Annotated in this window: 50 protein-coding genes and 1 other RNA gene (2 of these 51 cut by a window edge); 29 read left to right on the forward strand and 22 right to left on the reverse strand. The window is 29.4% G+C overall.

Annotated features, from left to right (window positions below):
• On the reverse strand, window positions 1–1,841 hold the 5' portion of the coding sequence (gene pbpC, locus CORN_RS07960) for a penicillin-binding protein 1C (protein ID WP_066006397.1). 364 nt of this gene lie to the left of the window's left edge; 1,841 of the gene's 2,205 nt are visible here — the first part of the coding sequence; its start codon is at window positions 1,839–1,841; its stop codon lies beyond the left edge, outside the window.
• Window positions 1,838–7,123: an alpha-2-macroglobulin family protein gene (locus CORN_RS07965; RefSeq protein ID WP_066006395.1), complete on the reverse strand. Its 5,286-nt coding sequence runs from the start codon at window positions 7,121–7,123 to the stop codon at window positions 1,838–1,840. The genes pbpC and CORN_RS07965 overlap by 4 nt, the downstream gene beginning before the upstream one ends.
• A gap of 99 nt (window positions 7,124–7,222) precedes the next feature.
• Between CORN_RS07965 and CORN_RS07970 the strand changes: the two genes are divergently transcribed.
• On the forward strand, window positions 7,223–7,585 hold the full coding sequence (locus CORN_RS07970; RefSeq protein ID WP_066006392.1) for a hypothetical protein: 363 nt from the start codon (window positions 7,223–7,225) through the stop codon (window positions 7,583–7,585).
• Between the two features lie 40 nt (window positions 7,586–7,625).
• A complete protein-coding gene (locus CORN_RS07975; protein ID WP_066006390.1) occupies window positions 7,626–7,940 on the forward strand; it encodes a hypothetical protein in 315 nt (104 codons plus the stop codon).
• On the opposite strand, the gene CORN_RS07980 is transcribed toward CORN_RS07975, so the two are convergent.
• Window positions 7,937–9,805 (reverse strand): mechanosensitive ion channel domain-containing protein, encoded by a 1,869-nt coding sequence (locus CORN_RS07980; protein ID WP_066006389.1) that lies wholly within the window; start codon window positions 9,803–9,805, stop codon window positions 7,937–7,939. The two genes, CORN_RS07975 and CORN_RS07980, sit on opposite strands and share 4 nt — an antisense overlap.
• Window positions 9,802–10,440 (reverse strand): carbonic anhydrase, encoded by a 639-nt coding sequence (locus CORN_RS07985; RefSeq protein ID WP_066006382.1) that lies wholly within the window; start codon window positions 10,438–10,440, stop codon window positions 9,802–9,804. Before CORN_RS07985 ends, CORN_RS07980 begins: the two co-directional genes overlap by 4 nt.
• Window positions 10,441–10,586: 146 nt before the next feature.
• Between CORN_RS07985 and CORN_RS07990 the strand changes: the two genes are divergently transcribed.
• The 9 genes from CORN_RS07990 (at window position 10,587) to CORN_RS08030 (ending at window position 16,889) form a co-directional block, all read left to right on the forward strand.
• Window positions 10,587–11,288 carry a Bax inhibitor-1/YccA family protein gene (locus CORN_RS07990; protein ID WP_066006381.1) on the forward strand — a complete coding sequence of 234 codons (702 nt, stop codon included), beginning with the start codon at window positions 10,587–10,589 and terminating at the stop codon, window positions 11,286–11,288.
• Window positions 11,289–11,389: 101 nt separating this feature from the next.
• Window positions 11,390–11,734 carry a preprotein translocase subunit SecG gene (gene secG, locus CORN_RS07995; protein WP_066006380.1) on the forward strand — a complete coding sequence of 115 codons (345 nt, stop codon included), beginning with the start codon at window positions 11,390–11,392 and terminating at the stop codon, window positions 11,732–11,734.
• 12 nt (window positions 11,735–11,746) lie between these two features.
• A complete protein-coding gene (gene frr, locus CORN_RS08000; protein WP_066006378.1) occupies window positions 11,747–12,304 on the forward strand; it encodes a ribosome recycling factor in 558 nt (185 codons plus the stop codon).
• Window positions 12,305–12,306: 2 nt separating this feature from the next.
• Entirely contained in the window at window positions 12,307–12,915 is a 609-nt protein-coding gene (gene pyrE / locus CORN_RS08005; RefSeq protein WP_066006374.1) for an orotate phosphoribosyltransferase, read from the forward strand.
• On the forward strand, window positions 12,915–13,331 hold the full coding sequence (locus CORN_RS08010) for an RDD family protein (RefSeq protein ID WP_066006368.1): 417 nt from the start codon (window positions 12,915–12,917) through the stop codon (window positions 13,329–13,331). The genes pyrE and CORN_RS08010 overlap by 1 nt, the downstream gene beginning before the upstream one ends.
• Window positions 13,328–14,350 carry a ribonucleotide-diphosphate reductase subunit beta gene (locus tag CORN_RS08015; protein WP_066006366.1) on the forward strand — a complete coding sequence of 341 codons (1,023 nt, stop codon included), beginning with the start codon at window positions 13,328–13,330 and terminating at the stop codon, window positions 14,348–14,350. The genes CORN_RS08010 and CORN_RS08015 overlap by 4 nt, the downstream gene beginning before the upstream one ends.
• Window positions 14,351–14,475: 125 nt before the next feature.
• Window positions 14,476–14,643 carry a disulfide bond formation protein Dba gene (dba, locus tag CORN_RS08020; protein WP_039619427.1) on the forward strand — a complete coding sequence of 56 codons (168 nt, stop codon included), beginning with the start codon at window positions 14,476–14,478 and terminating at the stop codon, window positions 14,641–14,643.
• Between the two features lie 10 nt (window positions 14,644–14,653).
• Window positions 14,654–16,171 carry a disulfide bond formation protein DsbI gene (gene dsbI, locus CORN_RS08025; protein WP_066006363.1) on the forward strand — a complete coding sequence of 506 codons (1,518 nt, stop codon included), beginning with the start codon at window positions 14,654–14,656 and terminating at the stop codon, window positions 16,169–16,171.
• An 88-nt stretch (window positions 16,172–16,259) separates the two neighbouring features.
• Complete coding sequence (locus CORN_RS08030) at window positions 16,260–16,889, forward strand: protein-L-isoaspartate(D-aspartate) O-methyltransferase (protein WP_066006450.1); 630 nt, start codon at window positions 16,260–16,262, stop codon at window positions 16,887–16,889.
• Here the strand turns inward: CORN_RS08030 and CORN_RS08035 are convergent, their stop codons facing one another.
• Window positions 16,890–17,339 carry a GNAT family N-acetyltransferase gene (locus tag CORN_RS08035; protein ID WP_066006361.1) on the reverse strand — a complete coding sequence of 150 codons (450 nt, stop codon included), beginning with the start codon at window positions 17,337–17,339 and terminating at the stop codon, window positions 16,890–16,892.
• 51 nt (window positions 17,340–17,390) lie between these two features.
• Between CORN_RS08035 and CORN_RS08040 the strand changes: the two genes are divergently transcribed.
• Window positions 17,391–18,131 carry a carbonic anhydrase family protein gene (locus CORN_RS08040; protein ID WP_066006357.1) on the forward strand — a complete coding sequence of 247 codons (741 nt, stop codon included), beginning with the start codon at window positions 17,391–17,393 and terminating at the stop codon, window positions 18,129–18,131.
• A 10-nt stretch (window positions 18,132–18,141) separates the two neighbouring features.
• Here CORN_RS08040 and CORN_RS08045 read toward each other — a convergent pair whose 3' ends face one another.
• Together CORN_RS08045 and typA are read right to left on the reverse strand one after the other, a co-directional pair.
• Window positions 18,142–18,774: a hypothetical protein gene (locus CORN_RS08045; protein ID WP_066006356.1), complete on the reverse strand. Its 633-nt coding sequence runs from the start codon at window positions 18,772–18,774 to the stop codon at window positions 18,142–18,144.
• Window positions 18,774–20,582 (reverse strand): translational GTPase TypA, encoded by a 1,809-nt coding sequence (gene typA / locus CORN_RS08050; protein WP_066006355.1) that lies wholly within the window; start codon window positions 20,580–20,582, stop codon window positions 18,774–18,776. The genes CORN_RS08045 and typA overlap by 1 nt, the downstream gene beginning before the upstream one ends.
• 126 nt (window positions 20,583–20,708) lie before the next feature.
• Here typA and CORN_RS08055 point away from each other — a divergent pair, with 126 nt between their 5' ends.
• From CORN_RS08055 to CORN_RS08070, 4 genes are read left to right on the forward strand one after another with little or no spacing between them, the layout of a single operon-like run.
• Complete coding sequence (locus tag CORN_RS08055; protein ID WP_066006354.1) at window positions 20,709–21,047, forward strand: hypothetical protein; 339 nt, start codon at window positions 20,709–20,711, stop codon at window positions 21,045–21,047.
• A gap of 3 nt (window positions 21,048–21,050) precedes the next feature.
• Window positions 21,051–22,754: a flagellar hook-length control protein FliK gene (fliK, locus tag CORN_RS08060; RefSeq protein ID WP_066006352.1), complete on the forward strand. Its 1,704-nt coding sequence runs from the start codon at window positions 21,051–21,053 to the stop codon at window positions 22,752–22,754.
• Between the two features lie 50 nt (window positions 22,755–22,804).
• Window positions 22,805–23,809 (forward strand): flagellar hook capping FlgD N-terminal domain-containing protein, encoded by a 1,005-nt coding sequence (locus CORN_RS08065; RefSeq protein ID WP_066006350.1) that lies wholly within the window; start codon window positions 22,805–22,807, stop codon window positions 23,807–23,809.
• Window positions 23,810–23,813: 4 nt separating this feature from the next.
• On the forward strand, window positions 23,814–25,439 hold the full coding sequence (locus CORN_RS08070; protein ID WP_066006349.1) for a flagellar hook protein FlgE: 1,626 nt from the start codon (window positions 23,814–23,816) through the stop codon (window positions 25,437–25,439).
• A gap of 13 nt (window positions 25,440–25,452) precedes the next feature.
• On the opposite strand, the gene CORN_RS08075 is transcribed toward CORN_RS08070, so the two are convergent.
• The gene (locus CORN_RS08075) at window positions 25,453–25,899 is read right to left on the reverse strand and encodes a hypothetical protein (protein WP_066006348.1); all 447 of its coding nucleotides are present in this window, start codon (window positions 25,897–25,899) and stop codon (window positions 25,453–25,455) included.
• A 52-nt stretch (window positions 25,900–25,951) separates the two neighbouring features.
• Here CORN_RS08075 and ffs point away from each other — a divergent pair.
• An RNA gene (ffs, locus tag CORN_RS08080) (signal recognition particle sRNA small type) lies at window positions 25,952–26,049 on the forward strand.
• A gap of 3 nt (window positions 26,050–26,052) precedes the next feature.
• Here the strand turns inward: ffs and CORN_RS08085 are convergent.
• The 4 genes from CORN_RS08085 to CORN_RS08100 form a co-directional block, all read right to left on the reverse strand.
• A complete protein-coding gene (locus CORN_RS08085) occupies window positions 26,053–27,276 on the reverse strand; it encodes an HD domain-containing protein (RefSeq protein WP_066006347.1) in 1,224 nt (407 codons plus the stop codon).
• A gap of 83 nt (window positions 27,277–27,359) precedes the next feature.
• Window positions 27,360–28,340, reverse strand: coding sequence for an ABC transporter ATP-binding protein (locus CORN_RS08090; protein WP_094750252.1), 981 nt, complete (start codon window positions 28,338–28,340; stop codon window positions 27,360–27,362).
• Window positions 28,340–29,923, reverse strand: a complete 1,584-nt coding sequence (locus CORN_RS08095) for an ABC transporter permease (protein WP_066006342.1) — start codon at window positions 29,921–29,923, stop codon at window positions 28,340–28,342. The genes CORN_RS08090 and CORN_RS08095 overlap by 1 nt, the downstream gene beginning before the upstream one ends.
• 19 nt (window positions 29,924–29,942) lie before the next feature.
• Window positions 29,943–30,947, reverse strand: a complete 1,005-nt coding sequence (locus CORN_RS08100) for an extracellular solute-binding protein (protein WP_066006341.1) — start codon at window positions 30,945–30,947, stop codon at window positions 29,943–29,945.
• Between the two features lie 343 nt (window positions 30,948–31,290).
• On the opposite strand from CORN_RS08100, the gene CORN_RS08105 reads away from it, so the two are divergent.
• The 5 genes from CORN_RS08105 (at window position 31,291) to cgb (ending at window position 36,233) form a co-directional block, all read left to right on the forward strand.
• Complete coding sequence (locus CORN_RS08105) at window positions 31,291–33,654, forward strand: DMSO/selenate family reductase complex A subunit (protein ID WP_094750251.1); 2,364 nt, start codon at window positions 31,291–31,293, stop codon at window positions 33,652–33,654.
• 10 nt (window positions 33,655–33,664) lie between these two features.
• On the forward strand, window positions 33,665–34,321 hold the full coding sequence (locus CORN_RS08110; protein ID WP_066006338.1) for a DMSO/selenate family reductase complex B subunit: 657 nt from the start codon (window positions 33,665–33,667) through the stop codon (window positions 34,319–34,321).
• Complete coding sequence (locus CORN_RS08115) at window positions 34,308–35,174, forward strand: dimethyl sulfoxide reductase anchor subunit family protein (protein ID WP_066006336.1); 867 nt, start codon at window positions 34,308–34,310, stop codon at window positions 35,172–35,174. The genes CORN_RS08110 and CORN_RS08115 overlap by 14 nt, the downstream gene beginning before the upstream one ends.
• Window positions 35,174–35,740 carry a TorD/DmsD family molecular chaperone gene (locus CORN_RS08120; RefSeq protein WP_066006334.1) on the forward strand — a complete coding sequence of 189 codons (567 nt, stop codon included), beginning with the start codon at window positions 35,174–35,176 and terminating at the stop codon, window positions 35,738–35,740. Before CORN_RS08115 ends, CORN_RS08120 begins: the two co-directional genes overlap by 1 nt.
• A gap of 64 nt (window positions 35,741–35,804) precedes the next feature.
• A complete protein-coding gene (gene cgb, locus CORN_RS08125; protein ID WP_066006332.1) occupies window positions 35,805–36,233 on the forward strand; it encodes a single-domain globin Cgb in 429 nt (142 codons plus the stop codon).
• A gap of 23 nt (window positions 36,234–36,256) precedes the next feature.
• On the opposite strand, the gene CORN_RS08130 is transcribed toward cgb, so the two are convergent.
• On the reverse strand, window positions 36,257–36,730 hold the full coding sequence (locus CORN_RS08130; RefSeq protein ID WP_066006330.1) for a GlcG/HbpS family heme-binding protein: 474 nt from the start codon (window positions 36,728–36,730) through the stop codon (window positions 36,257–36,259).
• A 10-nt stretch (window positions 36,731–36,740) separates the two neighbouring features.
• Complete coding sequence (locus tag CORN_RS08135) at window positions 36,741–38,369, reverse strand: multidrug ABC transporter permease/ATP-binding protein (RefSeq protein ID WP_172664002.1); 1,629 nt, start codon at window positions 38,367–38,369, stop codon at window positions 36,741–36,743.
• 272 nt (window positions 38,370–38,641) lie between these two features.
• On the opposite strand from CORN_RS08135, the gene CORN_RS08140 reads away from it, so the two are divergent.
• The 3 genes from CORN_RS08140 to CORN_RS08155 all read left to right on the forward strand — a co-directional run bounded on the left by CORN_RS08140 (window position 38,642) and on the right by CORN_RS08155 (window position 46,309).
• On the forward strand, window positions 38,642–41,251 hold the full coding sequence (locus CORN_RS08140) for a hypothetical protein (RefSeq protein ID WP_172664003.1): 2,610 nt from the start codon (window positions 38,642–38,644) through the stop codon (window positions 41,249–41,251).
• 30 nt (window positions 41,252–41,281) lie between these two features.
• Window positions 41,282–44,122 (forward strand): two-partner secretion domain-containing protein, encoded by a 2,841-nt coding sequence (locus CORN_RS08145; protein WP_172664004.1) that lies wholly within the window; start codon window positions 41,282–41,284, stop codon window positions 44,120–44,122.
• A 147-nt stretch (window positions 44,123–44,269) separates the two neighbouring features.
• Window positions 44,270–46,309, forward strand: a complete 2,040-nt coding sequence (locus tag CORN_RS08155; protein ID WP_246260877.1) for a ShlB/FhaC/HecB family hemolysin secretion/activation protein — start codon at window positions 44,270–44,272, stop codon at window positions 46,307–46,309.
• 9 nt (window positions 46,310–46,318) lie between these two features.
• Here CORN_RS08155 and CORN_RS08160 read toward each other — a convergent pair whose 3' ends face one another.
• From CORN_RS08160 to CORN_RS08190, 7 genes are read right to left on the reverse strand one after another with little or no spacing between them, the layout of a single operon-like run.
• Window positions 46,319–46,891, reverse strand: a complete 573-nt coding sequence (locus CORN_RS08160) for a type II secretion system protein (RefSeq protein ID WP_172664005.1) — start codon at window positions 46,889–46,891, stop codon at window positions 46,319–46,321.
• Window positions 46,888–47,895 (reverse strand): tRNA (adenosine(37)-N6)-threonylcarbamoyltransferase complex transferase subunit TsaD, encoded by a 1,008-nt coding sequence (gene tsaD / locus CORN_RS08165; protein ID WP_066006979.1) that lies wholly within the window; start codon window positions 47,893–47,895, stop codon window positions 46,888–46,890. Before tsaD ends, CORN_RS08160 begins: the two co-directional genes overlap by 4 nt.
• Entirely contained in the window at window positions 47,892–49,280 is a 1,389-nt protein-coding gene (locus CORN_RS08170) for a M99 family carboxypeptidase catalytic domain-containing protein (protein WP_066006980.1), read from the reverse strand. The genes tsaD and CORN_RS08170 overlap by 4 nt, the downstream gene beginning before the upstream one ends.
• A complete protein-coding gene (gene dxr, locus CORN_RS08175; protein ID WP_066006981.1) occupies window positions 49,277–50,356 on the reverse strand; it encodes a 1-deoxy-D-xylulose-5-phosphate reductoisomerase in 1,080 nt (359 codons plus the stop codon). The genes CORN_RS08170 and dxr overlap by 4 nt, the downstream gene beginning before the upstream one ends.
• Window positions 50,353–51,081, reverse strand: a complete 729-nt coding sequence (locus CORN_RS08180; protein WP_066006982.1) for a phosphatidate cytidylyltransferase — start codon at window positions 51,079–51,081, stop codon at window positions 50,353–50,355. Before CORN_RS08180 ends, dxr begins: the two co-directional genes overlap by 4 nt.
• Window positions 51,082–51,092: 11 nt before the next feature.
• Window positions 51,093–51,413 carry a hypothetical protein gene (locus CORN_RS08185; protein ID WP_066006986.1) on the reverse strand — a complete coding sequence of 107 codons (321 nt, stop codon included), beginning with the start codon at window positions 51,411–51,413 and terminating at the stop codon, window positions 51,093–51,095.
• Window positions 51,414–51,415: 2 nt separating this feature from the next.
• A complete protein-coding gene (locus CORN_RS08190; RefSeq protein ID WP_066006988.1) occupies window positions 51,416–52,720 on the reverse strand; it encodes an NFACT RNA binding domain-containing protein in 1,305 nt (434 codons plus the stop codon).
• 42 nt (window positions 52,721–52,762) lie between these two features.
• On the opposite strand from CORN_RS08190, the gene CORN_RS08195 reads away from it, so the two are divergent.
• Genes CORN_RS08195 through CORN_RS08205 form a run of 3 tightly spaced genes read left to right on the forward strand, consistent with a single transcriptional unit; the run spans window position 52,763 to window position 54,700 of the window.
• Window positions 52,763–53,350, forward strand: coding sequence for a molybdenum cofactor guanylyltransferase (locus CORN_RS08195; protein WP_066006993.1), 588 nt, complete (start codon window positions 52,763–52,765; stop codon window positions 53,348–53,350).
• Window positions 53,325–54,299, forward strand: coding sequence for a phospholipase A (locus CORN_RS08200; RefSeq protein ID WP_066006995.1), 975 nt, complete (start codon window positions 53,325–53,327; stop codon window positions 54,297–54,299). Before CORN_RS08195 ends, CORN_RS08200 begins: the two co-directional genes overlap by 26 nt.
• 2 nt (window positions 54,300–54,301) lie before the next feature.
• Entirely contained in the window at window positions 54,302–54,700 is a 399-nt protein-coding gene (locus CORN_RS08205) for a hypothetical protein (protein WP_066006997.1), read from the forward strand.
• A gap of 22 nt (window positions 54,701–54,722) precedes the next feature.
• On the opposite strand, the gene CORN_RS08210 is transcribed toward CORN_RS08205, so the two are convergent.
• Complete coding sequence (locus CORN_RS08210) at window positions 54,723–56,075, reverse strand: Na+/H+ antiporter NhaC family protein (RefSeq protein WP_066006999.1); 1,353 nt, start codon at window positions 56,073–56,075, stop codon at window positions 54,723–54,725.
• A 136-nt stretch (window positions 56,076–56,211) separates the two neighbouring features.
• Between CORN_RS08210 and ilvD the strand changes: the two genes are divergently transcribed.
• Window positions 56,212–57,671, forward strand: partial view of a dihydroxy-acid dehydratase gene (gene ilvD / locus CORN_RS08215; protein WP_066007001.1) — the 5' portion only. Its footprint extends 217 nt past the window's final position; 1,460 of the gene's 1,677 nt are visible here — the first part of the coding sequence; the start codon lies at window positions 56,212–56,214; its stop codon lies beyond the right edge, outside the window.

Consider the following 57,671-nt stretch of genomic DNA (forward strand, 5'->3'; position numbering starts at 1 on the left):
ACTTCTTTATTCTCATAGATAAAAATCTCTTTTAAAAATGGAGAAATTCTTAAAACATTTGCACTTTGTGGGTAAAGCGCTTCTTTAAAGTCAAATCTATAATCATATCTATATCCTGTTTGATTTTCTATTTTGATAGAAATTAAATCATCAGGTTGTTTAAATTCTAAATTAAGCCCATCAAGCAAACCTAAGAGTTCGAAAAACAACTCCCCTGCGATACTCACACCATATAAATTTGCATTTGCTTCTCCATTAAAATTTCCAACCCACACTCCTAGAGTATATTTTGGAGAAGTTCCTATAGCCCAAGCATCTTTTCTACCATAACTTGTACCTGTTTTCCAAGAGATGATAGTATTAAAATCATATTGTTTTAACCCTACTCTATCTAAACCCTTTAGTGTTTGTAATGTTAAAAAACTCGCTCCATCACTTATAAGTTTTTTATCTTTTTTAATAGATGTATTTTCTTCATATAAAATTTCTTTAAAATTTCCATAGTTTCCAAGCCCTAGATAAATTTTAACCATATCCTCTAAGCTAAATTCTTTTGTACCTAAAATCAAAGAAAGTCCATACTTTTTAAAATTTTCATCTTCATAGTTTAAAATATCTTTGAGTTTATAAAAAAATTTCTCATAGCCATACTCTGAGAGTAAACCCACAAAGGGGATATTGAGTGATTTTTGCAAAGATTCTTTTGCACTAACAAAACCATGGTATTTTTTGTTTGCATTTTGTGGGGCAAAATTAGAAAAAAATGTAGGTACATCAAGCATTAAAGACTCAGGTGCTATAAGACCATCATCTATAGCAAAAGCAAAAAGCAAAGGTTTTAATACTGAACCCACGCTACGCTTTGCTACAACCCCATCAACTTGACCAAAAGTTGTAAAATCATAAAAATCATTTGATCCAACATAAGCTAAAACCTTATTTGTCTTAGTATCTGCTAGTAATATAGCTAAATTTTTTATACCTTTTTGATGAAGTTTATAAGAATACTCTTTGGCTTTTTTTTCAAATTTGATTTGAATTTTTTTATCTATACTAGAAATGACTTTTTCTTTATCAACCAAAAGTCTACGTGCTAAATGTGGGGCTAAGTTTTTTCTTGCTTTAAAACTAGGAAGCTTTTCAGCCTTTGCAAGAGTTAAAATATCTTTAGAAAAATATCCCTTTTCAAAAAGCCTGTCAAGCAAAGCATTGCGTTTTTTTAAAAGCTTATCTTTATTTTTTTCAAGATTAATCAAACCTGGATTATTTGGAAGTACAGCAAGCAAAGCTGCTTCGCTCCAAGTAAGGTTTTTTAAATCTTTTTCAAAATAAAACAACCCAGCACTTGCAACACCTACTAAATTTCCACCATAAGGAGCATTATTTAAATAAAGTCTTAGAATTTCTTCCTTGTCATAAGCATTTTCTAAAGCAAAGGCTTTGATGATTTCATTGAATTTATTAAAATATGTGCGTTTATTTTGTTCTAAAAGCTTAATTGTTTGCATAGAAATCGTGCTAGCACCACTTCTTTTGCTTGAAAAAAGATTATTTTTAAAAGCTCTTATAATAGCTAAAAAATCTACTCCATAATGAGAATAAAAGTTTTTATCCTCATATAAAACAACTGCGGTTTTTAATTTTTGCGGTATAAACTCACTTTCTAAATGCCACTGCTCATTAGCATCTAAAAATACACTGAGAATTTCTTTGTTTTTATCAAGCAAAACCTTACTATATGTACCTTTAAACAAATCCTTGCTGTCAAAACTAAAATAGACAAAGCCTATGTAAAAACATAGGCTTAAAAAGCATATTGCAAGGCTTATTTTTATTTTCACTGCACTACTTTGATTCTTTTACTCTCACTTAAAGCTCTATAAGCATTATCATACATTGCTTCAGCATAAGCTCCACTCAAAGTATAAACACCTGGGGTAACAGCACTTAATTTCACAAAAAATTCTCTTGATTCATCAGAATATAAAGGGAAGAAATACATAATCTTATCATCTCTTATATCGACAAAATCATAATAAGAATTTTTTACAAAATCAGGAGTTTCATCATTTAAAAGATCATGTACAATCTCCCAACCACTTGGTAAAATCTGGCTTAAAGCTATATTAGAAGTGCCAGGATAGTTTTTATTTGATATTTTTAATTTCATATAAAAAATTTGAGAGCTTTTTATAGTACTTTCATCTATTTCATTTCCATTTTCATCATAAAAACTTCTTTCTATATATATACGCTGTGCAAAAGGTTCAACAATACCTTTTTTAATACCCTCTACTCCAAAATGTACATAAGTATCTTCTTTGGCGTCTATTAAAGCACTGCCTTGATTAAATTCAAATTTAGAAAAACTTGCATCAAACTTTTTACTCTCACCGTTAATCTTTACACTTGCATTGATAATTTTGGAAGTTTCATCACTAAAGCTATTTGCTAAAGCATACAAAGCATAACCTGTGCTTTGAGTACTAAGCCAAGCATGACCTTCTAAGCTTTTTTTAATATCGTCTAATAACTCATCATTATTTTTACCATAGATTATTTTGTACGCATTTGCAATAATAGCTTCATCTCTTAAAAAAGATCCATAAGTATGAGTGTAATTAGCTTTTTCATCAGGCTTTGTACTTAAATTTTTTGCTATATTTAAAGCTACCTCATCAAAACCTGCTAGCTTATAAGCTGCACTAAGTTGCCAAAGACTTACATTATCTAAGCTTTTTAAATACGCACTATCTTCATAAATAGTATTCATTATACTTAAATTTGGCTCTTTAGCTAAGGCTAAAAGATATAAAGAATTTATTCTAATCTCTTTGTTTGTTTGAGTTTGTAAAACATAACGCTTTTGATAATCAAGCCATGCTTTAAACATTCCCTCACTTACATAATAACCTCTTTCTTTAGCTAAAATCATAAACATACCAGCATAATTACTCCCCCAAGCATCAGACTCCTTAAGCCCTTGCCAGTAAGCAAAACCACCATTAGCGGTTTGAAAATTTGCATATTTACTTAATAATGCATTGATATTGTTAATATTTTTCTGTTCATTTGCTCCTTGATCAAGTTTTTGTAAAAATAGCTGTGGTAAAACTGCTGAAGTGCTTTGCTCTATACATCCATAAGGATAATTTTGCAAGTATTTTAATCTATGATTTATATTTAAAATAGGCTTAGAACTCACACTTAAAAATGCTACCGGGTTAATATAATCTTGCATGATTTTAAATTCCATGGAAGTATTTGCAGGAATTTTAAAAGACCTACCCTCATAAGTAATGGTATTTAGCGCTTTTATATCAATTTGTGTATTTTGAGTATAGGTGTAATCTTTCGCACTTAAACTTAACTCTATTTCTTCTACTCCAAGCTTATTAGAATTTACTTTTGCATTAATATAAATATCTTTTGTTTTTTCATTACCAAAATCAATCAAGATTTCATTTTTTTCAAAATTTATGAGTGAATTTTTTGTTTTTAATTTAAGCTTTGCATTTTTTACATCATCATCTACTTTAAATACTTGCACTAAAAGCTTAAATTCATCATCAAACCTTAAAGCCCTTGGCAAAGTTTCAAGCATAACAGCAGGTGCACTAACTTGAATATCCTTATAAGCACTACCAAAACTTGCTGAGTTATTTGCTACTGCCATAACTCTAACCGAACCCAAATATGAAGGCATATTAAATTTTAATTTTGCATAACCATTTTCATCACTTTGCACTGGCTCTTGAAACAACACAACAGGCTTAAAACGTCTAGCTTTTTCATCATTTTTGCTTTTATTTGCCCTACTTTGTAAGAAAGCATCACCACCCGTAGTTAATACCTTAGAAGCATTAGAGATATTTTTAGCAATGATTTTATCATAAGTATCATATATACTCATATTAAAGCGTGTTTTTTGGTAAAAATATCCCCAAATATCTGGGGTTTTAAAAGCACTAACATCAAGCAAACCCTCATCTACAATAGCTAGTGTATAAGTATAGCTTTGTTTGTTTTTACTTTGAATTTCTACTTCAAAGTCCTGCTTTGGCATAATTTTATCTGGTACTCTTAAATCAAGCTCGATTTTACTTTGCTCATCTACAACACTTAAAGGTACCACGCCAAAAAGCCTTAAGGCTCTATCATTAGTATATTGATCATAATCTTGAAGCAAGATCACACTTGCATAAACATTTGGCATATATTCTTTAAGAATAGGAATTTCAACCTTTGTGGTATCTTCGTGTGTGTCTATTATAAAGCGTTTTAAAACTTTTGCATTATCATTTAGCGTAATAATAGCTTTTGCACCTTTAACACTTTCAAATTCCACAAAAGCTGTTTCATTTGGCTTGTATTCTTTTTTATCGCTTTTTATCTTTAAAGAGCTAACTATATCAGCATTACTTGGTGCACCAAAACTACTAATATAAAAAAACTCTCCTGTACTTGTTTTACTTTGTATGTCTTCAAGCTCTATAAACATTTCACCATGATACTCTTTTGGATCAAACTCTATTTTAACTGGTTTATCTTTACTTAAAATAGTTCCCTGTGTAACTATTTGTGTGTTTTTATCCTTTTTGAGTGATTTTAAAAAATCATCATAATTATCATAATCCCACCACCACGAATAATCATTTGCATAAATGGTATATTTGATCTCTTTGTTTGCAATCAAATTCTCGTTTAAATCACTCACAATGGCTTCAAAATTTATGATAGAACCTGAACTTAAATAACGATTTTTTAATCGTTTTATGCCTACAAAATGTTCATGTAAAACAACTTGTGAATTTACAAGTGCTTCAACTGATCTTGAACCCTTTTCAAAAACTCTAGCCTTTATACTAGCTTCTAGATTATATGGAGTATTTTTTAAGAAGTCTTTTAGGAAAAATTCTTTTTTTACAAAGCCATTTTCATCTAAAACACCCTCTAGATTATCTTGATATTTTTGCTCCAAAACGCTAGGGTTTGAAAAAATATATTCTGGATATTTTGAATTTTTATACTCTTTTTTACTCACAAACAAATCAACTTGGTATTTTAGACTACTTGCTGGAGTTCCAAAGAGATATTTTGAGCTAATATTAAAATCTAATCTTTCATTTTCTTTTATACTTTTTGGAGCTTGCAAAGATACTTTTATACGATTTGGCACTATATTTTGCACTAAAATTTCTTTATCAAAAATCGTATTTGCAAATTCAATCCTAGCTAAATATACTCCACTTAAAGCTTGTTGATTAAGTGAAATCTTTTTATAAAAAGTTCCATTACTCAAAGGTTCAAGCTTGATTTTATCTAAAAGTTTTTTATTGCGTGGATCAAAAAAACTTAAAAATATAGGATGATTAACAATCCCTTTATCATTTCTTGCAACCATGGTCAAATGTATATCATCACCTGGTCTATATACCCCTCTTTCTGTGTAAATAAATACTTTATTTTGAGAAGTTAAATCAAAACCATCTACATCAAAACCATCGTATAACAAAGGCGAGCTTAAGCGTAAAATAGAAGCTTGCTTATCTTTTGAAGCAATGATAAATAAAGCTTTTGATTCATCTATATCATCAAAAACAACCAAGCCATTATCATCACTCATCTTAGAAGCTAAAACTTGATTGCTTTTACTAATCACATCAACCTTAACCCCACTCAATGCTTTTTGTGTGGTAAAATTTCTCACATCCACAAAAAGCTTTTTGTTTAAATTTTGAGCGATTAAAGCTATATCTGAAAAAATTAAATTCTTACTAATCTTTGCTTTTTGATTGAAAAATCTGTATTTCTTCCAACTTTCCATTCCCTCATCAAAAGCATAATCTATATCTTCTTCTTTAAAATAAAGCTTTACTATAAATACGCCGCTTAAATCTTTCAAACCATCTAATACTATTTCATTTTCTTGCCATTGATTTTTAGTATTTTTAATATCAAAGTCCTTTTTTAATACTACTTCACTAGTATAATCACTCTCTGAAAAAATATCACTATCATAATCACTTAAATTTTTGGCGCCTTGAAGATTTTTATATCTTAAATATTCACTTATATTGTTTGAAAACACTTGATAAACTTCTAAATGAATCTTTTTGATATTCATACTTTTAAAAGCTATTTTCTTACTAGCTTTACTAGATAAAAATACTCCTTGATTTGTAAAACTTATAGCAGGTTCATAGTCTTTAAAACTTACTTGAGTTTTAAAGTTTTCTTTTGTACTAACATCATCAGTGCTTTTAATCCCTTGAGCAAGTTGAATTTCATAGGTTTTATTTGGAGAAAAATTACCCATAAGTTTTATTTTGTTTCCAAATGCTAGTGCCTTAAAATCTACCTCAGGGCTAATAAAAATCAACTCTTTTAAATTTTGATCTTGTGAAATATTTTGAGAAAAAAGCAATTCTATATTTTTATTAACCACATTTGAATTTTGAAAAATAAATTCACTCTTTGCAAGTAAAATATACTCTAAATCTACATTTTTTTCCAAACCCAAAATTTCTTTATCTAAAACTACTTTTACATTTGTATTTGTGTTTTTAATGCTAAGCGGTTTAGAATATACGCTTGCTATATCACCTTGAATGATGATTGTATCTATTTGAATTTCTTGATTTAATGCTGTAATTTTAATGGCCTTTAACAACTCATCCTTATTAAGAGTATAAAAACTTTGAACATTTAAAACCAAAATACTTTCATCATTTGAAATGTTTTGAAAATATCCTTTAATATCTAATTTTTCAAAAGGAGTTTGTATTTTTAATTGTACTTTTTCATTGGCTATAATATCATTTAAATCTATAAAAATATCATATTTTTTATTTGCTTTTAAAGATGTAAATATCTTTAATCTTGTAGGTGTTTCAAACTCATATTTTACTTTTATCCTTTGATTGTTAATGACAATCTCTCTTTCTTTTGCAATACCTATTTCTTGATTAATGATATTGGTATTAAACTCTACAAAAATACTTTGTGTATTTTCATCAAAACCATAAGCTCTTATAGCAGAACTCTTATCTTCATTTTTAGAACAAGCAAATAATAAACTTGCAAGTAAAAAAGCAAAAAAACAATGTAAAAACCCTCTCATATGTGCCTCATTTTGTGAATTTCTTAAATTATATCTAAATTCACTCTTGCTTCACTCAAAAAATTATATAATTCTTACATAAAAAATAAAGGAGATAAAATGAAAAAGAAAATCGCTACATTATTAACAGCTTTAAGCCTTTCAAGTCTTGCTTATGCAGGTGGAATTTATGGAGTAATCACGGATGTAAATGATGGTGCAAAAACCATTTTAATTGATACTACATACGGAGAAAAAATGAATATCAAAATTCTACCAAATACAGAAATTGATATGGATGATTGTGGAATTTTCGGTATGGACAAGTATGGTACTTTTAAAGATTTAAAAGTAGGAACTTTTATAGAAGCTGAAGTTTTCCATGGCTATGCCCAAACTACGCCAAATCCACAAACACCAAACCAAGTTCAAAATATAACCGCCAAAGAAATCAAAATCGAATGCAAAAAAAGAGCTTATTAAAATTTTTAAGTAAAATAACTCCTAAAAAGGAGTTATTTTAATGCGTTTTTTTCTTATACTAGCATGTATTAGCACTTTTACATTTGCTTATAAAGTCCAAGGTATTTTAAAAAATACTACCACACACACAATAAGCATCCAAACAAATTTTGATAATAACTTAGTCATCACTGTATTACCCCAAACACATATTGATATTTATAGTTGTGGAATTTTTGGAAGCAATAAAAAACAAGCTAATGTTCAAGATTTGCAAAAAGGTTCTCTTGTAAAAGTAAAAGGAAGTAAAAATGGGAGTATTATTATTGCAGATAAGATAATAATAGAATGTGATGATCAAAGAAGAGCTTATTAAGACAATAACTCTTCTTTGTCTTCTTTATTAATTTTTTCTATATAAAGACTTTGCGAAGGAAAAGCAAAACTAAGTTTGTTTCTCTCAACAATTTTCATGAGTTCAAGTAAAATACTTTGCCTAGCTGCTCTAAAACCTGCAGCATCTACCGCTTTAGTATAAAAATACACTTCTATGTCAATAGAGCTAGCACCAAAACCACTCACAGCTACATAAGTACTATTTTTGTATCCTTCTAAATCATTTACTGAAACTAAATTTTGTCTATATCTAGCACGCGTTCCTCCATGATTTAGCGCACTATCATCAACTTGTGCTATTAAAGGACTAGTGGCTAGTAAATATCTTATATCCTCTACACATTGCTCAAGCTGTTCAGGCTTTGCATCGTAAGTTACACCTATAAATAATTTTACATGACGACCAACTTTTCTCTTGCTCCAATTTTTAATATTTGTCCCCATAATAGTTGAATTTGGTAAAAAAACTAAAGAATTATCAAAAGTTCTGATAGTAGTTTTTCTAAGCCCAATTTCTACTATAGTTCCTTCTATACCTGAAATTTCTACCCAATCTCCTTGATTAAAACTATTATCAAAAAGCAAAAGTACTGAAGCAAAAAAATTAGCTATAATATCTTTAGCCGCTAAAGCTACAGCTAAACCGCCTATACCCAAAGATGCGATTAAAGCTGAAATATTAAATCCTAAATGTGCCAAAATAAATAAAATAGCTATCACTATAATAATAAAATATAAAATTTTAATAATCAAATTCACTACTTCACGTTTACCGCTTTTTTCAGCTAGTTTTGCTACTATTACCATACCATAGCTATCAAAAATACTAATAACTAGCCAGGCAATTAAAACAGCATAAACAATATACAAAATATTGCTAATTCTTATATCAACCGGTGTTGGATAATAAATAATGGTAAAACAAATTCCTAAAGCATATACAAGTAAAAACCATCCTAAAGGTTTTTGTAGTTTTTCTAAAAAGTGTGTTTTTATTTCAATACTACTTGAATTTTTATCAAAAATTCTTATTAAGAAAAAATATAAAATTTTTGCAAGATAAAATTTCAAAGAATAAAAAAGTGTAACTACTACAATAGAAATAATAATTTTTCCAAGGTTCACTGATTTAATAGAAGTTTTTTCATTAATAAAATTAATAGCATCTTGCAAATCAAGCTCACTAAATAAAAAATTAGTTTCTAATAAATTAGCATTATTTCTTAAGTAAACCAGAATTTCATTATAAGATCTTACAGCATTTCTTAAATTATTTTCTTCATTTTCTAAATCTCTAAGTTGTTCTACATCATTTATTTTTTCTTTATCTAAAGCAAAGTCAAATGCCATATTTTCCTTTAAGTTATCTATAGTTTTATCAATAATATTTTTGATTTCTTGGCTTTGCGCTCCTTGTATAAAAATTTTTTCCAACTCAAAAATACATAGGTAAAAATGCTCAGCAGATACTAAATTCAACAATTTAATTTTGTTATTTAAATATTCATAATGCCTTTTTTGTTTTTGAGCTTCTTTTGTACTTTTTTCAAGCTGTTCTTTTGTTTTAAGAAAATCCTTTACTTCTTTATTGCTTAGTTTTTGCGATATCATTTTTAATGGCACAGCAGTTAAAATAGTATTTTTTTGCTTTTCGATTTCCTTGATATTACCTTGAAAATTACTAAGATTTGCATCATTATTTTTTAAATTTTCTAAAGCCCAATTTAACTCTATATAGTTTTGAACTAAAGCAAAAATATTATTCTCATCTTCTAAAACATCTACTTTTTGAGCATTTAAAAAATTTACAAATAAAAGTAATAAAACAACCAAAAATTTTCTCATACTTTTTTTATCCTCTCTTGTATTAAAACAAAATTTTCAAAACTAAAATCATACTCATAAATTTCACCTGTTTCTATAATATAATACCAAGCATGAAGTTCAATTTCTTTTTTATTTAAAGCTTCTTCAATACCTGGATAAGTTAATAAATTTTGCAAAGAATTAACCAAATTCATCTTCTCAGTCATCCAAGACCTCATAGCCAAATCATCTTTGGCAACTTTTAAGACTTTATTTTTGATAGGCTCAAGCAAAGTAAGCCATTTTCTAACATTTGGCATATTTTTTAAATCATTTTCGTTAGCATACAAAGCTGCACATCCCCCACAATTACTATGTCCGCAGACTATAATATTTTTAATATGTAAAGAATTAAAAGCGTATTCAATAGCTGAGGTAGTTGCCAAAAAATCATCTCCTACTCTATAAGGTGGAACAATATTACCTATATTTCTTATAACAAAAAGCTCTCCTGGACCTGTATTGGTAATTAAATTTGGTATCACTCTTGAATCAGCACAACCTATAAAAAGCGTATGGGGATTTTGTTTATTTTTCAAACTCTCAAAAAGCTCTGCATGCTCTTTAAAATCTTCTTGCATAAATTTTAAAGCACCTTCAATCAAATCTTTCAAAAAAGTCCTTTTTTGGTTTTGATTGCAAAATTATACTAAATTATTTTTTATATAAATTTATTTTTCATTATATTTTTATACAATTTTAATCTTTTATTTATCTTTTTTTTGTAAATTTTAATTTTAAAAATTATTGGAGGATTTTAATGAGTCTTTATGATAGAGATTATTCTAACTCTAAAACTCAAGAATTTGAAGGTTATGCTAGAAGTGATTTAAGCATTTTTATAAAACAAACCTATCAGCTTTTTGCTGCTTCGTTATTAGCTGCAACAGCGGGTGCTTATATAGGAATTTTTGCCTTAGCACATCTATTTGCACAATCTCAAGCAACTTTTTGGATTTTATTTATCGTAGAAATTGGTTTATTGTTTGCATTACAATGGAAAAAAAGAGAAGCTCCGCTTAATTTAATTTTACTTTTTGCTTTTACTTTTGTTTCAGGACTTACTTTAACACCACTTTTATATTCAGTTTTAGCACTCCCTGCTGGAGCTAGTATCATCGCTCAAGCTTTTGCTTTAACAACAGTAGCTTTTGGTGCTTTAAGTGTATTTGCTATGAATACAAAAAAAGACTTTACTATGATGGGAAAAATGCTTTTTGTGGCTTTAATTGTTATCGTAGTGGCTTCTTTGATTAATATCTTTTTCCAAAGTTCACTTTTAAGTTTAGCTATTTCTGGTATTGGTGCGATTTTATTTTCTTTTTACATTCTTTATGATACTCAAAACATCATTAGAGGAAACTATGAAACACCAATTGAAGGTGCGGTTGCACTTTATCTTGATTTTATCAATCTTTTTATCTCTCTTCTTAATATTTTAAGAAGCTTTAATAGTAGATAAAATTTTGCGAGAAAATTTCTCGCAAATTTCTTTACCTCTTTCAAGTTTTTATCAAACTTTTTAAGTTAAAATATTCATTTTATTTTCAACAAGGAAAATTTATGACTACTCTTTTAATTATTTTACAATTTGCAATTGTTGTAATCATTTGTATTGCTGTTTTATTACAAAAAAGTTCAAGTATAGGACTTGGAGCATATAGTGGAAGTAATGAAAGTTTATTTGGGGCAAAGGGTCCTGCAGGATTTTTAGCTAAATTTACTTTTATTATGGGTGTTTTGCTTATTGCTAACACAATTGCTCTAAGCTATATGTATAATAATGCTAATTCTAACTCACTTGCTGAAAAAGCAGAACAAATTTTACCAAAAGCACCTGAAACAAACACAACTAGCATTCCAGTTGCACCAAATGCACCACTTAGTGAAAGTAACACTAGCAAATAAAAAGGAAAAATCATGCTAAATGAAATTTATACTAAACAAAAACAACAATCAGATAAAAGTTTAGAGGCCTTAAAAAAAGATTTTACTACGATAAGAACTGGCAAGGTAAATATCAACATACTTGATCATATTCATGTAGATTATTATGGCAGTGCAACTCCATTAAATCAAGTAGCAACAGTTTTAGCAACAGATGCTTCAACTATTAGTATCACTCCTTGGGAAAAGTCTATGTTAAAAGCTATAGAAAGTGCTATAGCTGCAGCAAACATAGGAGTAAACCCAAACAATGATGGTGAAAGTGTAAAATTATTTTTCCCTCCTATGACAAGAGAGCAAAGAGAAGAAAACGCTAAAAACGCCAAAGCTATGGGAGAAAAAGCTAAAGTAGCTATTAGAAATATTAGAAAAGATGCAAATGATGCAGTTAAAAAGTTAGAAAAAGATAAAGCGATTTCAGAAGATGAAGCTAAAAAAGCTTACGATGAAGTACAAAAACAAACCGATAATTACACAGCAAAAGTAGATGAGTTGGTTAAAAATAAAGAAGTAGAACTTTTAAAGGTTTGATAATGAACTTAGAGCAAATTTACAAAGATTGTGGAGCATATTTACAAGGACATTTTTTATTAAGCTCCGGAAAGCATTCTGAATTTTATCTTCAAAGTGCAAAAGTTTTAGAAAATCCAAAATTAGCAGGTGGACTTTGTGATGAGCTTGCAAAAATTATTGCAAACTTTGGTATTGAATTTGATAGTATTTGTTCTCCTGCTTTAGGTGGAATTTTGGCAGGATATGAGCTTGCTAGAGCTTGTAATAAACGTTTTATTTTTACAGAACGTGTAGAAGGAGTGATGAGTCTTAGACGTGGCTTTGAAATAAAAAAAGGCGAGAAATTTATCGTTTGTGAAGATATTATTACAACAGGTGGCTCAGCACTTGAAAGTGCAAAAATCATCGAAAACTTAGGTGGAGAAATAGTAGGCTTTGCGGCTTTGGCAAATCGTGGTTTTTGTGCAGTAAAAAATTTAAACAATCCTAGAAAAGAAAATGCGAAGTTGCCTGAAAATTTACCACTTTTTGCTCTAGGAAATTTTGAATTTGATATTTATGAAACAAACGCTTGTCCACTTTGTAAAAAAGGTACTAAAGCTATCAAACCTGGTAGTCGTGGAAACTAATGAAAACTAAAGCAAAAATAGCCACTCGCTTTTTAAGATTTAAAGCTTTTTTAATTGATTTATTTTTGCTTTATGTGCCTATTTTATATTTATTTTATTTTACACTTGGCTCCAAAGAAGCTTTTTTAGGTAATCAATTTATAATTTTTTTATGTCCTTTATTTTTTGGACTTTTACAAGCTTTATTTTTAGTTAGAAAAGCTCAAAGTCCCGGACTTAAAGCCTATGATTTATATTTAATTGATCTTAAAAATGGTCAAAAACTTAGTTTTTTTAGGATAGTCTTACGTTATATGATTTTTATTGTAAGTTTTGGTTTACTAATTGGCTTTTTGATAAGCTTTTTAAGAAAAGATACTTTGACTTTGCATGACATTCTAAGTCAAAGTGCTATTGTAACAAAGGTAGAAAAATGAATAGAAAAAGAATTTATAATCCAAAATCAAATGAAACACTCAACGATAGAAAAGTATTCAATGGTAATCCCCATGGTATTTTAAATTTTACCAAAGCAAAATACACTTGGGCTTTAAAACTTTGGGACTTAATGGAAGCAAATACTTGGTTTCCAAAAGAAGTAGATACAACCAAAGATGCACTAGATTATCGTTGTAATCTAACCATAGCAGAAAAAAGAATGTATGATCTAGTTTGGTCTCAACTTATCTCAATGGATAGTTTTCAAACTAATAATCTTGCTGATAATATCAATCCATACATTACAGCACCTGAAATCAATGCGGTTTTAGCAAGACAAGCTTATGAAGAAGCAAATCACTCAAAATCCTATGCAGTAATGGTTGAAGCAATCTGTGAAAACACAGATTTGATCTATGAAATGGAAAAGCACGATGAAACTTTAAGAGAAAAAAATGATTTTATCTCAAGTATTTATGAAGAATTAGCTGGCGAAGTAGATGATAACAAACTTTTACTTGCAATGGTAGCAAATCAAATTTTGGAAGGGGTGTATTTTTATAGTGGTTTCACCGCCATTTACGCTCTTGCACGTGCAGGAAAAATGCTAGGTTCAGCTCAAATGATCCGCTTTATACAAAGAGATGAAATCACTCACTTGCTTTTATTTCAAAATATGATTAATTCTGTGCGCAAGGAAAGACCTGATTTATTTAATGACACCAATATAAATAAAATTTATGATATGTTTAAAAAAGCAGGTGAGCTTGAGATTAAATGGGGAAAATACATCACTCAAAATCAAATCATGGGATTTACAGATGACATTATAGAAGAATATATTCACTATCTTGTTGATCAAAGGCTTATCGCAATTAATCTTGATAAAATTTATAATGCAAAACATCCTATTAAATGGGTAGATGATTTTTCTAAATTTAATGACCAAAAAAGCAATTTTTTTGAAAGTAAGGTTACAAACTACTCCAAAGGAAGTTTAAGTTTCGATGACTTTTAAATCATCGAAACTATTAATATTCTACATTATTCAAAATTATATATTTTATATTTTTTTAATATTTTTATTTTATTAAATCTAATGTCGTACAATTCGCACTTTTATTTTATTTACAAGGGGTAATTATGGAGTTTTTAGAACTTTTGTTAATTTTTATCGCCATAGTTCTCATGATAGTCAAACCAGAAAAAGAAAAACTTGCTTTTTCTATACTTGTAATTTCATGGGCTATTATGGTATTTGACTATCTAGGTCGCAAATCAGGCGCAATTTTAGGCCTAATGAATCTATAAGGTGGCAAACATGTGTGATATTAACAAAACTAAATTCTTTTACTTTTTAATGTGCTTAGCAGGTTTTTTAGTTATCTTAATGCCTGTTGGAACTGCAAACTTAATTTTTGGCTATATGTTAGGCGATAGTCCTTGTACTTCTTGCTGGGGTCAAAGAGAGTCGATGATTTATATCGGTGTAGCAGCTTTATTTATTGTGCGTTATGGTATGAAAGGTAAATTTTTAGCTTTTCTTTTAATTGCAACTGCCTTTGGTTTATGGCAATCATTTAATCATATTAGTGGTCACGCACATCGTGATCTTGATCAAGGTTTTGGTTTACCTATCTTTGGTTTTCATACATACTTTTGGGCTGAAGTGGTATTTTGGGCTGTAGTTTTACTACTCGGTGTTATTTTTGCTTTTGCTCCAAAATTTGGTTCTTTTGAAAAAGAAATGGAAGGTGCTAGCTTTAGGAAATTAACTAAATTTAACTTAGCTGCTATGGTTATTGTTGCTTTTATTGTTGCTTCAAATGTATTCCAAGCTTTTGTAAGTACTGGTCCTATCCCATATAGTGGACAAGGTGATCCTGTTCGCTTTAGCTTAAATCCAAAATATATCATTTGGGATGATTCAGGTTGGAGTAAAAGCTGGAAAAGTATTTCTTTCTTAGGAAAACGCGATGTTAAAGAACCTGACTTTGCTTTTGCGCCTGCAAGTGAAAAGCTAGGTATTCAATTTGACAATAATATTGGTAATGCTCCGTTTGCAAATATCGATGATAATCTAAAAATTGCAAGTGAAATAAAAATTAATTTTCCTAAAGCCATCAATACACTTGATTACATCAATGGAGAGTATGTTGCGAGTTCTAAATGGGAAGTATTTTTCTTAGATGATAATTTTAGCACCAAAACAGATTTTCTATTAGATCCATATTTTTCAGCTACAATTAATCCTATCGTAGGAATTATTCCTTATTTAGATAACAAATATATCTTAATGGGTTCTAATAAATCTTTCTTAAGATTTGCCCAAAATCCTAATGCGAATGAAGTTTTACAATATGCTGATTTTGTAAGAGGGGCAAATAATTTCGAAGGACAAGGTAAAGATCTTGGTCGTGGCAGAATCGATACGGTTAGAGCTAAATTTCACCATGTTTTAAGCACAACCACTGATGGAAAATATATGTACCTTGCTACCGTTCCAAATAACAAAGATACTAAAACTTTTGTGATTTCTAAAATTTCTTTAGCAGATAGAGTACTTTCAGCTGAATTTACTCCCAAAGCTGAGTTAAAAGAAGGAAAAACTTTAGGTGATCTTTATGTAACATCAATGGCATTTAAAGATGGTAAAATTTATGCATTAAGCAAAAAACACAATGTTATTGCAGTAATTGATCTAGACAAAGAAGCTGTCGTAAAAACTATTTCTTATCCAGAAAATATAACTAATGCAAGAAGTTTATTCTTCAAAGATGGCAAAGCACACATCTTATCTTATCAAGATGGATCAAATATCCTTTATACACTTGATTAATCTTAAGGCGTTTTACGCCTTAAGAATTTTAAAGCTAGATAAATAAATTTTAAGATAAAATAACACTTTTATTAAGGAGTGCTTATTGATTCATATATTTGAACAAAAACAATGCCAAACCATGGCAGAAGAAATTCGAAAAAATACTTTTATTAATGATGAGTTATTTAACGCTTTTTGTTCCACTCCAAGAGAAATTTTTTCACCTTTAAAAATGCATGCTTACAGACTTGATGCACTCCCTTTAATGGGTAATCAATGGATAAGCTCACCTTTAACTGTAGCAAAAATGACCATGGCGCTTGATTTTAAAAATGCTGATAGTGTTTTAGAAATAGGCTGTGGTAGCGGATACCAAGCTGCAATTTTAAGTAAGCTTATAAGGAGAGTTTTTACTATAGAGCGTATTGAAAAACTTGCGATTAGTGCTATAGAGAAATTTAAAAAACTCAACTACACTAATATCCATGTAAAATTTGATGATGGACAAAATGGTTGGAAAAATTATGCACCATATGATAGAATTCTACTCTCAGCCTATATAGAACACATTCCAAATATATTATTTGATCAACTAGAAAATAATGGAATTTTAGTAGCTCCTTTGCTTATAGGCAACCAACAATTTATTACCAAATTTACCAAAAAAGATAGAGAAATTAGCAAAGAAATTTTAGATGAATGTCTCTTTGTGCCTATTAAAGATGGCAAAGAATAACTAGAGTTTCATTTTTAAAACAACAAAGCCATATCCATCTTCATACTCACTCTCTTGCACAAATCCACATTTTTGATAAAATTTATATGCTTTATAATTATCTTTATTTACTTCAACATATTTTAAATGATAATCATTTACGGCTTTGGACATTAGTGCAGTCCCTATACCTTGGTTAAAATATTTTGATTTTAAAAATAACATTTCAATCTTTTCATCCTCAAACGCCAAAAAACCAATCATTTCATCTTTATCATAACAAATCAAATAATTTAAACTAAAAAATACTTGAGAAGCTAAAAGATCTCTTTTAATCTTTTCTCTATCAAAATCAGATAAAAAATAATGGGAATTTTTTACACTATCCTCCCACATATCGATCAATTTATCCTTGATATCATCTGTAATTTCTTCAAAATATTTAATTTTAATATAATTATTTTTAAACATAAGCTTCCTATAGGGTATATTTTCTTATAATTATACTAAAAAAGGAGTATTATGAAATTTAAAACATTGCTTTTTAGCTTACTTGTTGCTAATATACTTTTTGCTTATGAGCAAATGCCACAAAATGCATCACATGGAAATTTTATAGATAAAAATAAATGGAAAAATCTAGATAGAAATTGGGTGTATTGTGAAAGCGGACTAAATCAAGATTTTATCAATATAAATACTAAAAAAGCTACAAGCAAAAACCATTCTTTAGAATTTAATTACACAAATGATTCTTTTGGCTTAATTAATGATGGTTATACTATAAAAATGCATTTTGCAAGTAATGGAAGTCATATTGTATTAGATAACATAGGTTACAATCTATCTCATTTTCACTTCCATACTCCTTCTAAAATCTCTATAAATAACCAATCTTATCCTCTAGAAATTCACTTTAGTCATGTAAGCCAAAAAGGAGATATTATTGTTGTAGCTTTACTTTTACAGGAAGGTAGGGAAAATCCATTTATCAAGAAAATCATCCGTGCCCTCCCTAAAAAAGAGGGTGATAAACTTTATGTGCAAGGTTTAAATGCTAATGAATTATTACCAAACAATATTGATTCTTTTTATATTTTTAAAAACCAACTTAATAAACCTTGCAATCAAGAAATCACATGGATAATTTTAAAAGAAAACACACAAGCTTCAAAAGAACAAATTCAAGCTATACAAGATTTAATGGGTAAAAACAAAGAATTAAAAACAAAAAATATCTCCAAAATTGAAGAAAGCAACTAAACAAAAATATTTAGTTGCTTATTAATGCTTGAATTTTTTCTAAATTAGCTCTAAAAAGTTTAAAATTTAACTCACTAGAAATTTTTAAATCAGCAAAAAAAGGATTTTTCAAACTAGCTATGAGTAAATAATCATCTTTTTTTAAAACCCTTTGTGTAGAAAATTCTTTATCTTTTATTTTTTCAAAAATACTTTTACTTGAGTTAATATCTTCTTTTAATTTCTTACTATAAAGCAAAATTCCACAAAAGAAATTCCCAAATTCATCTTTAAATTTTACATCATAGAGAATAAAATCATCAAAAACAAAAGAATTTTGAGAATGATAAGTTTTTAAAGAAAAATCAAAAGCAATTTTTTCAAAATCTTTTTGATTAAAACCTTGTTTGTCAAATTTAGCATTGTTTTGTTTTAAAAATTCCTCACACATTTTAAACACAAGCTCATTGCGTCCCCATATAAGCTTTCTTCCTAAAATTCTAAAAAACAAAACTCCTGCTAAAACAGCAAAAAACAAAGCTATAATTACATCTTTACTAAATTGAAAAGCAAGAAAAAATATAACCAAAGCTTCAGCAAATGCTAAAATTTGCAAAGCTTTGAGCCTTTTATTTAAAGCTTGTCTTATGGCTTCAAAATCCATTAAGACTTAGCCTTTTCCATTCTTTTTCTTTGAGTAGGATCAAGATATCTTTTTCTAACTCTAATATTTTGCGGGGTAACCTCTACAAGCTCATCTTCTTCTATCCATTCTAACGCTCTTTCAAGGCTTAATTTTCTAGGTGGTACAAGCTTAATCGCATCATCGCTACCGCTTGCCCTAACGTTAGTTAAATTTTTACCTTTAATGGGATTAACATCCAAATCATTTGGGCGGGAATGCTCACCTATAATCATACCTGTATATACCTTAGTTTGAGGATCGATAAATAGCACCCCTCTATCCTGTAAGTTAAATAAAGAGTATCCTAAAGCAACACCATTTTCCATAGAAATTAATGCACCATTATTTCTTTTTTCAACAGCACCACTAAATGGACGAAACTCTAAAAAACTATGGTTCATCACACCCTCGCCTTTAGTATCTGTTAAAAATTGCGATCTAAATCCTATAAGCCCACGTGCAGGAATTTCAAACTCAAGTCTAGTTTGACCATCTCCGGTTGGTGTCATAGTTTTCATTTCAGCTTTTCTTTTACCTAGTTTTTCAATTACTACTCCAGTAAAATCATCAGGTACATCAATCACTAAATGTTCAAATGGCTCAGTTTTAACACCATCTTCTACCTTAACAATAACCTCAGGTCTTCCCATGCAAAACTCAAAACCTTCTCTACGCATATTTTCAGCTAAGATAGTTATTTGAAGCTCACCTCTTCCACTTACTTTAAATTTACCCTCGCCTGTACTTTCATATTTCATGGCAATATTAGTTTTCATTTCAGCTTCTAAACGCTCTGCGATTTTATTTGAGGTTACATGTTTACCTTCGGTACCTGCCAAAGGACCATCATTTACTGAAAATACTATACTTAAAGTTGGCTCTTCTATATGTAAAGGATCAAGTGGCATAGGATTATTTGGATCTACCACGCTATCTCCTACATCTAAAGCCTCAAAACCAGCAATCGCTACAATATCACCTGTTCCTGCTTCTTCAATGTCCATTTTTTCTAAACCCATAAAGCCAATTAATTTAGAAATCCTACCATTAATCTTGGAACCATCTGCCTTAGCAAGCATCACATTTTGGTTTTTCTTTACTTTGCCATTAAAAATTCTTGCAATTCCTATTTTGCCAACGAAATTATCATAACCTAGAGTAAAAACTTGAAGTTGTAAAGGATTTTCATCACTACCACTTGGTGCAGGCACACGCTCAAGTATAGTCTTAAATAATGGCTCCATATTAGTGCTTTCATCTTCAAGTGCAAGTTTTGCATAGCCATTTTTAGCAGCCGCATATACTACTGCAAAATCAAGTTGCTCATCATTTGCTTCTAAAGCCACAAAAAGATCAAAAATTTCATTGATTACTCTTTCAGCATCTGCAGCTGGTTTATCAATTTTATTAATAACAACAATAGGTTTAAGACCCAAAGATAAAGCTTTTTTTACCACAAATTTAGTTTGAGGCATAACCCCTTCTTGTGCATCAACTAAAAGCAAAACTCCATCAACCATCTTCAATACACGCTCAACTTCACCGCCAAAATCAGCATGGCCTGGAGTATCTATAATGTTTATTTTTGTACCTTTATAATTAATAGCAGTATTTTTAGAAAGTATAGTAATACCTCTTTCTTTTTCTATATCATTACTATCCATTACACGTTCTGCTATTTGCTCACGTTCACTAAAGGTTCCTGATTGTTTTAAAAGCTCATCTACCATAGTTGTTTTACCATGGTCAACGTGAGCTATAACAGCTATATTTCTAATATTGTCCAAGTTTTTCTCCAAAGTCTTAAATTTAAAATCTAATATTATATAAAAAAAATTCTTAAAAATTAAGATTGCTAAATTGGAACACTTGTTGCTTTTGTCTAAACAAGAATTATTTTTAAGGAGAAAAATATGTCAAACCTAAACACTCAAATCTTTAACGCTAACATAGAAAAACAAGGAACATCAGTTTTAAGTAGTAAGCATTTTATGGAACTTTTAAATTACTTAGAAGTTGTGAATTCAAATGAAGAAAAAGAATTAAACTATGCAAAACTTTCAAGTAAAGTAAGTGAAATTTTAGATGATGCACATAATGAAAATGCGGTTTTAAACGCTAAAAATATAGAAGAATTGTTAGTAATATTTAAAAATTTTAATCTTTCTCATGAAAATTTAAAACTTGATTGCGCAACACAATTGCAAAATTTATTTCCGAATTTAGCAAAAAACAATTTTTTAGTAGGTTAATTAATGTCAAATATCCAAGCTAGCGATGCTTTAAATTTACTAAGCATTGCTTCGCAAAATGAAAACATAAGCAAAGAAAGCACTAATTCGCAAAGCGATGGAGAGGAATTTTTAAACTCTTTATTACAAGCAATAAATGAAAAAGATGGAAGTTTATCAAAAAACTTCAAAGTGCCACAAAAAGAAAATGTAAAAAAAGATAAAGATTTAAAAGATACCAACAACAAGCCTTTGTTAGATGAAAAAGACGCTATAAAACTTTTTGAAGGTGCAAATTTTATACAAATTCTTTCTTTACTAGAAGTTTTACAAAGTGATAGCAAGGATATAAAATTAAATAAACTAGTGCAAGATAATACTGCTATTTTAACTCTTGAAAAGAATTTACATAAACTAAAAAATATAAAAAACATCAATGAGCTCTTTAACATAGCAAAAGAACTTGGTTTAAATATAAAAAACATAAAATTTGAGCAAATTAAAGATTTCAAAGAAGCATTTCCAAATCTTGATAAAAAAGGTTTTTTTAAAACACAAAATTTAAATAATAAAGATTTAATCGAACCACAAAAACAAAACAATACTAATGTTTTTCAAGATTTAATCAATCAAAAAATCACTAAGCTTTTAAAAGAAGAGCCTATTGCAAGTAAGAATATAAAAAACAAAGAAAACGAAGGGGTTTCCTTACTTTCTTCTGCTTTAAAAAATATAGAACTTCCAAAAAAAGATACAAAAATACAAACAAAAGAAAGTCTTCAAAATATAAATTTCAAAGAAAAATTAGTAGAAAAAATTCAAATTCAAGATGAAAAAGAAGTAAAAGATACTAAGAATGTGCAAAATATAGCTATCAAACATAATGAAAAATTAAATGATATAGAGCTTATCACACTCAATCAAAACACTAACTTAAAAAAAGAAGTTAAAGAGAAAGAAAAACTAGATTTTAAAGAAATATTAAAAAATGAAAAAATAACAACTAGCGAAGATAGTTTTAGTAAAAAAATAAGTTCTGTTTTAGAAAATTCAAAAGATTTAAAAACAGAATTAATAAATACAAAAAATACACAAAATTTACCAAATCAAAATCAAGATTTAAAAGTTAATTTAGAAAATTTATTAGCTCCTCAAGAAAAACAATTAAAAATAGAAAAAAACATTCAAAATACAGATAATTTTAGTGATATTTTTAAAAACACCAAAGAATTTACAAAAGATGAAAACAATAACAATGAAGAAAATTTAAATTCTTATGTAAAAGAAATGAATAGAATTTCTAATAATTTTGTAAAAAATCAAAGTATTCCCGCAAAGGAAACATTTAATGATTTTGCTCAAGAGTTTAAAGAAAAACTAGAAAGTTATAAAGCTCCTATAACCCGCTTTAGCATTACTCTTAATCCACACAATCTTGGAGAAGTAGAGGTAACTTTAGTTCAAAGAGGTTCAAATTTAAATATCAGCTTTAATTCCAATCAAAACACATTAAATCTTTTTATACAACATCAAGCTGAATTTAAAAATGCTCTTGTAAATATGGGCTTTACAAATTTAGAAATGAATTTTAATAACCAAGAAAGAAAAGAGCAAAATAATCCACAAAAACAAAAAAATAACAATAATAGTAAAGAAGATAAGGTGAATTTTGAAAAAGAAATTCAAGAAAAACCGAGTTTAGAAATGGTTTTAGCAAAATATTTTTAAATGGAATATTTTTTGCTTTAAGTTTTAAAAATATATAAAAAAGGATTTTTATGTCAAATATAAATACACAAACTCTCCAAAATCCTTTAGCAACACTTAATACTAAAGATGTGCCAAATGCTAGAGCTGGAGAAAGTAGCAGTGGTAATGATGGGTTAGTTTACAACCCTGGAGCAGAGCTTGACAAGGATGCATTTTTAAAACTTCTTTTGATAGAACTTCAACACCAAGATCCAACTGATCCTATGGATACTGAAAAAATGCTTACTCAAACAGCACAGCTTTCAGCACTTGAAATGCAAGATAATACTAACAAAACTATGACTCAACTCGTGACCGCAATGACTAAATTGCAAAATTCTATTGCTGCAAGCACTGGTATGAGTGCATTAGCTGCGGTAGGAAAGCTTGCAACTGTTAAAGATAATTACCTTGTAGTAGCAGATGATGATATACAATTTCAAATTAATATGTACTTACCAAAAGAACCTCAAAAAGGTAAAAAGACTGATATTGATACAGAAGACTTTGAGCTTAGTAAAAATGGTGAAGATAAGCTTGATATAAAAGGTAAAGTAGATAAAGAAATAGCTAAACCTGGAGAAACTATACATATCAAATTAGTAGATGATAAAGGTCAAGAAGAAACGGTTCAAGCAGTAGTTGGAGAAGATCAAAGCTTTAAAATTTTAGGGCATACACCAAGTGTTGATATTAAAACAGCTAAGATTGATTCAGCTTATAAATCAGATAGCGAACCTGTAACGTTTACAATTTATAATGAGGCCGGCGATCCTGTAAGAACAATGAGTGTTAAAGACATGAGTGCGGGTATGAAACAAATCGTTTGGGATAGGACAGATGATAGTGGAAATCCTGTGCCATCTGGAAAATACTATGTAAGAGCAAGTTACATAGGTGAAGATGGAACGACTGTTAATTCAACCTATGGTGCTTATCCTATCACTGGGGTTAAGTTTGAAGAAGGTGAAGCCTTAGTTGGTATGGGCGGTAGCTGGGTTAAATGGGAAGATATTAAAGAAATTACAGGATAAAAACATGTTTACAGCATTTTACAATGGAGTAAATGGAGTAAAATCTCAAAGTTATGGTATAGATAATACAGCTCATAATATAAGCAATGTAAATACGGTTGGGTTTAAATACTCTGATGTAGCTTTTAAAGATGTATTTTATAGTACCATAACAACGCAGTCATATAACAAAGGTCAAACTGGATATGGTAGTGTAGCAGGAGCTACAAATGATATTTTTGAACAAGGTCCTATAGTATCTACTGATAATGAATTTGATGTAGCAATTGCTGGAAAAGGTTTTTTTGGTGTAAGCAATGCTAATGGAGTTTATTATACTAGAAATGGTGCTTTTAAACCTGATGCAAATGGCTTTTTAGTAGATTCAAATGGAAATTATATACTTGGAACTATGAACCCATCATTAAAAGAAATTCAACTAAGCGATAGAGTTTCTAATATGTTTGGTCAAATACTTGGACAAAAAGTTACCACAGCTTGGAGCGGTACGCCTGGAGAAAATTTCCAAATGGGTGGGGTTAATACCCAAGGGCCTATTTCTGTGCCTAAAAATCTTTATTTACCACCTCAACCAACACAAAATATCACTTGGAGTGGAAATTTAGACACAAGCAGTAAAACAGAAGCAGTAAATATAGATGTAGATGCTTCTAAATTTGAATTTATTAAAAATGAAGATGGTAGTGTAAAAATTTCAGGTAATGTAAAAGATGAGCAAATTTATGGTTTAAAGCCTGGCGATACCATATATTTTAAAATTACTGATGAAAAAGGTGCTAGTCAAACATTACAAGCTACTTTAGATGAAAATTTAGCCTTTAGTATTGATAATCAAAAACTAGATAAAGTGGATCTAGAAACAGCTAAATTAGAATCATCTCATCTAAGCGTAGAAAAAGAAGTAGCAGATAGCTCAGAACTTTCTGCGAAATTAATTAATCCTGATGGTTCCATTAGTTGGGTTAGAGTTAAACTAGATAGAGTTTTACCGCAAAATGGCACAAACTTAGAATACAAAGCAGTTGCTCAAGTATATGATAATGATGGCAATAAAATAGGTGGGACTACTGAAGGTCTAATCACCTTTAATGAAGCTGGAGCTTTAGTTTCTAACACCTTAAATTCAGTAGATAATAATGGAACTCAAGTAAAAATAAACCTTGGTTCTTATTATGATCCAAATGTACCAAATTCAGGTTATGATGGATTACATGCTTTGAAAAATAAACAACCTTCAGTACACACACAAACTGATGGCAAAGGCGAAGGATTTTTAAACAACTATTCTATTAATACAGATGGAACCATTATAGCAACTTTTACCAATGGAGATCAAATTGCTATGGCAAAACTTGCATTATTTAATTTTATGAATGAGCAAGGTTTAGAAAAGCTAGGAGAAAATCTTTATGGGCAAACTGGCAATAGTGGCAATCCAACTTTTTTAATGAATGACAATGGAACTTTTAGCACTGCTAAATTTGAAGGTGGAAAATTAGAGCAATCTAATGTAGACTTATCTGTAGCATTTACTAACTTGATCACCTTACAAAAGGCTTATGATTCAAGCAGTAAAAGTATCACAACAGCTGATCAAATGATACAAAAAGCAATCAATATGAAACGCTAATTAACAGCGTTTTCTATTTGATTAGGGTTTTTTGATTTCTTTCTAGTATGTATTTTATTTCTTGTTCAAAAAATTCATACACCCTAAGCTGCACCAAAGCTTCTTCTTCATTTTTATCCATCAAACGTTCAAGCCTATGAAAATTAATTTTTTTTGCATATCTTGGGTTTTTCTTTAAAAGCAAAGCAATGTTTTTAAGTAAAGCATCTAGACTAAGCTCATTTTTCAAAATTCTATCTACATATTCTTTAGAAGTTTGTACTAAAATTGCTTGTCTACTTTTATCATCTGGATAAACCTCACTTGCAATATCAGCCAAAACTTGCCAAATTTCAGCTTTTATTGTTTTATTTGCCACAATAATAGCAGCAAAAGACTTTGCTCTAAATTCTAAAGACAAATGACTAGGAACAAAAAATTCCCTAAATTTAGATAAAAAGTTTGCAAATACACTCAACATACTTCACCTCAATGTTTTTTAAGATATTTTAAGATATTATTTCAACTGCCTTCTCTTAGACCTGTGCAATGCTATTTTTAAGCACCGCTTCAGGGTGGGAACACAGCAGAGCACTTAGACTTAGTGTGTGCCGCAGTCATCTGGGAGAGGGTTTTAAAGTTTAAAATACTCTTTAATATCTTCACAAATTTTAAAAAAATTTACTCCATTAATAGTCGGATTTGTTTTAAAATACTCATACATTCCCAAAAAGCCATTTTCAAGCTCTTTAGACTTTACTCCATAGCTAATCGATAAAGCTGCTTCTATAAAAGCTGCTAATTTATCACAATATTTCAAAGCCTTTCCATCAATAGCTCTAAAACGATTCTCATTAACCGCATCTAGGCTACCACTATAAACACTTGGCTTATTGTTAAAAATACGATTTTCAAATTCATTTTTTACAAAGGTACTTTCTTCATTTTGACCCTCTCTAATACCAAGTATATAGCTAAATTCTTCTCTAAAAGATAGTGGTATAAAAGGTAAAATTTTCTCATTAATAAGTTTCATTTCATACTCATTGATGATCTCATTTAAGCCATCTATGCCATATTTCACCGGAGAGATGATATCTCTAGTTAAACTTTCAGGTAAATCATGAAACAAAGCACAATAAAAATTGCTTTCTATTCTACCATCACACGCTTTTACTTCTAAAGAATAAAAATAAGACAAAATAGCCACCACAAGCATATGCCCCAAAACTGCAGTTTCAGGAATCCTTGGAGTTTGTGCCCATCTTTTTTGAAAACGCAAGCGTCCACTTAGATCAATTATTTTAGAAATTTTTTGATTAAGGGCTATTTTTCTTGCTCCAATTAACTCATAATAATCTTCTAATTCTTCTTCAACCTTAGCCTTAATCTCATCAATATCGTTTAAAAATGAGCTAGTTTGATAAACTATATTAAACTCCCATCTTGTCGCAAAATATGAAGCGGCTTTTAAAATAAGTCTTTCTTTAGCATAATCTTTACCTTGTAAAAAAAGCTCATAGCGTTTTAAAAACTCACCATTTTCTATATCTTGAATCATCGGTGCAATTTTACTTAACACCCAAGCACTTACCTGCTCATTTTTTGCTCTTGTGATCTCATGATATACATCAGGGCGTATATCAGTTACTACCACTCTGCTTAAAAACTCAAAAATTCCTGCTTCTATGATAAAACGCATATTAACTTCTTTTTCCATTTTGGCAATAAAATAAGCGATGATGAATTTATGTGCTTGCTTATCAAGCTCGACTAAATTTGTCATTCTAGGATAATCATTCCATCTTGATATAGAAGCGGCTTTAAAAATATGCTCTATTAATTCTACACTAATCATCTATTTCCTTTTTTTGCTGTGATTTTACTTTATTTTATAATCTTTAGCAAATTTTAGATATATTAGAAAATGAATTAGAGTGATTAAAAACTTTCTTTATCACTTAATTTAAGATAAATTTTATCATTTTTACTAAGCTCTTTATGATGATAAATGCTAAAAATGTGTCCTTCTAAACTCAAGCTTAACTCATAAAAATCTCCATAAAACACACATTCTAAAACACTGGCTTCTAAGGGGGTTTGCGTTATTGAAATTTGTATATCGTTAGGGCGTAAAATACCATTTTTGCTTTGCAAATATTCTTTAAATTTCTCATCTAAAACTGTATTTGGATCTATAAAAAATGCTTCACCTAAAAAACAAGCGCTATCTATATTTTTAGGCTTATAAAAAAGCTCTTTAGCACTTCCATAGTCTAAAATTTTACCATCTTTAATCAAAGCAATATTATCAGATAAATAAAAAGCATCATCTTTATCATGTGTGACAAAAATAGCACTAAGCTTGTGTTCTTTTAGAATATTTTTGATTTCTTTACGCATTTTAACGCTTAAAGTATGATTTAAATTAGAAAAAGGCTCATCAAAAAGTATGATTTTTGGTCTTGCAACTATGGTTCTTGCTAGTGCTACCCTTTGAGCTTGTCCACCACTTAACTCATTTGGGTAACGTTTTAAAAGCATGTTTAAATTTAAAATTTCTAAAACTTCACTAAGTCTTTGTTTTTGCTCGTTTTTACTTAAAGAACTTATACCAAAGCATATATTTTCTTCTACATTTAAGTGCGGAAACAAAGCATAATCTTGAAACAAAACCCCAACATCACGCTCTTGCGGGGCTAAATAAACATTTTTGGAAGCAACTAACTTATCTCCTATATAAATACTACCATCATTAATTTCAAAAAAGCCTGCTATACAACCAAGCAAAGAACTTTTACCACAACCACTTTCTCCTAAAATACTGACAATCTCGCCTTCTTTTAAACTCAAAGAAATTCCTTTTAAAACATCAGTTTTTCCAAAAGATTTGTAAAGATTATCAATTTTTAAGATTTCCATTATTGTCCTTTTTGGTTGTTTTTATTTTGCAAATAATGCATTAAAAAAGTAGGGATAATCCCAAATAACACTATAATCAAAGATGGCAAAGAAACATTGTAAATTAGCTCATTTTCACTATAAGCAAACACAAGTGATGAAAGAGTTTGAAAACCAGAAGGTGAAAGTATGGTCGAAATAGGCAATTCTTTTAAAATATCCACACAAATAATCACCACAGCTAAAGCCAAATAATGCTTCATCAAAGGAAAATGAATTTGAGCGAAAATTTTAAGTGGTTTTGATTTTAAGGTTAAATTTGCATAGTCTATGTTTTTAGAAATTCGCTCATAGCCTGATTGAGTTGCAAAAATTCCTGAAGCCAAAAATCTTACAAAATACCCAAAAAATAATACCAAAAAGCCTCCACCTATGGCATATTCAAAAGATAAAAGATCAAAAATATAATTTAGCACACCCAAAATCACTAAAATTCCCACAGCCACCACAGCTCCAGGCAAAGAATATCCCAAAGTAGTAAGCCAAAGGATAATTTTAGAAGCTTTTGTATTATTTAAACGCACCACAAAACACAAATAAAATGCCACCACTACAATAACAAAAGAACTCACCAAAGCAACGCTAAGACTATAAAATGCAGGCATTAATACATTGCTTAAATTTTGCATAAAATCAAACCCAGCCCAATAAACAAGCCACATAATAGGCACAACAAAGGCTAAAAATATCACTAAAAAGCACCATAAAAAGGCTAAAAATGCCTTAAAACCTTTTAGATCATCTTTTGGAGTAGGTAAAAATACATTTTGATTGAATCCTTTTTTACCTCTTTGAATTTTTTCTAAAAACATTAAAAGTGCGATAAACACAAGCAAAGCCACACTTAAAGCCACAGCACTAACTTCATCACCACCGCTCCCCCATGTTCTAAAAATTCCTGCACTAAAGGTATCTACTCCAAAATACGCTACCAAACCATAATCACTCAAAACCTCCATAGCTACTAAAAGCAAAGCACCCACTATACCCACACGGCAAAATGGCAAAATCACTTTAAAAAATGTTTTTAAATTAGAAGCCTTAAGTGTTTTAGCACTTAAAATGATATTTCCAAGTCCATAAGCAAAGGTATTTTTAGCAAAAAAATACACATAAGGATAAAGCGCAAAAGATAAAATCACAATCACACCATGTGCATTCATGATATCTATACGCCTATCAACGCCTAAAAGCGTGGGAATTAAGCCTTGAAATTCAAACAAATCAATCCAAACAAAACCCATCACATAAGAAGGTATAGCCAAAGGTAAAATCAAAAACCATTCAAAAAATTTCGAGCCAAAAAATTTATAAAAAGCTATCAAATAAGCACTAACTAAACCTATAATCAAACACAGCACTAAAGTCCCAAACAATATAAAAGCACTACCAAAAATATACCGCGGCAAAACATTTTTACTCAAATGTTTTAAGGTATTAATATCTATAAAAGGAAGGTGCAAGATAATAGCAAGTATAGGCAATATAATTAAACTACAGAAAAAAAAGGTGGCAAAAGACCACCTTAGACTTAAAAATTTCAAATTTTATTTTTCCTTAAAATTATTTCCATTGAACTTCATCAAAAATCATTAAAGCTTCTTTAGCATTACCCCAGTAAGCTTCAAAATTTGGTTTTTCGATTTTAAACTCACCCCATGATTGTAAAATTTTAGCAGGTTTTACTTCTTTGTTTACCGGATACTCATAATTTTGGTTTGTTAAAATTTCTTGTGCTTCTTTTGAAAGCATAAACTCGATAAATTTAACCGCAGCTTCTTTATTTTTAGAAGTTTTTAAAACACCTATACCACTTACGTTAATATGCGTTCCCCTATCATCTTGGTTTGGAAAAATCACTTTTACTGAATTTGCAGCTTCAACATCTTTAGGGTTTTTTGAATTTGCTAAATGCCCTAGATAATAGCTATTTGATATAGCTACATCACCTTCTTTAGCATAAACTGCACGAATTTGATCACGATCTGCACCTTTTGGAGTGCGTGCAAGATTATTTGTTATACCTTGTGCCCATTCTTTTGCTTTTTCTTTACCCAAAGTGTCAATCATGGCACTTAACAAAGAAATATTATAAATATTATTTGAGCTTCTTACTAAAACCTTACCTTTAAATTTTGGATCAGTTAAATCTTCATAAGTTTTAATTTCTCCGTCTTTAACCCTATCTTTAGAAGCAACAATAATTCTTGCTCTTGTTGTAAAAGCATACCATTCATTATTCTTTCCTCTTAACTCTTTTGGAGAAAGTTTTTCTAATTCAGGTGAACTAACTGATACAAAAAGATTATTTGTGCGAACTTGTTCTAAATTTCCCGCATCAGCAGTCATAAATAAATCAGCTTTTGAATTTTTACCTTCAACTTCTAATCTTTTAGCAAGCTCATTAGCCTTAGCTTGTACTACATTTACACTAATGCCTGTTTTTTCTTGAAATAATTTGAAAATTCCTTTATCAGAGTCATAGTGACGATGAGAATAAATCGTAAGTTCTTGAGCGCTTAAGCTCATAGCAGTTAATAAAGATAGTAAAACTACTTTTGCTTTCATTTTATAAATTTTCCTTATTTTGAAATTGATAAGGATTATTGTATTTATAATTCACTTTATACTTGCTTAAATATTGATATACATAATCAATTTAATTATATCAAAGTAAAATTTTTAATCTTATTTTTTTGAAAATAAGATTAAAATAACTAAATATTTTATTTTGCATTTTGAAAAAACATACCAATGACTTAACAAAATTTAAAAATAAAAAATGTTTTTATTTGCTGATAAAAAGGGTGTTTGTTTTGACAATTAAGATAATTTATATATTAATTATTTACCTTGCATTTGTTTTTTTTTTTTGTATAATCCCGTTTTTAAATTTTTCCAAGGAGTTCTTTTGCAACAAAATCGTAGAAATTTTCTAAAATGGAGTGCGTTATTTGGTGGGTTGGCAACAAACCCTATAAGTTTAAGTGCAAATTTACTCAAAGATACACCCATATTGACAAAGTGGGCAGGATGTAATGTAAATTGTGGAACAAAATGCCCTGTAAAAGTACATACTCAAGATGGAGTTATTAAGTATGTAAGCACAGATGATGAAGGTGATGATAGTTTTGATAAAAGACAAGCAAGAGCTTGTATAAGAGGAAGAAGTTCAAAATATAAAGTTTATAACGCAAATCGCATCACAAGACCACTTAAAAGAGTAGGAAAAAGAGGCGAAGGAAAATTTATACCTATATCTTGGGAGCAAGCTTTTGATGAAATAGCTTCAAAAATGAAAGAAACAAAAGAAAAATATGGAAATGAAGCATTTTTTATAACTTATGCCACAGGAACAACTGGAACAATTGTAAACCGCTGTACAAAAGGACCTTGGGCGAGACTTTTAAGTCTTTATGGAGGATATTTAAATTATCATAATTCCTATTCTACAGCTCAAATTTCCAATGCTATGAATTTTTTTTACGGAGGATCTCCATCTAGCGATATAGCTACTTTAAGATCTGCAAAACTTGCCATATTTTTTGGCACAAATCACGTGGAAACTAGAATGGGCGGAGGGGGCATAGGTTATGCTTACCAAAAAGCCTTAGAAGAAAGCGGCTGTAAAATTATACATATAGACCCAAGATACAATGACTCTATAATAGGCCATTGTGATGAGTGGATACCTATAGCTCCCGGAACTGATGCTGCTTTAATTGCCGCATTAGCTTATGTAATGATTAAAGAAAATTTACTTGATAGAAATTTCCTTGATAAATACACCATAGGTTTTAGTGAAAATACTTTACCAGAGGATGCACCAAAAAATTCAAGCTATGAAAGTTATGTTTTGGGATTAAGTGATGGAGTTGAAAAAACACCTGATTGGGCAAGCAAGATCACAAAAATACCAGCTCGTCGTATTATTCAACTAGCAAGAGAAGTTTCTACTATAGAACCTTGTTTTATAGAACAAGGATGGGGAGTGCAAAGACATTCAAATGGCGAACAAGGTGCAAGAGCTATTGCAACTTTAGCATGTATGATAGGTAGCATAGGGATTGAAGGTGGAAATACTGGAGTTAGAACAGGCTCAAGTAAAACATATGATATCATGGGAATGCCTTGCCCTAACCCTATTAAAGATTCTATTCCTTGTTTTTTATTTACAGATGCAATTTATCGTGGTAAAGAGATGACTGATGTTAGCGATGGGGTGCGTGGCACAACACAATTAAAACAAAATATCAAATTTATTTTCAATACAGCAGGAAATTGTCTTACAAACCAGCACAGCACTATTAAAGAAGTTGATCGTATTTTAAGTGATGAAAGTCTTTGTGAGTGTATAGTAGATATAAATGTTACTAGAACGCCATCAAACAATTACGCAGATTATATTTTACCTGATGCAACTATGCTAGAACAAGAAGATTTTATAAGACCTAGTGCGGGATACTATAGCAATAGACCTTATATTATATATTGCCAAAAAGCCATTGAACCCGTAGGTGAGTCAAAACCTATTTATGAAATGTGTCTTGAACTTGCAAAGAGACTTGGTATAGAAAATGAATTTAGCGAAGGAAGAACTCAAAAAGATTGGCTTAAGTATCTTTATGAAGAAAGTATGAAAAAAAATCCGCTTTTACCGAGCTTTAAAGAAATGCGTGAAAAAGGACTTGTAAAATTTGATCCTGTAAAACCTACAATAGCCCTTGAAAGTTTTGTAAAAGATCCAATTAACAATCCATTAAAAACACCTAGTGGAAAGATTGAAATTTACAGCATTAAATTAGCTCAAATGCAAAAAACTTGGAAACTAAAACAAGGTCAGCAAATAGTTCCTATTCCAGTGTTTGAGAGTCAAAGAGAAGGTCCGTTAGATCCTTTAAAAGAAAAATATCCTTTGCAATTTTTTGGTTATCACTACAAAGGAAGAACACACTCAAGTTTTTGGGAAATTTCAGCTATTAGAGAAATTAACCCTCAAGAAATTTGGGTTAATACCATAGATGCAAAACAAAGAAACATAAAAACAGGTGATGTAATACGAGTTAAAAATGATTTAGGAGTTATTCAAGGTATAGCAAAAGTAACACCAAAAATAATACCAGGGTGTGCAACAACTCCACAAGGTGCATGGGTAAAGTATGAAAATGGTATAGATATAGGAACTTGTGTTAATTCATTAGCTAGTTTATTGCCAACTGCCATTTCTAAGGGAAATGGACAACATTCTATTTTAGTTGAAATTGAGAAAGCTTAGGAGAACAAAGATGAAATTAGAAGAAAATTCGCAATTTGGCTTTATGCTAGATCAAAGTAAATGTGTTGGATGTAGAACTTGCTCACTTTCTTGCAAAGATTATAAAAATATGCCAGTAGGAGTTAATTTTCGCCGTGTATTTGAAACAGAAGGTGGGGAATGGACCTGCAAAAGTGATGGAAGCTTAGAACAAAATATTTTTGCTTATTATACTTCTATATCTTGTAATCATTGCTCTAATCCATCTTGTCTTAAAGCTTGTCCAACAGGAGCAACAATGAAAGTAAAATGGGGTATAGTTATAGTTGAAGATAGCATGTGCATAGGTTGTAAAGCCTGTGCTATGGCTTGTCCTTATGGCGCACCACAATTTAATCATGAAAGTGGACATATGAGCAAATGCGATGGATGTTATGAAAGATTAAAAGAAGGTAAGAATCCAATTTGTGTAGATTCTTGTCCTTTTAGAGCTTTAAAAGCAGGCGATATAACAGAACTTAGAGAAGAATATGGAAATTTAGCTTCCATAACCCCTCTACCAGATGCATCAATAACACATCCAAATTTATGTATAGTACCAGAAAAACATAGTTTACCATCAGGAAATAAAAGTGCTATTTTTCATCTTCCTCAAAACTATCAAGGAGTAAAAGATGACATCATTTAACCATATGTTAAGCGAAATGCCTTTGGTGCTTTTTACTATCTTAGCACAGGCAGTTATAGGACTTAGTTTTGTATACGCCCCAGCATTTATAAAGGGCTATAAAAATAAAACGAATTTAAAATCTTTTGGTCTTATTTTAGGTATAGCTATGACAATAGCTTTTTTACCTTCTGTTTTCCACTTAAATGATATTACTCATATTTTTAATGTTTTAAATAGAATGGGAATGTTTTATGCAAACAATGAATGGCATATAGGATGGATGAATAATGAAATTTTATTTGTATCCCTTGTGTGTGCTTTAGGCTTTTTACTTTATTTAAAAACTTCAAATTGGGTGTTTTATCTCACACTAATATGTGGAATTTTGGGACTATTTTTTATGAGTGGAGCTTACGGTGCTATGCAAGAAAGTGTACCTACTTGGGATTTTAAAATTACTTTGCTTTATTTTTTTGCCAGTGCTATATTTTTAGGTGCTATTGTTTATTATTGTTTTTTTGAAAATGGCGAACATGAAAGAAGAATGTCATTTTTTGCAGGGCTTATAGGTATAGGACTTTTAAGCACGGCTATAGTTTTACAAACTTTACATGTAGGACAAACTTGGATCATGGGACTTGTAAATCCTTTTGAGCTTTTGGGTGGAACTTATGTGTGGTTTATATCACTTTCTTTTGCTTTTTTAGGACTTGGTATTACCACTTGGTATTTACATAATTATTTACATGAAAAGTTTAAAAGTAAATTTTTTGCATATTTTGCCCTATTTTGTGCATTTTTAGGGGTATTTATTACTAGAATGTTATTTTACGGACTTATAAGCACTTCTATAATGCTAGGGCATTTTTAATGGAAAGCCTAGCCATAGATGTGTTTATAAATTTCTTGCAAAATCCACCAGATAAAAATTTGCTAGAAAAACTTAAGGAAAACAAACTTTGGGAAAATTGGTTTTTAAAAAACGATAATCCATTGCAAATAGAAGCTCTAAAACTTCTATCTTGCAATGAAAATGAAGAAACCATAGGAAGTGATTTTGTAAGTTTGTTTTTAAGTGATATAAATTTTGTAAAAGCGCCTCCTTTTGCATCTTTTTATTTAGATAAAGATAAAGAAATTTACTCTTGTAATTCTGATAGAGTAAAAAATATTTTTATAATCAATAATTTTTTATATTTTTTGGAAAATGAACCCGCAGATAGTCTAGTAAATGAGCTTTTATTTATTAAAGAATTACTAAAACATAATGACAAAAAAACATTAAAAATATTTTTAGAAAAAGATTTTTTTACTTGGTTTAACTTATGGAATGACGACCTAGAAAAAGGTGCAAAAAGCGATTTTTATAAAGGTTTTGCAATGCTTATGAAAGATTTTTTTGAAGAATTAAAAAGAAAACTTATCAACTTAACATAAATCAAGATATTTTTTCTCCTTTTTATATATAATTTTTTAAAGTTTTCATTTTAAAGGAGAAAAAATGACCCGAGAACAAATTCAAATCATCAAAGATTGTGTACCAGTTTTACAAAAAAATGGTGAAGTTTTGACAAAAGAATTTTATAAAATCATGTTTGAAGAATATCCTGAAGTAAAGCCTATGTTTAATATGGAAAAACAAGCTTCAGGTGAACAACCAAAAGCTTTAGCTATGGCTATTTTAATGGCAGCAAAAAATGTAGAAAATTTAGAAAATATGAGAAGCTTTGTTGATAAAGTAGCTATCACTCATACAAGATTAAATGTTAAAGAAGAACATTATCCTATAGTCGGCACTTGTCTTTTAAAGGCTATTAAAGTAGTGTTAAATGCAGATGAGGCTACATTAAAAGCTTGGGAAGAAGCTTATAACGCTATTGCTAAATTTTATATAGACATTGAAAAAGAAATTTATGCAAAAACTAAGTAATAATAGGCTTTGAAAATCAAAGCCTATTGTAAAAATGCTACCCCTGCTTTAGCTATTTTTACATCCTCATCTAAGTGTGCTCCACCCACACCTATACCACCAACAACAACACCATCTATAAAAATCGGCACTCCACCGGGCATAATGGAAAATTTATCATCTAAATAACGAATATCTTCAGGTATTTTACCTTCTTTTACACCTTTAAAAATAATCGCTGTTTCTCTTTTTTGCGAAGTAGCTGTGTAAGCTTTTTTATAACTAGCATTAAGCGTATGCACACCTGCTTTATCATCTCTTAAAACTGCTAAAATTTGACCAGATTTATCCACTATAGTAATGCTTACATGAAAGCCATTTTTTCTTGCTTCTTTTTTTGCAAGATCCAAAATCCTTTCAACCATTTGTGTGGTTAATACAGGCTCTTTTACGAGCTCAAAAGATTTTGCCATCAAGCTTACTCCTAAAAATAAACACAAAATGAGTAATTTTTTCATTTTTATTCCTTTAAAATTTTTCTACTGCATTTTTCGCTAGTTCTTTTATATCGCCTTTTAACTCTTGTATTTGACCATTTTGTGCAAGTAAAATTCTATCAGCCATATCAAAATACACATCATCATGTGTTATAGCAAATATAGTAATACCCTTTTGCTTTAAAAGCGGTAAAAGCTTAGTGTAAAAAAACTTTCTAAACATAGGATCTTGATCAGCCGCCCACTCATCTAAAATCAAAATATCTCTTTTTTCAAGTAAAACACTAAGCATAGCAAGACGCTTTTTTTGTCCTGCTGAAAGCTTTATAGTGCTAAAAGTATTTCCTATAAGTTCTACTTTTTCATTTAGCTCTAAAATTTCAAGCCAATAAACTAAGTCCTCTTTGCTAAATTTCTCATCTTCTAAAACGTACTCAAATAAATGAAAATCACTAAAAATTGCACTAATTAGATTTCTATACTCATAAATATTTTTTGTGGTGATTTTTTCATCATCTAAAAAAATATCTCCTTTAAAATCCGTAAAAAGCCCTGCTAAAATCATAGAAAAAGTAGATTTACCGCTACCGTTTTTACCTATTAAAAATATACACTCACCTTTTTTAAGCTCGAAATTTACGGGTTTTAGAGCAAATTTTTCATTATAAGCAAAAGATACATCTTTAAAGCAAAGTTTTCGCCAAACTTTTTTGTTTTGATTAAGCTTAAACTCGTGAGTATAGTTTTCTAAATTTAAATTTGAAATTTTATCTAAGGCAATTTTTGCCATCATAAGCGTAGGAAAACTTCCAATCATAGCCCCAAGTGGCGCTCTTAGAAAAAGTACACTTAAAGCAATGGTCGTAGCACTTTGCAAACTAGCAAACTCATAACTTAAAGCCATATAAAACTCTACCCCTACTAAAGCTAGCATGGCACTATTACTCCAATTGTTAGATAAAATATGCAAGATATTTCCCATAGTAGAACTTTTTTTCTTTTTTAGGGCATTTTTTTCAAACTCATTTTCATAATAATATTTCGCTCTCAAAGGATTAAGAGTTAGCTCCTTATGTCCTTGTAAAATGTTTTGATAGTTTTTTTGCAAGGCATCATCATTTTCCCTAGCATTTTTAAAATAAAAATACACCTTGCTCATCAAAAAATTATCCACTATAAAAATACAGACTATCCAAGTCAAACACAAAAAGAAAATTTCTAAAGAAAGATAAGCTATATAAGCACTTACACAAATGATCAAAACACTTGATTGTATAAATTCAGGAAGCCTCAAAAGCCCAAAAGAAATGCTACGCACATCATTATTCAAAGAAGCTAAAATCTTTGCTTTAGTGGTATTTAAAATACTCAAAACACTTGTATCTAAAATTTGTTTTACAACCCTTCTTTGCATTTTAAAAATAAAACTTTGACCAAAGGTACTTAGGGAAATTTCCACAAAAGAAGAACTTGCAAAAAATACAAGCAATAAAAGCACAAAATACATAATGATATTTGAATTTTCAAGATTAGCTTTTAGTAAAAATTCATTAATAAAAACCAACACCAACACACCCAACATACTTGTAAAAATACTAAAAAGCAAAAAAAGAATGATTTTAAGTTTGTTTTCTTGAAATAAAACCCATAAAAAACTCACAATAATACCTTTAAAAAAATAAATTATAAAATTATAACTAAATACTAATACACTCTCAAACCCCCACCTTTCATAAATTCCTATTTCACCATATCCCCCCTCCCATATTTCTCATTATAAAACTATTTTACTCTTATTTATATTTCAGTTTAAATTTATGATTTTGTATTTATAATTTCTAACTTATTAATGAAATATCAGCTAGTTTTTTTATAAATTTACAGCTGTTAGTTAATTAAAGATATTAATATTAATCTTTGAAAGGATATTTTATGTCTAAAGTCACATTGCACCCTATGGGGGGGGGGAACGATAATTTTCGTTTTAACTTACACTCTTTAAGTTTAAATCTTTTTAAATCTTATAAACATTCTAAACTTTTAAAACTTTCTTTACTAACTATTTTATCACTAAGTTCTTTAAATGCAGCCACACAAGCTACTTATGATAATACTTTAAAAGCTTATGTTATTAAAAAACATGGTTTTAATGATGAAAGTGTATATGATAATACTAATGATACTTATAAGTTTTTAAATGGTAAAAACTTCTATGGTCAATTAGCTACTAATAAAAATCTTTCTAATATCACTTTAATCTATGATAATCCCAAATCAAAACATATGAACTTTAGTGATATGAGATTAAAACAAGAAATACTTACTCCAAATATAAAAGAAGATATCTTTGTAGTAAATGGCTTTCATGGAGCATATTCTGCTAATAATAGCATTAATCAAATAAGCTATATACCTTTTTTAGTTTCAGCTTATACCTTTAATGCTAAAGCTAATAATAATACCCTAACATTAAAAGCAGGAGAATTATCTTCTATATATTATTTAAAACCTACTAATAAAGAAGTAATGAATCCTAAAGCTACAGGTTTAGATAATAAATATAATTTTTTAATTACCCCAGCTATAGCAAGAAAGGGTGAAGCTAGTAATAATACTTTAAATTATTTAAAAGATGCTTATGTGAATATGGGTGTTGAAAACACTTATACCTTAGTTTTAAATGGTGCTCCTTATGTAGTAGGTGCTTTTGGAGTGGATGCTAATACTAATAATAATAGTGTTATATTAAACAAAGGAGTAAAGATAGACTTTCATACTACTCCTTATAGACAAGGTGCTTTAGGAGAGAGTATTTTTGATGAGAGAATGACTCATATTTTAGGTGCTATGAGCTACAATGCTAATGCTAATAAAAACAAACTCATTATAGATGGAGCTTCTTTAGTAGTTCATGGACCAAGTGGAGCTTATTCAACATCAGCTGCTACACATTTAGGTGGAGCCTTTGTTGATGTAAATAATAATCAAAACTACCAAGTTAGTGAAAACACCACCTTAATCAATGATTTAAAACTAGATTTAAGAGTAGATACTAAAAATACCCCATTAGCTTATAATGCTGTATTAAATGGAGAAATCTATGGAGGTAAGATCACTCAAGGTAATGCTCATAAAAATACTATAGAAGTTAAAGACTTACAAACCTTACTTGCTCTAAATACTAATATAGAAGTAAAAGCACTCTTAGACTTTTATGCAGGATTTGCAAGTAATGGCTATGCTAATGATAATAAGATTAATATAAATCTTAAAAAACCTTTTGAGATTAATGCTAATTTTACTGGAGAGAATGAATTTAATCTTTATGGAGCTTATGCTAGTAAGGGTGCTAGTAGAAATAGTGTGAATATAAAAGGGGATTTAACCCAAGAAAGTGTAGTAGAAAACTATCAAGATAAAATTTCAATCACAGCAGCTAAGGTATTAAGTGGAAAAGCAGATAATAATAAAATTAATCTAAGCTCATCTAATGTATCTATACCTTTATATATTTATGGAGTTAGTAAAACTACTTTAGATAATAAAGACTATTATGCACAAACAGCAAGTGATAATATTATTAATTTAAAAGAAGTAAAATCAGCTAGAAACCTAACCACTATTATAGAAGCAAATAATTTAGAAAAAAATACCATTAATTATGATTTAGTTCAATCTTTATCTAATGCTTCTAATATAGATAAGGGTTCTAAAATCATTTTAAGAGCTAATGAAAACGCTTTAGATAATACTTTAAACATTAAAGATTATTCAAGTGCTGCTTATGATAATGTATATGTTATTAGTGCTAAAGAAGAAAGTGCTAATAATAATATTAGCTTTACAAATTTAGCACTAGGTACAGCTTCTGATAAAAGAGAAGGTAGGGTATTAATTAGTGCAGGTATAGCTAAAAATACTCATGATAATTATATCCATATAGCTAATTTAAATATAGATGAGTATAAAAACAATGAAGCTATTATTATAAGTGCTTCTGGTGTATATAGTGAAAATGATAAAAGCTATAATAATACTTTATATTTAAGTGGTAATACTAATATATTTAATAATACTAAAATAGATATATTAGCAGGTAGCTTTTTACAAACCCAAACTGATAATGGTTTTACTCCAAAAGCCATAAAGCATAAAAACAATACTAATAATCATCTTTATTTAAATACTAATATCAGTGCAAAGCTAGTAAATAACTTTGATCATTATAGCTTTATCTTAAAAGATGATACAAAGAATTATTTAAGTGCTAATGAAGCTATTAATTTAAGTGAAAAAACTTCTATTAATGTTTATACCAACAATAATATAAAAAATAAAAGCTTTATTCTAATGCAAAGTGAAAAAGGCTTTATAAATGAGGATAATAAACAACTAGATCAAAAAGATTTACAAAGCTTATTAGACATTATCACTAAAAACAATCAAAGCTTACATAAAAACATTAAAGCAAAGGTTCAAAAGGCTAAATACACTCTAAGTGCAAGTAAAGATGCAAAAAGCATAGTAGTGAATTTAAATTAAAAACAAAAATAAAAACAATAAGGATATATCATGAAAGCACATCATAAACTCTCAAATCATATCATACTCTCAGGTATAACAGTATCAATGCTTTTTTCTCCACTAATGGCTTTACCTAGTGGAGGTAAATTTACTCATGGGACTAGTGGAACTATATCTGGTCCATACTTTGATAAAAATACTGGTAAAAACACTATTGATATCACAGGTAAAACACCAAATAAAAATAGCCATGTTATCCAATGGGGTGGTGGTTTTAGTATAAATAAGGGTGAAAGTGTAAATTTTAAAGGTCAAGGACAAAACTACCTAAACATTGCTCATGGAACAAGTAAATCTACTATAGATGGCTTATTAAATGCAAGTGGTAATAATGTCTTTTTAATCAACCCTAATGGAGTAATCATTACTAAAAATGGAATTATCAATGCTAATCGCTTTGTGGCTTCGACTTCGTCTATGAGTAATGATGATATGTGGAAATTTGCAAAGCTAACTAAAGAACAAGCCGCAGCTTTCTCTCCGGTATTTAAGCCACATAAAGCAGGTAATGTAGTGAATATGGGTAATATTAATGCAAATAATGTATTACTTATAGGGAATAAGGTAGATATACAAGGTGGTAAATTAGGTAATGCTGATTCTACTACGCATTTGGTAGGCAATTATGTATATATAGATGCAGATAGTGCTAAGTTAAATTCTAATAAAATCAATGTAACAGCTGTAGAAGGTGGTTACACACAAAGACAAATGATAAATTTCGCTAATGATGGTTATAAATTTGGTAATAATGTAAATATACAAAATACAAATTATACAGATACTACCAACACCACTCATATAGGAAATTCTAATTTCAAAAAAACTTTAACTATGGGTAATATGGGAAATGAAAAAGATAATGCTATAGAGTGGTGGCACTTTGCAAAAGGTTGGAATGAAGGTTTAGATAATATTAAAGAAATTGATGAATTTAAATTAGTAGGAGATATTGATTTTAACGGAATGACTATAGATCCTATTGCATATGATTACAATAATGCTTTTAATAAAACATTTAATGGAAATGGATACACATTGAAAAACATTACTATAAATGCTAATGAAGATTACAATGTTGGTTTGTTTGGAGCTATTAAAGATGCTAAAATTGATAATATTAATATTGATAGTGTAGATTTTAAATATAATCATAGTTTACCTAATAGAATAGGTGCTTTTGCAGGTCACATTGGTAATAGTTCAATTTCAAATATATCATTAAGCAATATAGGCATGATTAATGGGATTAGGATTGTTGGTGGTTTTAGTGGTAATGTAGCTGATTCTTTTATATCAAACATAAAGATTGATAAAATAGAAGGCATCAACGCAACAAACGAAGGTAAATTCGCAAGTAATGCTATAGGGGTGGGTGGATTTACAGGAATGGGGGCATCTACATCCTATAATAATGTTATTTTAAAAAATATTGGTAATATATCTTTAACTAATAAAATTGGAGAAGTTTATACAACTTATATTGGTTATTTTCTTGGAAGATCAGATCAATTATCAGCATCAAAAAATGCTAATGAATTTAGAAATATTGCAATATATAATGTTGGAAATTTATCAGCTACTGGAACATGGAGAAATGATTCTTTATACATAGGAGCTTTTGCTGGGGCGTTACATGGTAGTAAAAAAGATGATATGGAAAATATTTTTATATTTTTAAGCAATAATTCAAAAATATCTTATAATAAAAATTTTAGAAGCACGTATTTTGGAAATTTAGCAGGAGTTTTTATCGCAAATTTAAATAATATTCATATTTATAACAAAGAAGGATCCTTAACCAACGCAACTGCTGATCAAGCTTACTGGAATGATTTTAATAAAAATGGTTATGTTTCAGATAAAATAAACATCCACACCTATAATGATTCTACTCAAGAAAGTATCTATAAAGACTTTTTATCTAAAGCTAATACTATAGAAAAACCAACCCCACCAACCAACCCTGATAACCCAAATGATTCTGATGTTATTTTAGGTAGTGATGATGTAATTAGCAAAGAAGATTTAAACCAATGGCTTGATGAAATATTTGCAGGAAATTACTGGGTAGATATAAAAGATCTTGATAAAATTCATGGCCTAAATGAAAGTATCATTCAAAGTATATCTTTCTTAGAAGCTTTATATGGTCAAGAAGGTATGAAAGATATATTGGAAAAATTCCATAATGATTATAAAACAGCTTATTCTAAGTATGAGGAATTTAAAAACAATAAAGCAGAACTTTTAGCTTTTATCAATGAAAAGTTAAAACCTTTAGTAGAACACTCTAATAATTCTCTAAAACAACTACTAACCAAACAAAAAGAACTTGATAGTGTTGTTAAAGCTTATAATGCTTATGTAGAATTAATCAATAAAGGTTTAGCAAGTAAAAATGATCAAGAATTTAAAACCTTAGAAAATAAATTAAATTCTTTAATGAGTGAAAGTCAAATTCTAGCTAATAGTATTTCTAATAATCAAATGCTATTAGAAAAATGGAAAGGAAAAACAAATACTGATTCTAATGGTCATTTTACTATCAAAGGTGCCTTTGCTAATGCTATATTAAATACAAATCCTGACTTAAAAGAAATAACTGGAGATGGTGGAAGTATAGATGATCCAAACAGACCAGAACTTCCCGCAACAGATCTAACCTTCGAACAAACTGCTTCACTTAATCTAATAGGTAATAATAGCTTAGAAGAAGAGGAAGAACAAGAAGAAATAGAAGAAGCTTCTATGAATCAAAAAGGTAAAACCTGCATAGTAAGTGATAATTATAAAACTATGAATCCTTGTGTGGTTGGAGGATTATAAACACTTTGCTAGGATATAACTATCCTAGCAATAATAATGAGTATGAATAAATACTTGCATTAAACAATATTGTGATTAATCTATACAAATATAAAAGCCAAATTAAGAAAAAAATAAATAAAAATAAAAAATTAAGGAAAAACCATTATGAAAAAACTCTTATTTACTACTATAGCAATTAGTTCTTTAGTCTATGCTAATAATAATGAAGGTTCTATTATCATAGCTAAAAATGATATAGAAAAGGTTATAGAATTATCCCCTGATAAAAACCTCCCTCAAAACAAAGCCATAAAAGAAAATCTAAAAACCAAAGATGATTATGAAAAAGCCCAAGAAGCTAAAAAGGTTTTAGAAGAAAAAAAAGAACAATTAAAAGAAAAACTAAGACAAGAAGAGGAAGCTAGTAATAATCAAACTAATTTAACTAATACTAGTTCTACTAATGATAATACTAATAAAAAAACTAATAACACTATTAACTCAAATAAAGAAGTTAATACTAGTGCAAAAGATAATACCGACAACACAACCGATAAAGAAAACAATACTAATATAAATACTACTACTAATGAAAAAACTAACAATACTAGTAAAGAAAATAATACCAACACAGCTAATAATACAACTAACACTAACTCAAACAATCAAACCACTAATACAAGCAATATAAATAATTCTACTAACTCCACTACAAAGCCTATGATTAAATATCACTTTGTTCTTACTAATAAAAACACTAGCTTTAAAAAGCTAGGTATTAAAGAAGAAGATTTACAAAGCTTAGTGAGTGAGTTTAATGCTAAAAGATTTAGCTTGCAAGATTTACAAGATATATCTAATATCATTGCTTATTATTTTCAAGTTAATGGCTATCCTGCAGCAACAGCTTATATTCCTCAACAAGAATTTGATGGAAAAAATATTCAAATTAATATTTCTTTAGGAGTATTAGGCAAATATATAATAAAAAATAAAACTACTATAAAAGATCACTTCATAGAAAGTAAGCTTAATGAAAAAATCAAAGGTAAAATCATCTCTACTAAATTAATAGAAGATAGTGTGTATAAAGTCAATGAAATGTATGGACTAAATACCCTAGCAGGTTTACAAGCAGGAGAGAATGTAGGAGAAACTGATATACTTATAGAAGTAGAACCTGATACTAAGGCTAATGTATTATTATATAGTGATAATTATGGTATTAAGAGTGCAGGAGAATATAGAGCTGGTATTAGTATGGGATTTAATTCTATATTAAATATGGGAGATTATTATAATTTTTACTTACAATCAAGTGATGAAAAACAAATCAACTATGGAGCTAGTTATACTTTCTTTTTAGGAAATTTAAAAATTACTCCAAGTATTTCTCAAGGATCTTATTCTTTAGGTGGAGATTATAAAGAAGTTGGCTTTAGTGGTACTTCTAGAAATTTTGGTATAGACTTTTCTTATCCTGTATGGATAAATACAAATTCATCTTTATACTTTACTTCTAGTATTTATCATAAGATATTAAAAGATGAACCTTTTTCAAATATATTTGATGATTATAGTATAGATAAACATTCTAATGTAGGTAGTATGGGTTTAGAAGGTTTATTTAGAGGCTTTGAAAATAATACCCTAAGTTATAGTGCTAAGATAAGTATAGGTAAAGTTAATGATGATGGCACTACTATATTTGGAGATACATCTAAAAGTGATGGTAATGGCTTTGGTTGGTTTAGAAAACTCAATGCTAGTTTGAATAATTATTATAGTATTAATGAATACATTACTCATACTTTAAATATAAACTATCAAAAGGTATTAGGGAATTTTGAACTAGATTCTTCTGAAAGTTCATCTTTAGGTGGAGCTTATGGAGTAAGAGCTTATGATAATGGAGAAGGTGATGGAGATAATACCATAGTAGCTAACTTTGGTATAAGAATAAATATACCAAATACGAATTTTTATTTTACACCTTTTTATGATATAGGTTATGCTTGGTATGAAAAAGACTCAGGAAGTAGATTAGCAGATGAGCATTTTTTAGATGCAGTGGGTTTACAAATACTTTATAATAAGAATAATGCATATTATATAAAACTTGATGCAGCAAGAGCATTACATCAGTATAAATACGATGATGATCATAGAATGAAATTATATTTAAGTGGTGGGGTGTATTTTTAACCCCTTGTTTTAATTACCACTTAGAAAGTACACTTTGGTGGATAAGGATTTAAAAGCTTTAGAATGGATTAAGCTTTGACAAGCTTTAGACTTCGAAACACTTGTAAATTCACTTTGACTAAAAGCATTTAAAGCTTCATCTAGTTGAGTTTTTATGCTTTGATTTTTTGGATCTTTTAAGGTTTGGTTTTTTAAATCTGCTATATTTTGAACTTTACTTTTTTGAGCATTATCTACCATAAGTGCTAAAAGCAAAATACTTTCTTTATCCACAAAAAGCACCTTAAAACACTGCTCATCATTTCCCACGCTAAAATCAAGCTCTTTGGTAGCATTTTGCAAGGAAGATAAATCTTCATTTTTTACATTTGCTACATTGCTCATTAAAGCTATACTTGAAAGACTTTCATTTTTTAATACATAAGAGCTTACATCGTTAATAAAAGTTTTTAAATTTCCTAAAGCTTGAGCTGTACTTGCCTCATCTTTACTTGTGCTAAATTTTGGCAAGGCAACTGCAGCCAAAACTCTAAGTATAATCACTACAAACACAAGCTCTATAATAGTAAATGCCTTTTTCATAACACACCTTGTAAATTTTTGACTTTAGGGCTTATAAGATCATCTTCAATACTTGCAAATTCTTTACGCTCATAAGCTTCACAAGCTGCCCTTGCTATCATCAAAGCATTATCTGAGCAATACTCAAGTGGGGCTAGTAAAAGTTCACATTGATAGCTTTGACATAAACACTCTATTTGGCTTCTTAAGCCTAAATTTGCACTAGCTCCACCTACTATACCAAAGCGTTTAAATCTATGTTCTTTAAAAATTTTTTCTAACTTGTTTAAAATATGAGCTATAGCTGCTTTTTGAAAAGCAAAAGCGATTTTGCTTTTACGCTCTAAGCTTAACTCTTCTTTTAAAATTTCTAAACGTACTTGGTTTTTAAGTCCTGAAAAACTATAAGCTAAATCTTTAGAGTGAAGCAAAGGGATACTAAATTTTAAATCACTTTCTTTTGTATTTTTAGCTAATTTTTCTATGATAGCCCCACCAGGATAACCAAGATCCATCATCTTTGCTACTTTATCAAAACTTTCTCCAAAACTATCATCATTCGTTCTTGCAAGTTCTGTGATTTTGCCTTGTTCATCAATAAAAAGCACCATAGTATGCCCACCGCTTACAAGCAACACACCCATATCAAAACTAGCTTTTTTATCTAAAAACATAGAGTAGATGTGTCCTTTTAGGTGATTAATAGCTATGAGTGGTAGATCTAAACTTATAGCAAGCATTTTAGCCATAGCAACCCCGCCTATTAAACTCACACTAAGACCAGGTTCATTTGTAACTGCTATAGCACAAAGTTTATTAAAGTACTTTTGGCATTTTTCTAAGATTTTAGGTAAAGCTTCACTATGCAATCTCGCAGCAAGTTCAGGCACAACCCCACCATAGGAACTATGTGCATTTTCTTGTGAAATTTTTGTGTGAAAAATGCATTTAAAAGTATTTTTCTCAATGATAGCAATAGAACTATCATCACACGAGCTTTCTATAGCAAGAATTAAATTTTTCATTGAAATTCTACCAAAATCATACCGATAAATTTATCTTTCTTCTCTGCTTTTTCTATAGCTTTTGCAGGTATACTTACTTTTTTAATCTCTTTGAAGTTATTCTTTTTCTCAAAAACTTGATCAGCTAAATTCGCATTTTTTAACTCATAAAATTCCACTCTATAAATTTTTCTTTTTTTATCTAAAGAATAACGACTTTGCATTTGATTTTTACTAATTAAAATATCACTTTCATCAACACCCCTATCAAATCCTATAACATTCACTCTTACACCAGCAATAGAAGGAATTTTAAAGTTATTTTTTACCATGATCTTTTGAGCAAAATTAGTTTTTATGTTTTTACCATCTACTATCACTTCAACACTATCTAGGGCATTTGAAAATTCAAAATAATCAGGATACAATCTAGTTTGCAAACGATTTCCATAATTTATTGAAAATGAATTTGAATTTAAAACAACAGCTGTAATTTCATTACTTGCCTTATAATTTAAAGCTTGGTTAATAGGAAAAGGTAAAAAATTTATAGCATTGGCTGGCTTATCAAGATAAAGCAAGATTTTATCATTAAAAAGTTTTACTTCTAAAGGTTTTTCAATGGCATTATAAACCCCATTTGGAGTTAAATCAAAAGTTCTTTGAAATTCTATATTTGCTTTTTTTAAATAATACTCCACCGCTAAAAGATGATAATACACCCTTAAATGAGTTGGTAAATTTTTACTTGCCTCATTTGCAAAAGCAGCTTTGTGGTTTGAAACAACAAAATATGTCAAAGCCTTTAACATATCTTTATCATTACTTTCTTGAGTTTTGGTATTTTTTAAATGATATTGATGTTCTTCTTTGATTAAAGCTTTATTAATGTTTTCTACTGCCTCTTTAGCTATATTTTCTAAGTCTGCGTATTTGGTAGAATTTACTTCGCTTTGATCAATGATGCTAGTATTACCCCAGCGATTTGGATTTTTATCTTTGCTTTCATATTGTGGTCTATAAAAACCACTTCCATCGTGTAAATTTATAACCATATTAACTTCAGGATCTAAAATCAACTTTTTTATACGCTCTATAGTATGAAAATCTGGATCATTTTCATCTATATAAGCAAACTTTCTATTTAAATCGCCAAAATTTCCTCTATTTCTAGCGATAATACTTTCAAAAGCTAAATTTGGTGCAACGATGATTTTGCCTTTAGTAATATTATAATCACTCAAAAGTAGACTAGCAGCATGAAAGCCACCTGGCTCATCTCCTTGCATACCTCCAAGAATTAAAACTGTATTGTTATCATCTAAACTTTTTCCATTTTCCTTAACACTAAATTCCAAAGCAAAAACAACATTTACAAAAACTAAAATACTTAAAAATAATCTCACTTCATTTCCTTATCTAAATAAAGCCTCACTTGTTTGTCATACTCAAATACATCTTCAATTTGGTTAATCTTTGGCACTCCAAAATGATCTAATGATTTAAAAATTCCTCTAGCTATATCTAAAAATTGTGCTTTTTGAGCTAAAAATTGATACACCATATATTCATTTGCACTATTAATAATCACACCTAAATCAGGCTCTTTTAAAAGTTCATCTTTAAGTGAAAATATAGGGTATTTTTTTAAACTAATTTTCTCAAATTTTAAACTTGACATAGTTAATAAATCTAAATTTTCTATAAAACTTTTACTATGTTTATTTAAAATCGCTTGAGCGATAGATAAACGCATATTTGCATGAGAAAAATAAGCACTTATACCACCATCTTTAAACTCGCACAAAGCATGCACTAAAGATTTTCTTTCTATTAAAGCATCTATTTGTTTAATACCATAAAGATGATAAGCTTCGATGACTTCAAAAAGTTTATTGCACATACTAGCACTATCTATGGTGATCTTAGCTCCCATACTCCAGTTAGGATGCTTAAGAGCTTCTTTTACACTAACATTTTTTAAATCTTTAATTTTATATTTATAAAAAGCTCCACCACTTGCTGTGATGAAAAGCTTTTTAATATCTTTTCTTTTATCTATCAAGCACTTTAGCGCTGCATGCTCGCTATCTATGGCTTTGATTTTAGAGGTATCAAAAAATTTCCCTGCTACCACTAAGCTTTCTTTGTTAGCTAGAGCTAAAGTTTTACCAAGTTTTTGAGCCATAAGACTTGAATTTAAGCCAGCAAAACCTACTATAGCATTTACTACCAAAGAGCTTTTGCACTCAGCTATCATCGCCTTTAAGCCATCTTGACCACAAAAAACCTTACCATGATTAATCAAAACTTTATCTTTTTCATCTTGAATACATACAAATTTAGGCTTAAAAATAGCTATTTGCTCATTAAAAAGCTTAATATTTTTACCACAAGATAAAGCCTCTATAGCTATATTGTTTTCTTTAGCAATAAAAAGAGTATTAACCCCTATGCTTCCTGTACTTCCAAGAATAATCATACCAAAGTTGCCATTGCAAATGCTGCAATGATAACAGCATCAATTCTGTCTAAAACTCCGCCATGTCCTGGGATTAAATTACCACTATCTTTAATGCCTGCTTGTCTTTTAAAATAACTTTCAAGCAAATCTCCTATCACAGCAAAAACAGCTACAACCAAAGATATATAAATACTTTTTACCACACTAAATTCAAAAGAACCTATTATAGTTCCTAAAATTCCTGCACAAACTATCCCTCCTACAACCCCTTCTAGAGTTTTATTTGGACTTGTTGGAGAAAAAGCTCTCTCGCCAATTAACTTTCCTATAAAATATGCTCCACTATCACAAGCAACAACAATCACTATAAGCCAAAATAATACAAACATACCCTCATAACTTAATACTTGATAAAGCATTAAAATAGGTAAAGTTGGATAAATATAAGGCATAAGTTCATTTAAATTTTCACTTTTTTTATAAACTAAATATCCCAAAATCAAAATCAAAGCTAAAAGACCTATAAAGAAAGGTTTATCTAAAAACACCCCTATTGCAAAAATACATAAAGCTACAAAAACACTTGCATATTTGCTTTTAAACATAGCTTTTGATTCATTAAATGCTAAAAACAATAAAACACCAAAAATTGCAAAATTAATTAAAAAATTATCTACCAAAGCTATCACAGCTATCACAGCTATCATCACAATAGCACTTAAAATTCTTGTCTTTGAAAACATTTTTATCCCTTTTATATACTTAAATCAAGCAAATGAGAGCTTTTTTTTACTTCTTCTTGTTCATCATCTTCTTGTTCATCATCTTCCATTTGTTCTTGATGATGTTTAGAATGCTTCTTTTCTTCCTCTTGTCTTTCTTTTACCTCATCACTCACTTCATGAGTTTGATTAACCTTTTCAAGTTTTTCAACTGCCTTTTCTTTTGCTTGAAACTCACTCATATTTACTAAAGTTGCAAAAGAATCTTTTGCTAGTTCATTACTTACTTGTGCTGAATGCACTGGTGCATTTTGGTTAGCAAAATGAATACCACCTATGGGACTTATAGGCATGTTTACTCCTTTAAAATGCTTAAAGTCTTATAATTTGTATAATTTACAAAAGCCTTTTCTCTCACCTTAACAAAATTTTTACTCGTATAATCGACCAAATAAGTTCCAGAGCTTAGCTTAGAAAATTCCACACAAAGCTTTGCTGCAAATTCTAGCACTAATTGACTTATTTTTAATTTATTTGAAGTGATAATAACATGTGCACTAGGATAATCTTTTACATGCAACCAAATATCATCTTTTTTGGCTATTTTTAGCAAGTATTCATTGGCTTTTTCATTGCGTCCTACACTGATTTTAAACTCATCAAAATAAAAACTACTAACCCCTGCATTTAGCTCTTCTTTTTTAGTTTTTTTGGTTTTTTTAGGCATTAAAACTTCTAATTCTCGCAAAGAAGTGCTTTTAAAAATTAAATCTTTTAAATTTATTAAAAAATCAAGCTTTTCACTTAAAATCTCTCTTTCTATATTGATATTTTTAGCCTTTTGTTTTAATTTTTTAGCCATTTTATAAAATTCATTCGCGCTATTTTTAGGAGTATCTTCGAGCTTAAAAGCAAGTTCATTTGCATTAAAATCTTGCAAAATAAATTCTCTTTGATAATCTTTTAAAGAATTTAAATTTGCAAATAAAACATTTGCCTTTTGGCTTAATTCTTGAGCTTTTTTCAACAAATCATCTTCTTGTTCTAAATTTTCTATACTCTCTTTAAGAGTAAAGATTTTTTTATCAACATTTAAAAGCTTATTTTCTTTAATATCTTTTAAGCGATTTTGTTGCAATTTTTTGGCAATTTCTTTAAAATATGTACTAAAGTCATCAATCTTTATAAATTCTTCTTTGATTTCATAAGTTTTCAAAGCTTGGAGTTTTTCACCTATTTTTACAATACGATAGCTTTTGTCTATATGACGTAAAGCTTCTATGATAATATCATTTACATCTGTGATGATTACATTGGTGTTTTTTCCTGTAAATTCAAAATAAATTTTAGATTTGTAAGACTTGTAAGATTTTTCTGATAAAACTTCAAAAGATAAAATTCTATTATTTTCTAATACTTCTAAATTTAAAATCTTTACATTAGAAAAGTATTTTTTTAACATAAAATCAAAAGGAGCGTTATAGACTTTTGCTTGGAGTTTATCTTGGTAAATTCCACTTTTTCCACGCGTTAAGTCTAGTATAAAAGCTTGATGATCTAAGCTAAGCTCTAAGATATTATCATCAAGGCGTTTGAGATAATTTAGTCTTTGAAATTGTTTAAAATAATCTTTTATTTGTATTAAATCTGTATATTTCATAAATGTATTATAAAATATTTTGATGAATTTATGAGGTTTTTTATGAGTGAAAAAATTCCCTATCCTTGTGTGATTTTATGTGGTGGAAAATCTTCTCGCATGGGGAAGGATAAAAGTTTATTGCAAGCAAATGATAAAAACTTAACTCTTTACCAACACGAAAAAATGTCAAAAATTTTTACTCAAGTTTTCATTAGTACTAAAAAAGATAAATTTCATCAAAAAAACTTAGCACTTATTTTAGATGAAGATTTAAACAACTACTCCCCGCTTATTGCTTTAAATTCTATACTTAAACATTTTCAAAATACTTATGTATTTATCCTTAGTGTAGATACTCCAAATATAAGTAAAAAAAGTATTTATAGACTTTTTAATCATCTAAAATCACAAAATATCCTCTTAGCAAGTACAAAAAAACACAAGCATTATTTATGTGGATTTTACCATAGTAAAAATTTTGAAAAAACTTTGCAATTTTTACAAGAAAACAACCATAAATTAGCCTTTTTTTGTGCTACAATGAAAGCAGAATTTGTAGAATTTGAAAATGAAAATGAATTTTTAAATTTAAACTATTTTGATGATTATAAAAAGTGGCTTCATGAAAAAAACTATACTAATCTTTAGTGCTTTAAGCGTATTAGCAAATGAAGATTTGATTCAACAAGCCTTAGAATACGAAAAACAAGGCGAATATAAAAAAGCTATGCAAATTTATAAAAACATGGTTTTGAAAGATACAATAAAAGAAAAAAAATCATTAGAACACTCTTTAAACGCTGAAAATAACACCACAAAAGAATACAATATGGATGATTTTAACCCTAGAAAAGAAGCATTAGCAAACTATCTTGGTGCAGAAAAATCTTACAATCCTTTTGGCATTAGCACACATAATCTTAGCTATTTTATGCCTGTTTCTTATAATTTTAGCAAAAGAACTTATAAAAACACAGAAACTAAATTTCAAGTTAGTCTTAAAAAAACTCTTTTTGAAAATATTTTAGGTTTGAATGAAAGTTACAATATAGGATATACTCAGGTTTCTTGGTGGCAACTATATAAGCATTCTTCTCCATTTAGAGAAACTAATTACCAACCAGAATTTTTTATTAATTTTCCAATAAGTGGACATGGAATTTTTGAAAATTTAAAAAATATGCGTGTTGGCTTATTGCATGAGTCAAATGGGCAAGATGATCCAAAATCAAGATCATGGAATAGAATTTATCTTAGCAATGCGTGGTTTTTTGGAGATTTTGTGTTTATACCTAGAATTTGGCTAAGAATTCCTGAAAAAAGTTCAGAAGATGACAATCCTGACATAGAAAAATATCTAGGAAATTTTGATATCAATCTTGCTTATACTCAAGATAAATATTTTATCAATATATTATGGCGTAATAATTTAAATTTTTCGTCTAATCGTGGTGCAGTGGAAATAAGTGGAGCTTATAAAATTTCCAACAATGGCTTATATATTTACACTCAATATTTTAATGGATATGGCGAGAGTCTTATCGAGTATAATAAATCTTCAAGTAGACTCTCAAGTGGAATTTTACTAATGTATTAAAAATGGAAAAATTTTGCTTTATTAAGTTTATCATTAACGATGAAAAATCTTTTAAAAGATTATGTGAGTTGTTTAATTATATTAAAATTTTAAAAGATGAAAATTTACAAATAGAAGATTTATACACAGATGAAAGTATATATAATTTTTATAGCAAAAAAGAATTAGAATATTTCTCAAGCAAAGATTGCTGGGAATTTGATGATATTTTTGATTGTATAGGAAATGGAGAATATTATTTTCACTCTATAGAAAAAATAGAAAAAAATATAGCTAAATTGTATTTTTATCCCGTTTCTTTTCCTTATGGTGGAGTTGAACCTATAATCGAGTTTATAAAATCATTCCAAATGAAAATTCTTACAATTGATTGTGGTTATATGGAAGAATTTGAATATTAAAAGCCTTAAAAGACTTTTAATATTAAAGCAAGCAAAATGCTATAACGCTACCTAAGATAAGCAAAGAACCATTAAAGCATAAAAATGTTGGTATACAAGTATCTTTGATATGATCACCTTGTTTATCTGCACTAAGTCCTACACTAACCCCTAGGGTAGTTTCACTAGCAGGCGATCCTGCATCACCTAAAGCTCCTGCAACACCGATGATAAAAATAATTGCAACAGGTGAAAAACCAAGCTCTATACATATAGGACAAAATAAAGCAGCGATAATAGGGATAGTACCAAAAGAACTTCCTATACCTATGGTGATTAAAAGCCCTATGGCTAGCATGATAAAAATAGCTAAAAAGTGACTTTGCTCCATAAAAGGCACACTTGTTTTTACAAGCTCAGCTATACCTCCACTTTGCTTTAAAACCTCTCCATACCCAGAAGCAACAAGCATTACAAAGGCTATATAACCCATGATTTTAAGCCCATCATCAAAAACTAAATTAACTTTGTTATACTCTACTCCGCCCAAAATCACCATCAATACAAAACCTAAAAGCCCTGATAAAGGTAAATTGTGCGTTAAAATTTGCAAAATCAAAGTCAGCAAAAGACCAGCTAAAACACCCCATTCTTTTTTACTCATTTTTAAATTTTCAAAATCCATTTTGGCAATTTGCTCTTCTTGATATTCTCTTGGTTTAGCATAAAATACAAACACAGCCAAAAACAAGCCAACTAGCATACAAATAGCTGCAAAAGCCATAGTTTGAGAAACTTCTCCTAAGCTAATTTGCACTCCATTTGAATTTAAATTGTCCACAAGCAAAGTTTGAAAAATAAGCCCAAATCCCAAAGGTACCACCATATAAGGAGTTGTAAGTCCAAAAGTTAATGCACAAGCAATAGCCCTGCGATCTATTTTTAACTTATTAAAAAGTTTTAATAAAGGTGGGATCAATAAAGGCACAAAAGCCACATGTATAGGAATTAAATTTTGCGAAAAACAAGCAATAAGCGCTAATGAAAGTATAAGTAAGTATTTTTTATGTGAAATATAATGCGAAACTACTTTAATCAAATATGCTGTTAAATTAGTCCTAGATATAGCTGCAGCTACTGCTCCAAGTAAAATATAACTTAGTGCTGTTTGCAAATTTCCTTGCATACCATCAATTAAAACTTTCATAGAATCCATCATAGCCTGTGGAAGCTGTGCAAAAAATTCTACCAAAGTCAAATGTTCTACATTCATAAATTTAGACCAAACGCCGACAAAAAGTCCTGAAAGTAAAACACTAAGCAAAACATTAAATCTAAAAAAACACAAAAGCGTCATTAACACAACGCCTATAAATACCGGATTAGTTAAAAGCATTACATTCCTTAAATCAAAATCATTTCACATTTTAAATAATTTTATTTAAAATACCATTTAAGTTTTAAAAAATTTAAGCAAAAATTGCAAAATAAAAGCATAAAATGATAATTTTTACTTTAAAAAAGGATACAAAATGAGAAGTGATGCGATCAAAAAAGGACACTTAAAAGCACCAAATCGCTCTTTGCTTAGAGCTTGTGGTTTAATTGATGAGGACTTTGATAAACCTTTTATAGGTGTGGCAAATAGTTATATAGATATCATCCCGGGGCATTTTTTCTTAAATGAATATGCAAAAATCATTAAAGATGAAATCCGAAAAAATGGTTGTATTCCTTTTGAATTTAACACTATAGGCGTAGATGATGGTATAGCTATGGGACATAATGGTATGCTTTATTCTTTACCAAGTCGTGAAATCATCGCAAACTCTATTGAAACAGTGATGAATGCACACCAACTTGATGCGTTAATTTGTATCCCAAATTGCGATAAAATCACTCCAGGTATGCTTATGGGGGCTTTAAGGGTCAATATACCAACCATTTTTGTAAGTGGTGGACCTATGAGAGCAGGAGTAAATAAACATGGAGAAAAAATCAGCCTAAGTTCTGTTTTTGAAGCAGTAGGAGCTTATGAAGCTAAAAAAATCAATGAAGATGATTTAAAAGACATAGAATGTAAAGCTTGTCCGAGTGGTGGTTCATGCTCTGGTATGTTTACTGCAAATTCTATGAATACTTTATGCGAGGCTATGGGTATAGCACTTGAAGGAAATGGAACCATTTTGGCTCTTAGCAAAGAAAGAGAAGAACTTTTAAGAAAGGCTGCGCGTAGAATTTGTGAAATTGCTTTAGATGAGCGTTTTAAAATTAAAAATATCATTACCAAAAAGTCTATCAATAATGCTTTAGTTGTTGATATGGCTATGGGTGGAAGCTCAAATACTATCTTACATATGCTTGCTATTGCTTATGAAGCGGGTATAAATTTAGATATAAAAGAACTCAACCATATTAGTGCTAATGTAGCCCATATAGCCAAAATTGCACCTTCTTTAAATACAATATACATGGAAGATATACACAAAGCCGGTGGGGTAAGCGCAGTTATGGCAGAAATTGCTAAAAAACCTGGACATATTTTAGAACTTGACACACTAGATATTAACGGAAAAACTTTAAAAGAACGTATTGAAAATGCTAGTATTAAAGATGAAAGCATTATAAGAAAAATAGACAATGCATACTCTAATGTAGGTGGTCTTGCTATACTTTTTGGAAATTTAGCTAAGCAAGGTTGTGTAATAAAAACCGCAGGCATTATGGGAGAGCGTAAATTCAAAGGCAAGGCGGTTTGTTTTAACTCTCAAGAAGAAGCTATTAAAGGCATTATAAAAGGCAAGGTCAAAGAAGGCGATGTATGCGTGATACGCTATGAAGGACCAAAAGGTGGGCCTGGTATGCAAGAAATGCTTAGTCCAACCTCTTTGCTAACCGGCATGGGACTTGGTGCTAAAGTAGCACTTATAACAGATGGACGCTTTAGTGGAGCTACAAGAGGACTTAGCATAGGACATATCTCTCCTGAAGC

It is taken from the genome of Campylobacter ornithocola (assembly GCF_013201605.1).
Classification (GTDB): domain Bacteria; phylum Campylobacterota; class Campylobacteria; order Campylobacterales; family Campylobacteraceae; genus Campylobacter_D; species Campylobacter_D ornithocola.

What these genes read in the sequence shown, in the direction of transcription:
- CORN_RS07965 (WP_066006395.1), bottom strand. Translation starts at nt 7,123, where the DNA reads ATGAGAGGGTTTTTACATTGTTTTTTTGCTTTTTTACTTGCAAGTTTA.
- CORN_RS07970 (WP_066006392.1), top strand. Translation starts at nt 7,223, where the DNA reads ATGAAAAAGAAAATCGCTACATTATTAACAGCTTTAAGCCTTTCAAGT.
- CORN_RS07975 (WP_066006390.1), top strand. Translation starts at nt 7,626, where the DNA reads ATGCGTTTTTTTCTTATACTAGCATGTATTAGCACTTTTACATTTGCT.
- CORN_RS07980 (WP_066006389.1), bottom strand. Translation starts at nt 9,805, where the DNA reads ATGAGAAAATTTTTGGTTGTTTTATTACTTTTATTTGTAAATTTTTTA.
- CORN_RS07990 (WP_066006381.1), top strand. Translation starts at nt 10,587, where the DNA reads ATGAGTCTTTATGATAGAGATTATTCTAACTCTAAAACTCAAGAATTT.
- secG (WP_066006380.1), top strand. Translation starts at nt 11,390, where the DNA reads ATGACTACTCTTTTAATTATTTTACAATTTGCAATTGTTGTAATCATT.
- frr (WP_066006378.1), top strand. Translation starts at nt 11,747, where the DNA reads ATGCTAAATGAAATTTATACTAAACAAAAACAACAATCAGATAAAAGT.
- pyrE (WP_066006374.1), top strand. Translation starts at nt 12,307, where the DNA reads ATGAACTTAGAGCAAATTTACAAAGATTGTGGAGCATATTTACAAGGA.
- CORN_RS08010 (WP_066006368.1), top strand. Translation starts at nt 12,915, where the DNA reads ATGAAAACTAAAGCAAAAATAGCCACTCGCTTTTTAAGATTTAAAGCT.
- CORN_RS08015 (WP_066006366.1), top strand. Translation starts at nt 13,328, where the DNA reads ATGAATAGAAAAAGAATTTATAATCCAAAATCAAATGAAACACTCAAC.
- dba (WP_039619427.1), top strand. Translation starts at nt 14,476, where the DNA reads ATGGAGTTTTTAGAACTTTTGTTAATTTTTATCGCCATAGTTCTCATG.
- dsbI (WP_066006363.1), top strand. Translation starts at nt 14,654, where the DNA reads ATGTGTGATATTAACAAAACTAAATTCTTTTACTTTTTAATGTGCTTA.
- CORN_RS08035 (WP_066006361.1), bottom strand. Translation starts at nt 17,339, where the DNA reads ATGTTTAAAAATAATTATATTAAAATTAAATATTTTGAAGAAATTACA.
- CORN_RS08040 (WP_066006357.1), top strand. Translation starts at nt 17,391, where the DNA reads ATGAAATTTAAAACATTGCTTTTTAGCTTACTTGTTGCTAATATACTT.
- CORN_RS08045 (WP_066006356.1), bottom strand. Translation starts at nt 18,774, where the DNA reads ATGGATTTTGAAGCCATAAGACAAGCTTTAAATAAAAGGCTCAAAGCT.
- CORN_RS08055 (WP_066006354.1), top strand. Translation starts at nt 20,709, where the DNA reads ATGTCAAACCTAAACACTCAAATCTTTAACGCTAACATAGAAAAACAA.
- fliK (WP_066006352.1), top strand. Translation starts at nt 21,051, where the DNA reads ATGTCAAATATCCAAGCTAGCGATGCTTTAAATTTACTAAGCATTGCT.
- CORN_RS08065 (WP_066006350.1), top strand. Translation starts at nt 22,805, where the DNA reads ATGTCAAATATAAATACACAAACTCTCCAAAATCCTTTAGCAACACTT.
- CORN_RS08070 (WP_066006349.1), top strand. Translation starts at nt 23,814, where the DNA reads ATGTTTACAGCATTTTACAATGGAGTAAATGGAGTAAAATCTCAAAGT.
- CORN_RS08075 (WP_066006348.1), bottom strand. Translation starts at nt 25,899, where the DNA reads ATGTTGAGTGTATTTGCAAACTTTTTATCTAAATTTAGGGAATTTTTT.
- CORN_RS08085 (WP_066006347.1), bottom strand. Translation starts at nt 27,276, where the DNA reads ATGATTAGTGTAGAATTAATAGAGCATATTTTTAAAGCCGCTTCTATA.
- CORN_RS08090 (WP_094750252.1), bottom strand. Translation starts at nt 28,340, where the DNA reads ATGGAAATCTTAAAAATTGATAATCTTTACAAATCTTTTGGAAAAACT.
- CORN_RS08100 (WP_066006341.1), bottom strand. Translation starts at nt 30,947, where the DNA reads ATGAAAGCAAAAGTAGTTTTACTATCTTTATTAACTGCTATGAGCTTA.
- CORN_RS08110 (WP_066006338.1), top strand. Translation starts at nt 33,665, where the DNA reads ATGAAATTAGAAGAAAATTCGCAATTTGGCTTTATGCTAGATCAAAGT.
- CORN_RS08115 (WP_066006336.1), top strand. Translation starts at nt 34,308, where the DNA reads ATGACATCATTTAACCATATGTTAAGCGAAATGCCTTTGGTGCTTTTT.
- CORN_RS08120 (WP_066006334.1), top strand. Translation starts at nt 35,174, where the DNA reads ATGGAAAGCCTAGCCATAGATGTGTTTATAAATTTCTTGCAAAATCCA.
- cgb (WP_066006332.1), top strand. Translation starts at nt 35,805, where the DNA reads ATGACCCGAGAACAAATTCAAATCATCAAAGATTGTGTACCAGTTTTA.
- CORN_RS08130 (WP_066006330.1), bottom strand. Translation starts at nt 36,730, where the DNA reads ATGAAAAAATTACTCATTTTGTGTTTATTTTTAGGAGTAAGCTTGATG.
- CORN_RS08140 (WP_172664003.1), top strand. Translation starts at nt 38,642, where the DNA reads ATGTCTAAAGTCACATTGCACCCTATGGGGGGGGGGAACGATAATTTT.
- CORN_RS08145 (WP_172664004.1), top strand. Translation starts at nt 41,282, where the DNA reads ATGAAAGCACATCATAAACTCTCAAATCATATCATACTCTCAGGTATA.
- CORN_RS08155 (WP_246260877.1), top strand. Translation starts at nt 44,270, where the DNA reads ATGAAAAAACTCTTATTTACTACTATAGCAATTAGTTCTTTAGTCTAT.
- CORN_RS08160 (WP_172664005.1), bottom strand. Translation starts at nt 46,891, where the DNA reads ATGAAAAAGGCATTTACTATTATAGAGCTTGTGTTTGTAGTGATTATA.
- tsaD (WP_066006979.1), bottom strand. Translation starts at nt 47,895, where the DNA reads ATGAAAAATTTAATTCTTGCTATAGAAAGCTCGTGTGATGATAGTTCT.
- dxr (WP_066006981.1), bottom strand. Translation starts at nt 50,356, where the DNA reads ATGATTATTCTTGGAAGTACAGGAAGCATAGGGGTTAATACTCTTTTT.
- CORN_RS08180 (WP_066006982.1), bottom strand. Translation starts at nt 51,081, where the DNA reads ATGTTTTCAAAGACAAGAATTTTAAGTGCTATTGTGATGATAGCTGTG.
- CORN_RS08185 (WP_066006986.1), bottom strand. Translation starts at nt 51,413, where the DNA reads ATGCCTATAAGTCCCATAGGTGGTATTCATTTTGCTAACCAAAATGCA.
- CORN_RS08190 (WP_066006988.1), bottom strand. Translation starts at nt 52,720, where the DNA reads ATGAAATATACAGATTTAATACAAATAAAAGATTATTTTAAACAATTT.
- CORN_RS08195 (WP_066006993.1), top strand. Translation starts at nt 52,763, where the DNA reads ATGAGTGAAAAAATTCCCTATCCTTGTGTGATTTTATGTGGTGGAAAA.
- CORN_RS08200 (WP_066006995.1), top strand. Translation starts at nt 53,325, where the DNA reads ATGAAAAAAACTATACTAATCTTTAGTGCTTTAAGCGTATTAGCAAAT.
- CORN_RS08205 (WP_066006997.1), top strand. Translation starts at nt 54,302, where the DNA reads ATGGAAAAATTTTGCTTTATTAAGTTTATCATTAACGATGAAAAATCT.
- CORN_RS08210 (WP_066006999.1), bottom strand. Translation starts at nt 56,075, where the DNA reads ATGCTTTTAACTAATCCGGTATTTATAGGCGTTGTGTTAATGACGCTT.